At 72.0% G+C, this 55,192-nt stretch carries 57 protein-coding genes, 1 pseudogene and 1 riboswitch (1 of these 59 cut by a window edge); of the genes and pseudogenes, 29 read left to right on the forward strand and 29 right to left on the reverse strand.

Going from position 1 to position 55,192, the window contains the following annotated elements:
* The 4 genes from FV234_RS12880 to miaB all read right to left on the reverse strand — a co-directional run.
* Nucleotides 1-1,099: hemolysin family protein (locus FV234_RS12880; protein ID WP_147829653.1), on the reverse strand; the 1,099-nt coding region annotated here is incomplete at its 3' end.
* 36 nt (nt 1,100-1,135) lie between these two features.
* On the reverse strand, nt 1,136-1,630 hold the full coding sequence (ybeY, locus tag FV234_RS12885; protein WP_187273671.1) for an rRNA maturation RNase YbeY: 495 nt from the start codon (nt 1,628-1,630) through the stop codon (nt 1,136-1,138).
* Entirely contained in the window at nt 1,630-2,712 is a 1,083-nt protein-coding gene (locus FV234_RS12890; RefSeq protein WP_246686188.1) for a PhoH family protein, read from the reverse strand. The genes ybeY and FV234_RS12890 overlap by 1 nt, the downstream gene beginning before the upstream one ends.
* A 151-nt stretch (nt 2,713-2,863) precedes the next feature.
* Nucleotides 2,864-4,246 carry a tRNA (N6-isopentenyl adenosine(37)-C2)-methylthiotransferase MiaB gene (miaB, locus tag FV234_RS12895; RefSeq protein ID WP_147754154.1) on the reverse strand — a complete coding sequence of 461 codons (1,383 nt, stop codon included), beginning with the start codon at nt 4,244-4,246 and terminating at the stop codon, nt 2,864-2,866.
* A 100-nt stretch (nt 4,247-4,346) separates the two neighbouring features.
* Here miaB and FV234_RS12900 point away from each other — a divergent pair.
* Nucleotides 4,347-4,655, forward strand: a pseudogene (locus FV234_RS12900) (type II toxin-antitoxin system RelE/ParE family toxin).
* Nucleotides 4,652-4,951 carry an addiction module antidote protein gene (locus FV234_RS12905; RefSeq protein ID WP_147754155.1) on the forward strand — a complete coding sequence of 100 codons (300 nt, stop codon included), beginning with the start codon at nt 4,652-4,654 and terminating at the stop codon, nt 4,949-4,951. The pseudogene FV234_RS12900 and the gene FV234_RS12905 overlap by 4 nt, the downstream one beginning before the upstream one ends.
* A gap of 5 nt (nt 4,952-4,956) precedes the next feature.
* On the opposite strand, the gene FV234_RS12910 is transcribed toward FV234_RS12905, so the two are convergent.
* From FV234_RS12910 to FV234_RS12925, 4 genes are all read right to left on the reverse strand, one after another.
* A complete protein-coding gene (locus tag FV234_RS12910; RefSeq protein WP_147829655.1) occupies nt 4,957-5,817 on the reverse strand; it encodes a lysophospholipid acyltransferase family protein in 861 nt (286 codons plus the stop codon).
* A gap of 7 nt (nt 5,818-5,824) precedes the next feature.
* Nucleotides 5,825-6,346, reverse strand: a complete 522-nt coding sequence (locus FV234_RS12915; RefSeq protein WP_147754157.1) for a GNAT family N-acetyltransferase — start codon at nt 6,344-6,346, stop codon at nt 5,825-5,827.
* Entirely contained in the window at nt 6,343-7,029 is a 687-nt protein-coding gene (gene tsaB / locus FV234_RS12920) for a tRNA (adenosine(37)-N6)-threonylcarbamoyltransferase complex dimerization subunit type 1 TsaB (protein ID WP_147754158.1), read from the reverse strand. Before tsaB ends, FV234_RS12915 begins: the two co-directional genes overlap by 4 nt.
* Nucleotides 7,030-7,220: 191 nt before the next feature.
* The gene (locus tag FV234_RS12925; protein WP_147754159.1) at nt 7,221-7,787 is read right to left on the reverse strand and encodes a NifU family protein; all 567 of its coding nucleotides are present in this window, start codon (nt 7,785-7,787) and stop codon (nt 7,221-7,223) included.
* Nucleotides 7,788-8,010: 223 nt separating this feature from the next.
* Between FV234_RS12925 and rplS the strand changes: the two genes are divergently transcribed.
* Nucleotides 8,011-8,430, forward strand: a complete 420-nt coding sequence (gene rplS / locus FV234_RS12930; RefSeq protein WP_147754160.1) for a 50S ribosomal protein L19 — start codon at nt 8,011-8,013, stop codon at nt 8,428-8,430.
* 164 nt (nt 8,431-8,594) lie between these two features.
* On the opposite strand, the gene FV234_RS12935 is transcribed toward rplS, so the two are convergent.
* From FV234_RS12935 to FV234_RS12975, 9 genes are all read right to left on the reverse strand, one after another.
* Entirely contained in the window at nt 8,595-9,419 is an 825-nt protein-coding gene (locus FV234_RS12935) for an FTR1 family protein (RefSeq protein WP_147764392.1), read from the reverse strand.
* A 38-nt stretch (nt 9,420-9,457) separates the two neighbouring features.
* A complete protein-coding gene (locus tag FV234_RS12940) occupies nt 9,458-10,861 on the reverse strand; it encodes a 4Fe-4S binding protein (protein WP_147754578.1) in 1,404 nt (467 codons plus the stop codon).
* A gap of 3 nt (nt 10,862-10,864) precedes the next feature.
* On the reverse strand, nt 10,865-11,212 hold the full coding sequence (locus tag FV234_RS12945; RefSeq protein WP_147754579.1) for a cupredoxin domain-containing protein: 348 nt from the start codon (nt 11,210-11,212) through the stop codon (nt 10,865-10,867).
* A gap of 2 nt (nt 11,213-11,214) precedes the next feature.
* Entirely contained in the window at nt 11,215-11,763 is a 549-nt protein-coding gene (locus FV234_RS12950; protein WP_238272109.1) for an iron transporter, read from the reverse strand.
* Nucleotides 11,764-11,950: 187 nt separating this feature from the next.
* A complete protein-coding gene (locus FV234_RS12955) occupies nt 11,951-12,535 on the reverse strand; it encodes a HupE/UreJ family protein (RefSeq protein ID WP_147754581.1) in 585 nt (194 codons plus the stop codon).
* 82 nt (nt 12,536-12,617) lie between these two features.
* A complete protein-coding gene (locus FV234_RS12960; protein ID WP_147764388.1) occupies nt 12,618-13,733 on the reverse strand; it encodes an aldo/keto reductase in 1,116 nt (371 codons plus the stop codon).
* 32 nt (nt 13,734-13,765) lie between these two features.
* Nucleotides 13,766-14,443 (reverse strand): nickel pincer cofactor biosynthesis protein LarB, encoded by a 678-nt coding sequence (gene larB / locus FV234_RS12965; RefSeq protein WP_147754832.1) that lies wholly within the window; start codon nt 14,441-14,443, stop codon nt 13,766-13,768.
* Nucleotides 14,440-15,285: an adenine nucleotide alpha hydrolase gene (locus tag FV234_RS12970; protein WP_246686187.1), complete on the reverse strand. Its 846-nt coding sequence runs from the start codon at nt 15,283-15,285 to the stop codon at nt 14,440-14,442. The genes larB and FV234_RS12970 overlap by 4 nt, the downstream gene beginning before the upstream one ends.
* Nucleotides 15,282-16,631, reverse strand: coding sequence for a LarC family nickel insertion protein (locus tag FV234_RS12975; RefSeq protein WP_147829657.1), 1,350 nt, complete (start codon nt 16,629-16,631; stop codon nt 15,282-15,284). Before FV234_RS12975 ends, FV234_RS12970 begins: the two co-directional genes overlap by 4 nt.
* Nucleotides 16,632-16,854: 223 nt before the next feature.
* Between FV234_RS12975 and FV234_RS12980 the strand changes: the two genes are divergently transcribed.
* The 3 genes from FV234_RS12980 to FV234_RS12990 all read left to right on the forward strand — a co-directional run bounded on the left by FV234_RS12980 (nt 16,855) and on the right by FV234_RS12990 (nt 20,998).
* Nucleotides 16,855-17,526: a metal ABC transporter permease gene (locus FV234_RS12980; protein ID WP_147754602.1), complete on the forward strand. Its 672-nt coding sequence runs from the start codon at nt 16,855-16,857 to the stop codon at nt 17,524-17,526.
* Between the two features lie 153 nt (nt 17,527-17,679).
* Nucleotides 17,680-19,491 carry a nucleotide pyrophosphatase/phosphodiesterase family protein gene (locus tag FV234_RS12985; protein WP_147754601.1) on the forward strand — a complete coding sequence of 604 codons (1,812 nt, stop codon included), beginning with the start codon at nt 17,680-17,682 and terminating at the stop codon, nt 19,489-19,491.
* Nucleotides 19,492-19,573: 82 nt separating this feature from the next.
* Entirely contained in the window at nt 19,574-20,998 is a 1,425-nt protein-coding gene (locus FV234_RS12990; RefSeq protein WP_147829659.1) for a mannose-1-phosphate guanylyltransferase/mannose-6-phosphate isomerase, read from the forward strand.
* Between the two features lie 34 nt (nt 20,999-21,032).
* Here the strand turns inward: FV234_RS12990 and FV234_RS12995 are convergent, their stop codons facing one another.
* Nucleotides 21,033-21,389 (reverse strand): hypothetical protein, encoded by a 357-nt coding sequence (locus tag FV234_RS12995; RefSeq protein ID WP_238272106.1) that lies wholly within the window; start codon nt 21,387-21,389, stop codon nt 21,033-21,035.
* 295 nt (nt 21,390-21,684) lie between these two features.
* Between FV234_RS12995 and FV234_RS13000 the strand changes: the two genes are divergently transcribed.
* The 8 genes from FV234_RS13000 (at nt 21,685) to FV234_RS13035 (ending at nt 31,412) form a co-directional block, all read left to right on the forward strand.
* Complete coding sequence (locus FV234_RS13000) at nt 21,685-22,845, forward strand: DUF2778 domain-containing protein (protein ID WP_238272105.1); 1,161 nt, start codon at nt 21,685-21,687, stop codon at nt 22,843-22,845.
* Nucleotides 22,846-22,978: 133 nt separating this feature from the next.
* Nucleotides 22,979-23,192: riboswitch (cobalamin riboswitch) on the forward strand.
* Nucleotides 23,193-23,390: 198 nt separating this feature from the next.
* Nucleotides 23,391-25,472 carry a TonB-dependent receptor gene (locus tag FV234_RS13005; RefSeq protein WP_147829677.1) on the forward strand — a complete coding sequence of 694 codons (2,082 nt, stop codon included), beginning with the start codon at nt 23,391-23,393 and terminating at the stop codon, nt 25,470-25,472.
* A gap of 86 nt (nt 25,473-25,558) precedes the next feature.
* Nucleotides 25,559-25,927, forward strand: coding sequence for a hypothetical protein (locus FV234_RS13010; protein ID WP_306422421.1), 369 nt, complete (start codon nt 25,559-25,561; stop codon nt 25,925-25,927).
* 223 nt (nt 25,928-26,150) lie between these two features.
* A complete protein-coding gene (locus FV234_RS13015) occupies nt 26,151-26,675 on the forward strand; it encodes a copper chaperone PCu(A)C (RefSeq protein ID WP_147754718.1) in 525 nt (174 codons plus the stop codon).
* Complete coding sequence (locus FV234_RS13020) at nt 26,665-27,282, forward strand: SCO family protein (RefSeq protein ID WP_147754717.1); 618 nt, start codon at nt 26,665-26,667, stop codon at nt 27,280-27,282. Before FV234_RS13015 ends, FV234_RS13020 begins: the two co-directional genes overlap by 11 nt.
* A 38-nt stretch (nt 27,283-27,320) precedes the next feature.
* On the forward strand, nt 27,321-28,640 hold the full coding sequence (locus FV234_RS13025) for a PepSY domain-containing protein (protein WP_147754716.1): 1,320 nt from the start codon (nt 27,321-27,323) through the stop codon (nt 28,638-28,640).
* A 14-nt stretch (nt 28,641-28,654) separates the two neighbouring features.
* The gene (locus tag FV234_RS13030; protein ID WP_147764960.1) at nt 28,655-29,041 is read left to right on the forward strand and encodes a hypothetical protein; all 387 of its coding nucleotides are present in this window, start codon (nt 28,655-28,657) and stop codon (nt 29,039-29,041) included.
* Nucleotides 29,042-29,105: 64 nt separating this feature from the next.
* Nucleotides 29,106-31,412 (forward strand): TonB-dependent receptor, encoded by a 2,307-nt coding sequence (locus FV234_RS13035; RefSeq protein ID WP_147754245.1) that lies wholly within the window; start codon nt 29,106-29,108, stop codon nt 31,410-31,412.
* A gap of 4 nt (nt 31,413-31,416) precedes the next feature.
* Here the strand turns inward: FV234_RS13035 and FV234_RS13040 are convergent, their stop codons facing one another.
* The 7 genes from FV234_RS13040 to FV234_RS13070 form a co-directional block, all read right to left on the reverse strand.
* On the reverse strand, nt 31,417-31,986 hold the full coding sequence (locus tag FV234_RS13040) for a peptidase S14 (RefSeq protein ID WP_147754246.1): 570 nt from the start codon (nt 31,984-31,986) through the stop codon (nt 31,417-31,419).
* A gap of 137 nt (nt 31,987-32,123) precedes the next feature.
* The gene (locus FV234_RS13045; RefSeq protein WP_147754247.1) at nt 32,124-32,834 is read right to left on the reverse strand and encodes a response regulator transcription factor; all 711 of its coding nucleotides are present in this window, start codon (nt 32,832-32,834) and stop codon (nt 32,124-32,126) included.
* Nucleotides 32,831-35,560 carry a sensor histidine kinase KdpD gene (locus FV234_RS13050; protein ID WP_147829663.1) on the reverse strand — a complete coding sequence of 910 codons (2,730 nt, stop codon included), beginning with the start codon at nt 35,558-35,560 and terminating at the stop codon, nt 32,831-32,833. Before FV234_RS13050 ends, FV234_RS13045 begins: the two co-directional genes overlap by 4 nt.
* 38 nt (nt 35,561-35,598) lie before the next feature.
* Nucleotides 35,599-36,201, reverse strand: a complete 603-nt coding sequence (locus FV234_RS13055) for a K(+)-transporting ATPase subunit C (protein WP_147754249.1) — start codon at nt 36,199-36,201, stop codon at nt 35,599-35,601.
* 29 nt (nt 36,202-36,230) lie between these two features.
* On the reverse strand, nt 36,231-38,321 hold the full coding sequence (gene kdpB / locus FV234_RS13060; RefSeq protein WP_147829665.1) for a potassium-transporting ATPase subunit KdpB: 2,091 nt from the start codon (nt 38,319-38,321) through the stop codon (nt 36,231-36,233).
* Between the two features lie 242 nt (nt 38,322-38,563).
* On the reverse strand, nt 38,564-40,279 hold the full coding sequence (gene kdpA / locus FV234_RS13065; protein ID WP_147754236.1) for a potassium-transporting ATPase subunit KdpA: 1,716 nt from the start codon (nt 40,277-40,279) through the stop codon (nt 38,564-38,566).
* Between the two features lie 11 nt (nt 40,280-40,290).
* Nucleotides 40,291-40,392 (reverse strand): K(+)-transporting ATPase subunit F, encoded by a 102-nt coding sequence (locus tag FV234_RS13070; RefSeq protein WP_147754237.1) that lies wholly within the window; start codon nt 40,390-40,392, stop codon nt 40,291-40,293.
* A 908-nt stretch (nt 40,393-41,300) separates the two neighbouring features.
* Here FV234_RS13070 and FV234_RS13075 point away from each other — a divergent pair.
* From FV234_RS13075 to FV234_RS13105, 6 genes are all read left to right on the forward strand, one after another.
* On the forward strand, nt 41,301-41,720 hold the full coding sequence (locus FV234_RS13075; RefSeq protein WP_147754238.1) for a helix-turn-helix transcriptional regulator: 420 nt from the start codon (nt 41,301-41,303) through the stop codon (nt 41,718-41,720).
* Between the two features lie 140 nt (nt 41,721-41,860).
* Nucleotides 41,861-42,307: a CHRD domain-containing protein gene (locus tag FV234_RS13080; protein WP_147754239.1), complete on the forward strand. Its 447-nt coding sequence runs from the start codon at nt 41,861-41,863 to the stop codon at nt 42,305-42,307.
* A gap of 65 nt (nt 42,308-42,372) precedes the next feature.
* A complete protein-coding gene (locus FV234_RS13085) occupies nt 42,373-42,711 on the forward strand; it encodes a hypothetical protein (protein WP_147754240.1) in 339 nt (112 codons plus the stop codon).
* Between the two features lie 215 nt (nt 42,712-42,926).
* Nucleotides 42,927-43,787 (forward strand): aldo/keto reductase, encoded by an 861-nt coding sequence (locus tag FV234_RS13090; RefSeq protein ID WP_238272117.1) that lies wholly within the window; start codon nt 42,927-42,929, stop codon nt 43,785-43,787.
* The gene (locus FV234_RS13095; RefSeq protein ID WP_147754242.1) at nt 43,777-44,535 is read left to right on the forward strand and encodes an NADPH-dependent F420 reductase; all 759 of its coding nucleotides are present in this window, start codon (nt 43,777-43,779) and stop codon (nt 44,533-44,535) included. Before FV234_RS13090 ends, FV234_RS13095 begins: the two co-directional genes overlap by 11 nt.
* A 187-nt stretch (nt 44,536-44,722) precedes the next feature.
* Nucleotides 44,723-46,072, forward strand: a complete 1,350-nt coding sequence (locus FV234_RS13105; protein ID WP_147754244.1) for an MFS transporter — start codon at nt 44,723-44,725, stop codon at nt 46,070-46,072.
* A 7-nt stretch (nt 46,073-46,079) separates the two neighbouring features.
* Here the strand turns inward: FV234_RS13105 and FV234_RS26210 are convergent, their stop codons facing one another.
* Entirely contained in the window at nt 46,080-46,226 is a 147-nt protein-coding gene (locus FV234_RS26210; RefSeq protein ID WP_187273672.1) for a hypothetical protein, read from the reverse strand.
* A gap of 222 nt (nt 46,227-46,448) precedes the next feature.
* Between FV234_RS26210 and FV234_RS13110 the strand changes: the two genes are divergently transcribed.
* The 8 genes from FV234_RS13110 (at nt 46,449) to FV234_RS13145 (ending at nt 51,305) form a co-directional block, all read left to right on the forward strand.
* Entirely contained in the window at nt 46,449-46,856 is a 408-nt protein-coding gene (locus FV234_RS13110) for a hypothetical protein (protein ID WP_147829667.1), read from the forward strand.
* A complete protein-coding gene (locus tag FV234_RS13115; RefSeq protein WP_147829669.1) occupies nt 46,853-47,257 on the forward strand; it encodes a hypothetical protein in 405 nt (134 codons plus the stop codon). Before FV234_RS13110 ends, FV234_RS13115 begins: the two co-directional genes overlap by 4 nt.
* 212 nt (nt 47,258-47,469) lie before the next feature.
* The gene (locus tag FV234_RS13120; RefSeq protein WP_147752514.1) at nt 47,470-47,730 is read left to right on the forward strand and encodes a hypothetical protein; all 261 of its coding nucleotides are present in this window, start codon (nt 47,470-47,472) and stop codon (nt 47,728-47,730) included.
* A gap of 101 nt (nt 47,731-47,831) precedes the next feature.
* The gene (locus FV234_RS13125) at nt 47,832-48,257 is read left to right on the forward strand and encodes a DUF2934 domain-containing protein (RefSeq protein WP_147829671.1); all 426 of its coding nucleotides are present in this window, start codon (nt 47,832-47,834) and stop codon (nt 48,255-48,257) included.
* 223 nt (nt 48,258-48,480) lie between these two features.
* Complete coding sequence (locus FV234_RS13130) at nt 48,481-49,815, forward strand: MFS transporter (RefSeq protein ID WP_147752516.1); 1,335 nt, start codon at nt 48,481-48,483, stop codon at nt 49,813-49,815.
* Between the two features lie 118 nt (nt 49,816-49,933).
* Nucleotides 49,934-50,224, forward strand: coding sequence for a hypothetical protein (locus FV234_RS13135; protein WP_147752517.1), 291 nt, complete (start codon nt 49,934-49,936; stop codon nt 50,222-50,224).
* Nucleotides 50,225-50,228: 4 nt separating this feature from the next.
* On the forward strand, nt 50,229-50,909 hold the full coding sequence (locus FV234_RS13140; protein WP_147752518.1) for an HAD family phosphatase: 681 nt from the start codon (nt 50,229-50,231) through the stop codon (nt 50,907-50,909).
* Nucleotides 50,910-51,080: 171 nt separating this feature from the next.
* A complete protein-coding gene (locus FV234_RS13145; protein WP_147752519.1) occupies nt 51,081-51,305 on the forward strand; it encodes a hypothetical protein in 225 nt (74 codons plus the stop codon).
* 166 nt (nt 51,306-51,471) lie between these two features.
* On the opposite strand, the gene FV234_RS13150 is transcribed toward FV234_RS13145, so the two are convergent.
* The 3 genes from FV234_RS13150 to FV234_RS13160 all read right to left on the reverse strand — a co-directional run bounded on the left by FV234_RS13150 (nt 51,472) and on the right by FV234_RS13160 (nt 52,800).
* Nucleotides 51,472-51,783, reverse strand: coding sequence for a hypothetical protein (locus FV234_RS13150; protein ID WP_147752520.1), 312 nt, complete (start codon nt 51,781-51,783; stop codon nt 51,472-51,474).
* Between the two features lie 116 nt (nt 51,784-51,899).
* Entirely contained in the window at nt 51,900-52,280 is a 381-nt protein-coding gene (locus tag FV234_RS13155; RefSeq protein WP_147752521.1) for a DUF6481 family protein, read from the reverse strand.
* A gap of 310 nt (nt 52,281-52,590) precedes the next feature.
* Entirely contained in the window at nt 52,591-52,800 is a 210-nt protein-coding gene (locus FV234_RS13160) for a cold-shock protein (protein ID WP_147752522.1), read from the reverse strand.
* Between the two features lie 572 nt (nt 52,801-53,372).
* On the opposite strand from FV234_RS13160, the gene FV234_RS13165 reads away from it, so the two are divergent.
* Nucleotides 53,373-55,192 carry the 5' portion of an autotransporter assembly complex family protein gene (locus tag FV234_RS13165; protein WP_246685429.1) on the forward strand. 106 nt of this gene lie beyond the right edge of the window, so only the first 1,820 of its 1,926 coding nucleotides appear in the window; it begins with the start codon at nt 53,373-53,375; the stop codon falls past the right edge of the window.

Raw genomic sequence — 55,192 nt, forward strand, 5'->3', positions numbered from 1 at the left:
GGGCGAGCGGCACCGCGGACGCGGCGATGCGGGCGGGGCCGCGCTGGAAGCGCAGGCGCTTCAGTCGGCGCGGGTCGGCGTCGAGCACCTCGAACTCGAGGTCGCCCGGGCCGGTGATGAGCTCGCCGCGCGAGGGCACGCGGCCGGCCAGCGTCACGATCATGCCGCCGATCGTGTCGATCTCCTCGGCCATCTCGCCCACCGCCGCGACGAGGTCGACGCCGGTGGCCTCGGACACCTCGGCGAGCGGCGCGCGGGCGTCGGCCACGAACACCTCGGCCTCGCCCTCCAGGCGCTGCACCAGGCGGCCCTCCACCACGTCGTGCTCGTCCTCGATGTCGCCGACGACCATCTCGATCAGGTCCTCGATCGAGATCAGCCCATCGGTGCCGCCGTACTCGTCGATGACGAGCGCCATGTGGGTGCGGGTGGCCTGCATCCGCACCAGCAGGTCGATCGCCGGCATCGAGGGCGGCACGAACAGGACCGGCCGCTGGATCCGGGTGGAGGCGAGCGTCGCGGTGAGGTCGACGTTGCCGAGGTTGAGCGTGCGGAGCGCCCGGCCCGGCGACTTGCGCACCCGCGGGGCGGGCTTGGGCGCGTCGACGGGCTCCTCGCCCGCAACGGGTTGCACAACGCCGTTCGTTTGAGCGGTGCTCCGGCGCGGGGCGGCCTCGGCGCGCGCCGCGATGTGATCGACGAAGTCGCGGATGTGGACCATGCCGCGCGGGTCGTCGAGCGTCTCGCCGTAGACCGGCAGGCGGGAATGGCCTGCGGTGCGGAACAGCTTGAGCAGGTCGCCGAGGCCGGTCTCGACCGAGACCGCGACGATATCGGCCCGCGGGATCATCACGTCGTCGACGCGCACCTTGTGCAGCCCGAGCACGTTCTTGAGCATGGCGCGCTCGAGCGGCGAGAACGCGTTCTCGCCCGAATCAGGCTCGGCCAGGGCGTCTTCGATGTCGCCGCGCAGGGAATCGCGCGGTTTCAGGTGCAGCACCTGGAGGAGACGGTCGTACCAGGGCTCGCGCGCACCCGATTCCGCCTCGTTGGAACTGAGCGCGGCCTGGGCCGCGCCGCGACTTCGATCGTGGGTCATGTCTCTCGTGTCTGGGATCGTTTGGGGCGTCGCCGCTCAGCCGGCCACGGGTTCCGCGTAAGGGTCCGGCACGCCGAGGGTCGCGAGCGCCGCGACCTCCAGGGCCTCCATGGCGTCGGCGTCCGCGTCGCCGGTCTCGTGGTCCTGGCCGAGCAGGTGGAGGGTGCCATGGACCAGGAGGTGCGCGATGTGGTGGGCGAGCGGCTTCGACTGCTCGGCACTTTCGCGCACCAACGTGTCGTACGCAAGAACGACGTCGCCGAGCGGCCGCGCGAGGCCGGGTTGCGCCGGCTGCGGGGCAGCCGGAAACGACAGCACGTTGGTGGGCATGTCCTTGCCCCGCCAGGTCCGGTTGAGGTCCTGCACGGTCGCGTCGTCGGCGAGCAGGACGCTGACCTCGACCGGGCCGGCGGGCGAATCGGGCGCCGCCGCGAGTCCGGCCTCGACGACGCGGATCACGAAGGCCTCGAGCCCGGGGACCGCGTCGTCCCAGCGCGCGTCCTCGACCGCGACGTCGATCTCGTGCGGCATCACGCGAGCGGCCGGCGGCGCGGATTCGGGTTGCGGTCGGCATCCGCCTCGCCGTGGGCCGCGCCCTCGTAGGCGGTGACGATGCGGCGCACGAGGTCGTGGCGGACCACGTCCACGTCGCGGAAGGTGATGCGGCCGATGCCCTCGACGCCGTCGAGCACCTTCACCGCCTCCACGAGACCCGACTTCTGCCCCGGCGGCAGGTCGACCTGGCTCGGATCGCCGGTGACGATCATCCGGGAGTTCTCGCCGAGCCGGGTCAGGAACATCTTCATCTGCATCGAAGTGGTGTTCTGCGCCTCGTCGAGCAGCACGATCGCGTTGGTGAGCGTGCGCCCGCGCATGAAGGCCAGCGGCGCGATCTCGATCACCCCGGTCTGCAGGCCGCGATCGACGTGGCGCGCCTCCATGAAGTCGTAGAGCGCGTCGTAGATCGGGCGGAGATAGGGATCGACCTTGTCGCGCATGTCGCCGGGGAGGAACCCGAGGCGCTCGCCGGCCTCGACCGCAGGGCGCGAGAGGATCAGCCGCTCGGCGTGCCCCTGCTCCAGCAGCGAGACCGCGTGGCCGACCGCGAGCCAGGTCTTGCCGGTGCCGGCCGGCCCCTCGGCGAAGACGAGCTCGTTGGCGCGCAGGGCCTTGATGTAGGCGTCCTGCGCGGCGTTCCGGGCGCGGACCGCGCCGCGCTTGCGCGTGGCGATCTGCTCGAAATGCGGCCGGTCGGGCTCGGCGGCGACCACGGCCGCCGGAAACAGCTGGCCCTGGACGGTGGCCTCCTGGATCGCGCCGTCTACGTCGCCGAGCGTCAGGGTGCCGCCGCCGGTCCGCACCCGGGCGTAGAGCTTCTCGAACACCCGGCGGGCGCGCTCGGTGGCGTCGGCCGAGCCCTTGAGCACGAGGTGGTTGCCGAGCGCGGTGGCCGTCACCTCCAGCCGCCGCTCGACATGCGCGACGTTCTGGTCGTACTGGCCGAAGACGAGACTCGCGAGGCGGTTGTCGTCGAAGGTCAGCGCGACCTCGACCGGCTCGTCGTGGACAGCGCCGGGGCCGACCGGCCGCGCGGCGGGCCCGCGCCCGCGCAAGGGGCCACCGCGCCCGGCCGTTCCGTCGAATGACGCCACGAACACTCCCTTCATCGCTCATGCCGAGCCTCGTGGGCAGGAGCCCATGAGACCCGGCGGATTGCCGCCGTCCCACGGTCGCGGGGGCCGGATCGCGCAGCGCGATCCGGGATCACGCCGCCGCGGCGGCCTCGATCGCCTCGCCGAACAGGCTGTTGGTCCCCGCCTCGACGACGCGCACTGGCACGATCCGCCCGATGCAGGAGGTGGGGGCGTCGAACTGAACGGCGAGCAGGTGCGGCGTCTTGCCCGCGACCTGACCCGGCCGGCGGCCGACCTTTTCGACCAGGACCTCGACCACCTGGCCCACCGCCGCGCGCTGGAACGCGTGGCGCTGCGCATCGAGCAGCGCCTGCAGCGCATGGAGGCGGGCGGTCATGACGTCCTCCGGCACCGCGTCGGCGCGCTCGGCGGCCGGCGTGCCGGGGCGCGGGCTGTACTTGAAGGAGTAGGCGCTCTCGAACCCGACATCGGAAACGAGACGCATCGTGTCGGCGAACTCGGCGTCGGTCTCGCCGGGGAAGCCGACGATGAAGTCCGAGGACAGGGCGATGTCGGGACGGACCTTGCGGACCCGGTCGATGATCCGCCGGTAGGCGTCGCCGGTATGCTTGCGGTTCATCGCCGCGAGGATGCGGTCGGAGCCCGACTGCACCGGCAGGTGGAGGTAGGGCATCAGGGCCGGGATCTCGGCATGCGCCGCGATCAGGTCGTCGCCCATGTCGTTGGGGTGGCTCGTGGTGTAGCGGATGCGGGCGATGCCGGGCACGCGCGCCACCGCCCGGATCAGGTCGGAGAGCGTCGCGGTCCCGCCATCGCTGGCGAGCCCGTGGTAGGCGTTCACGTTCTGGCCGACGAGGCCGATCTCGCGGACCCCGCCGGCGGCGAGCCTTTCCGCCTCCGCCACGACCGCCGCGATCGAGCGCGAGACCTCGGCGCCGCGGGTGTAGGGCACGACGCAGAACGCGCAGAACTTGTCGCAGCCCTCCTGCACCGTGAGGAAGGCGGAGACGCCCGCGGTGCGCCGCGCCGGCAGGTGGTCGAACTTGTCCTCGACGGGGAATTCGGTGTCGACCACGCGCTTGGCGTGCGAGCGGGCCAGCAGGTCCGGCAGGCGATGGTAGCTCTGCGGGCCGACCACCACATCGACGACGGGCGCGCGGTGCAGGATCTCGGCGCCCTCGGCCTGCGCCACGCAGCCGGCGACGACGATGCGGGTGTCGCGGCCTTCGAGCTGGCGCGCATCCTTGAGCACGCGCAGGCGCCCGAGCTCGGAATAGACCTTCTCGGCCGCCTTCTCGCGGATGTGGCAAGTGTTGAGCACCACCACGTCCGCCTCCTCGACGTGGTCGGTGGCGGAGAACCCCTGCTCGGCCAAGACGTCCGCCATGCGGGCGGCGTCGTAGGCGTTCATCTGGCAGCCGTAGGATTTGACGAAGGCTTTTTTCGACACCGCGTCGGGTCCCGGGTTCCTTGGGATACGGCGCGCGAGCATCTCCGCCGCCGAGGCGGAACGCGTCTACCATAGATCGGCCGTGCCGTCGCGACCCGGCCCAAACGCTTGCAAGACCGTATCCTATAGAATACAAAAGATGATGATCCGCATCCGCCGTACGGCTGGTTTCGACGCTTGGCTGCGCGCCTTGCGGGATCAGTGCGCCAAGGCCCGCATCGCGATCCGGATCGACCGGCTCGCCGCGGGAAACGCCGGCGATGCGAAACCGGTCGGCTCCGGGGTGAGCGAGCTGCGCGTCGATGTCGGGCCGGGCTATCGCCTGTAGTTCGTCCGCCGCGGCGAGGCCCTGATCGTTCTGCTCTGCGGCGGGGACAAGAGCAGCCAGCAACGCGACATCGTGCAGGCCAAGGCCCTGGCGGCGGGCCTGCAGGACGGAGACGGCGCATGACCGAGACGCAGCCCTACGATTCCGCCGACTACCTGGAGACCGACGAGGCGCTGGCGGAGTACCTCACCGCGGCCTTCGAGGAGGGAGACACGGCGCTCTTCCGGCACGCCCTCGGCGTCGCCGCCCGCGCGCGCGGCATGACGCGGATCGCCCGCACCTCCGGGCTATCGCGCGAGAGCCTTTACAAGGCGCTCTCCGAGGACGGCAACCCGAGCCTCGACACGACGGTGCGCGTCCTGAAGGCGATGAACCTGCGGCTGACGGCGACCGTGCCGCACGCGTCCGAGCCGGCCTGACGGGATCAGGCCGCCGCCGTGCCATCCGGGAGCCCGGCGAGCGGCCGGGCGGGGGCGGGTCCCACCGTCGCCGCAGGGCCCGGCGCCGACCCTGCGCCCTTCATCGCGGCGCGCACCGCCGCCTCGGCCTGGGCGGTGACGGCCTTGCGGTCGGTGCCGGCCTCGAAGGCGATCGGCTGACCCCAGACCACGTGGACGTCGATCGGCCCCTTCTCGAAGAACAGGGCGAGGTGGGGGGCGAGGTCCATGTCGCCGTACCAGGCGATCTCGGGGCGCTCGACCCGGCCGACGGGCAGGCCGTTGCGGCGCGGATAGGTGATCGCCAGCGGCTGCAGGCGGATGCGGTCGGTCTCGGCCTGGATCGCGGCCCGCGCCGCGCCGACGAGCGAGGAGCGGAACGGCAGCAGGCGGGTGCCGTCGCCGGTGGTGCCCTCGGCGAACAGCACCACGAGCTCGCCCCGCGCCAGCCGGTCGCCGATCGCGGCGTTGACGGTGGCGGTGGCGCCCCGCCGCGCCCGGTCGATGAACACCGTGCGCTGGAGGGCGGCGAGCGTGCCGACGACCGGCCAGCCGGCGATCTCGGACTTCGCCACGAACGAGAGCGGCCGCAGCGAGCCGATGGCGATGATGTCGAGCCAGGAGACGTGGTTGGCGAGCACCAGGGCGGCCTCGCCGGGGCGGGGCGGGGTGCCGCTCTGCGTCACCTGCACCGAGAACAGGGCCAGGAACACCCGGTGGAACAGGGCGGGCGCGAGGCCCCATCCGCGGCGCTCGCCGAAGCGCAGGGCCAGCCAGTGCGGCCCGGCGAGCAGCGCGAAGGCCAACGCGCAGACGACCAGCCGCAGGGCCACCCCGACGCGCGTCACCGGCCGCTCACGTCAGGTCGGCCCGCATGGTCAGCGCAGTCGCGCGGCTGCCGTCGGCCTGCGCGTAGTAGCCGGTCCGCGTGCCGACCTGCGTGAAGCCGTGCCGGGCGTAGAGCCTGAGCGCGGGGGCGTTGCCCTCGTCGACCTCCAGGTGGACGTGCGCGACACCGATCAGCGCCAGGTGCCCGAGGTGCTCGCGCAGCAGCCGGTGGCTCAGGCCCCCGCCGCGGGCGGAGGGCGCCAGCACGACGGTGAGGATCTCCGCCTCGTCCGCGACCTTGCGGGACAGGACGAAGCCCTGCATCGCGCCGGCGCGCCACAGGGCGTGCCCCTGCGTCGCGCGCTCGCACAGCATCCGCTCGAACTCGTGCGCGTCCCAGGGCCGCGCGAAGGCGGTGGCGTGGAGACGCGCCAGCGTCCGCGCCTGGTCGGCCTCGCGCAAGGGGGCGACGTAGGGCTCGGGGCCCCAGGCCTCCCACCAGGCGAGCCACCATTCCAGCGGCCAGAAGGGCGAGACCGGGCGGGTCATCGCCGGGCGATCCGCGCGCGGTCCTGCGGCTGGGCGTCGGCCCCGCGCAGGTACATCGGCCGGGGCAGGGCGTGGGCCGGGTCGGCGACCAGGCCGAGCGAGGCGACCCAGGCGATGTCGGGGCCGGCGGCGCCCGCGACCGTCACCGCGACGCCTCGGGCGCGGAGCACCGCCGCCAGCGATGCGGCGCCGGAGCCGACGAGGATGACCGGGCCGGCCCCGAGCCGGTCGGCGGCCTCCTCGAGAAGCAGGTGCGTCGGCGGCACGACGATCCCCTCGCCCGCGCTCATCGCCTGGAGGTAGACCGCGCCGTGGCGGGCATCGATCGCGGCGGCGACCAGGCCGTCGCCGTTCAGCGCCAGCTGCGGCGCGAGCAGCGCCGACAGGGTGGTGACGCCGACGACGGGAATGTTCGCGGCGAGGCCGACGGCGCGGGCCGCCGACAGGCCGACGCGCAGGCCGGTGTAGCTGCCGGGGCCGACGGTGACGGCGACGCGCGACAGGCCCTCGAACCCGCCCGCGAACCGGGCCATCACCCGCTCGACGAGGGGCAGCAGCGCCTCGGCGTGGCCGCGGGCCAGCGTCATCGATTCCTGCGCGAGCAGGTCGACGCCGTCGGTCGTCTCGGTGGCGACGCAGGCCGAGCAGAGCTCGAGTGCCGTGTCGATGGCCAGGATATGCACGCCCACTCCCGTTCGCCGGGGCTTCGCTCCCGCTCACCCTGTGAAGGAAGGGGCGAGCCTAAGGCAAAACGGCCGCGCCCGTCAGTGCGGGGCGGCCGTCGCGGAGCGGTTCGGGCGCAGGTGTTGCACGGGCGCTTCGGGTGACGGGTGCTTCGGGTGACGGGCGCTTCGGGTGGAAGCGCCCGGCCGCCTCAGACCGCCTGGACTTCGCGGATCTCCGGCAGGAAGTGCTTGAACAGGTTCTGCACGCCGTGCCGGAGCGTCGCGGTGGAGGAGGGGCAGCCGGAGCAGGCGCCCTTCATCTCCAGGTAGACGACGCCCTCCTTGTACCCGCGGAAGGTGATGTCGCCGCCGTCGCCAGCCACCGCCGGGCGCACGCGGGTCTCGAGCAGGTCCTTGATCGTCACCACGGTGTCGTGGTCGGCCGCGTCGTAGAACTCCTCCGCGTCGTCCTCGGCTTGCGTCGCGCCTTCCGCCATCACCGGAACGCCGGACTGGAAGTGCTCCATGATCGCGCCGAGCAGCGCCGGCTTGACCTGCGGCCACTCGTTCACGCCGTCGGCCTTGGTCACGGAGATGAAGTCGTGGCCGAAATACACGCCGGCGACGCCGGGCACGTCGAACAGGCGCTGCGCCAGCGGCGAGCGGGCGGCGCCCTCCGCATCCTTGGCCTCGAAGGTGCCCTCTTGCAGCACCACCCGGCCGGGCAGGAACTTCAGGGTGGCGGGGTTCGGGGTCGCTTCGGTCTGGATGAACATATCTGACACAATCCTCGTCCGCTGCGCCGGTTCAAGGCCGGCCGGGAACGGCGCATGCGCGCCGCCCTCCATGTGGACCGCGAACGTGATTTTCTCAACCAGGGCCGGCAATCGACAAGCGCGGGCACTTGGTGTATCGCGGCGCCAACTCAAAACAGGATGCCGAAATCCTGACGCCCGCAAGCCCATCCGGGGCGGCGCGGCGCGACGGCCGGAGCTATTCATGAACATCATCCAGCAGCTCGAGCAGGAAGAAGTCGCTCGACTCAACAAGACCATCCCCGATTTCCAGCCCGGCGACACGGTGATCGTGAACGTCAAGGTCAAGGAAGGCGAGCGCACCCGCGTCCAGGCCTACGAGGGCGTGGTGATCGCGCGCTCCGGCGGCGGGCTCAACGAGAGCTTCACCGTCCGCAAGATCTCCTACGGCGAGGGCGTCGAGCGCCTGTTCCCGGTCCACGGCCCCTTGATCGATTCGATCAAGGTCGTCCGCCGCGGCAAGGTGCGCCGGGCCAAGCTGTACTACCTGCGCGACCGCCGCGGTAAGTCCGCCCGCATCGCCGAGCGCACAGACAAGAACAAGGTCTCCAAGGCCGACAAGGCGAAGGCCGACAAGGCGAAGGCCGCCCCCGCCGCCGAGTGATCCGCCCGCTCCCGCACAGGGAGCCCGGCACGAGAAAGCCCGCCGCGATCCGATCGCGGCGGGCTTTTTGTTTGCTCTGCACCCGCCCGGTCATCCCGGGGCGCCGAAGGCGAGCCCGCGATGGCGAGGAGGGACCGTCCGGCCGGATAGACCGGGCGATCGAATCAGGCGGTGCGCAGCGCCCGGCGCTTGTTCTGGGCGGTCATCTGCATCAGTCCGACCATCACCAGGATCGTCCCGACGTAGACGATGCCCTGGAGCACGGTCGGGCGGTCGGTGTAGCCGACCAGCGCGTGCAGCACGCGGCCCGGCCAGCCGTTCTCCGGGATCAGGCCGGACGAGTTCCATAGGATCTGGTCGAGCCCGGTGACGATCCCGGCGTTCGACAGGAACTGCGCCGCCTGCGCCGCGAGGCCGGCGGCGAGGAAGATGATCAGCGCGCTCGTCACCGAGAACACGTAGCGGCTCGGAATCGAGGCGAGGCCGAAATAGCTGATGCCCGAGAGCACGACGCCCGCGCCGACGCCGGCCAGCGCCCCGGCCTGCAGGTCGGCGCCCGACGCGCCGGAGGCCACGAGGCCGTAGAGGAACAGCACGAGCTCGGCGCCCTCGCGCAGGATCGCCGCGCCGACGACCAGCGCCAGCGCCGCCGCGGTGCGCCGCCCGGAGCGGACCGCCTCGCCCGCCGCCCGCAATTCGCCGGCGAGCTCGCGTCCGTGGGCCGCCATCCAGGTGTTGTGCCAGACCAGCATCAGCACGGCGACGATCAGCACGGCGGCGTTGAGCAGGTCCTGCCCCGCGCCCTCGAACGCGTCCGAGATCTTCTCCGCGAACAGCGCGACGAGGGCGGCGCCGGCCAGGCCCCCGACGATGCCGAGGGCGACCCAGCGGCCGCGCCCGGGGATGCCGCGGGTGGCCGCCAGCACGATCGAGATGATGAGGCCCGCCTCGATGACCTCGCGGAAGGCGATGACGAAGGCTCCGATCATGCGGATATCCCGGCTTTCGCGTTGAGGAAGCGCGCGCGCTACCAGATCCAGAAGAGAAGCGCCCAGTTCGCGACCGCGAGGCCGGCTGCGGCGCCGATGCAGAGGGTGGCCGCGACCCGGCGCGGGCCGGCGGCCGACAGCCCGGCGATCCGCCAAGCCAGCCACAGGCTCCACAGGCTCGCCCCGGCGAGCAGGCCGGCGCGGACCTCGTTCACGTAGGGCAGGGCGATGCCTTCGCCACGCAGGAACGAGACCGTGAGCGCCGAGAGGCCGAGGAAGACGCCGCAGCCGGCGATCGGGATCAGCGCCTGCGTCAGGTGGTGGAACCGGGTCATCGACCACGGCCCGGCCGCGCGGGTGGCCAGCGCCACCAGCGCGGTGAGCGCCAAGCCGATCCCGAGGCAGGCGGCGCCGACGTAGGCGAGCAGCATCGCGCCGTCGAGGAGGGTGAGCACGTCGTTGTGCTCGGGGTAGTTCGTCAGCACGAACCACGGCGCCGAGGTCTCCAGCGGCCAAGTCACGCCGCGCTCGATCAGCCAGGTGGCGAGCCACTGCTTGCCGTCGACGTACCAGGGGCTCGACGACCACTGGAACGCGCCGACGGCGAGACCCATCATGCCGAACAGGATCAGCACGGTCTGGTCGAGCGACGGCTCGTCGCCGGCCACGTGCACGATCTCGTGGTTGGGCGAGCGGCGGGCGAGACGCACGGCCCCGCGATAGCCGCTGCAGCGCCCGCACATGTGGCAGGCGCCCGATCCCCGCATGGTCTTGACCGCCACGAGCGGCGCGCAGTTGAAGCCGTCGGCCCGGAGCGGCTTCGGCGAGGCGCTCCAGGCGGCGCCGTCGACCTGGAAGCTCACCGGCGCGAGCTTCGAGAGCACCGCGAACACGCCGTTGACCGGGCAGAGGTAGCGGCACCACACCCGCTTGTTGCGCCCGTAGACGGCGCCGACGAGGATCGCCGCCACGGTCGAGCCGCCAAGCACGGCGAGCACCGGCTTCGGGTAGCCGTAGACGCTGACCATCTGGCCGTAGACCGTAGTGCCGGCGAACGCCAGGAACGGCCATCCACCCCAGGTGATCCAGCGCGGCACGGCGCGGCCGAGGCTCCAGCGGCTGGCGAACTCGGTGAGCGTGCCTTCGGGGCACAGGACCCCGCACCATGCGCGGCCGGCCACCACCATGCTGACCAGCACGAACGGCCACCAGACGCCCCAGAACGCGAACTGCGCCAGCAGCGTCAGGTTCGACCAGAGGTGCGCGGAGCGGTCCGGCAGCGGCAGGAAGGCGGGCACGGCGACGAGCACGACGTAGACGCCGACCACAACCCACTGGATGCCGCGCAGCACGCCGCCGTGCCGGCGGAGCCAGTCGCCGAAGGCGGCGAGGCGTGCGTCGATCCAGGCCTCCCGGCCGGGGCTGAGGGTCGCGCCGGCCACCGGCTACTTCGCCACCGGATCCTTGGCCACCAGCGTCGCCTTCGCCTCCGGATGGAAGTCGTCGAAGACGTCGTAGCTGCCCGGATCGAGGGTGCGGAAGATGATCGACGAGGTCGAGCCGGCGGCGAGCGCCTTCTCGCGCTTCAGCTCGAGGCTTTCGAACTCCACCGGCGAGGCGCCGGTGTTCGAGATCTCCAGCTTGAAGCGGGTCTTGGCCGGAACCTCGATGATCGCGGGAAGGATCACCCCGTCCTTCATCTCGACCTTGATCACCGGCATGTCGTCGGCGCGCGCCGCGAGCGGTGCGAGGAGGAGCGCGCAGAGGGCGAGGAGGCTGGTCGCTGTCCGCATCCTCAATACGCGCCCTTCTTGCCGATGCCGGCGAAGGTGAAGTCCTGGGTGACGTCGAACGGCTTGAACCACTCGGCCACCCCGGTTTCCTTGTCGACGTGGCGGCCGAAATGCGCGTGCGGCCCGGGGGGCGCCACGGTGAGCTTCAGGCGGTAGCGCCCGGGCCCGAACAGCTTGACGTTGTCGCCGTAATGCGGGCCGTCGTTGGCGACCATGCCCATCAGCGCGCCCGCCACCTTCTGGTCGGTGGGCTTGTCGCCGTCGAGCTTCACCACCTCGAAGGTGACGGCCAGGAAGGGCACGAAGTCGCCCTCGGCGAACCCGTTGCGGTTGTCCTTGGCCGCGCGGATGTCGGCCTCGAGGTGCAGGTCGGACTGCGCCGCCGCGCGCATCATGTCGGGCGGGTCCATCTCGATCGGCTGCAGGTACACCGCCGCGACCTCGAGACCGTTCTGGGTCACGTGAGGCCCGACGGGGATCTCCTTGGCGACCGCGGAGGCGGCGAGCAGGGGAAGGGCCAGCAGGGGGAGGAGGAGACGGTGCGCGCGCATGGGGAGCATCGCATACCCGGCCGCGCCGAAATTGGAAGAGGCATGTTCGTCACATGCTCAAATCATAATCGTTCCAAACTAGCAGGATTACAGTCGAGGTTTGGAAAACTCCGCGATCCTGAAAGATGAACCGTAGATCTCGTGCGGCGAAACTCCGGCGGGTTCCTGGCCCGCCGGAGGTCTCGACTTAGAAATGGCTCGCGAGCAGCGCGACGCCGAGGACGGCGACCGTGCCGCCGAGCATGGGAGCCATGACCGTACGGCGGGTTCCGGCCGCGACCAGGCCGAGGCCGAGCCCGACGGCGTGGAGCAGGGCGGTGCCGGCGAGGAAGCCGAGTCCGTAGACGAGGCCGGAGGCGGTCTCGGGCATCTCGGCGCCGTGGGCGTAACCGTGGAAGACGGCGAAGCCGCCGACGAGGGCACCGAGCGCGGCGAGCGGCAGCCGAAGCCCGAACACCGCCGCGAGGCCGAAGGCGACGACCGAGAGGGCGATCCCGGCCTCGGCCAGCGGCAGCGCGAACCCGGCCATGCCGAGCCCCGCGCCCACCGCCATCAGCGCGAGGAAGGAGGCCGGCAGCGCCCACAGGGCCCGTCCGCCCCGCAGGCCCGCGAGCAGCCCGACCGCGACCATAGCGAGGACGTGGTCGGCCCCGCTCACCGGGTGCAGGAAGCCGTGGACGAGGCCCGCGGCCTCGCCGTGGCCGGGATGGGCGAATGCCGCCTGCGGCAGCAGGACGAGGGCGGGAAGTGCGAGGGCGGCGAGGCGCTTCATGGTGTGTCCTGACGGTAGGGTCGGATCGATCATCGAAGGGATAGGCGGCGGGCGCCAGCGGTCACCGACACCCTGGCAAAAATCACTCCATCGTCGGGGCGAGGGTCTTCACCCCCGGGACGTCCTCCCCGAGCCACGCCGCGTTCTTGGCGGTGCCGTCGAAGGTCGCGCTGGTCTTGAACAGCTCGTACTTGCCTTCCAGCGCGTAGGGCCGGCTGCGCCCGAGCAACTCGGCCACCGCCGCCTTGTCCATCGGCCGGAACGTCTTCACCGCCTCGAAGGCCTGATCGAGGTCGCGCTGGCTCTGGATGCCGGTGATCAGCACCGAGACCGGCAGGTTGAGGCCGAAATGCAAGTACTCGATCGGCTCGATCGGCGCGTCGCTCTTCAGGATGACGCCGTCGCCGAAGGTCTTCATGCCCAGCGCCGCGATGCCGTTCTGGACGAGGTAGGGCAGCACGAGGTGGCCGAACGAGCGGAAATGCGCGTCCATGACGTTGAGCGGCATCTGCACCGAATCGAACTGGAACCCGCGCTCGTGGGCGACCTCCAGCATCTGCAGGTGGATGCGCGGGTCCTTGTGGCCGGTGAAGCCGATGTAGCGCAGCTTGCCCGCCTTCTTGGCCTCGACGAAGGCCTCCATCGCGCCGCCCTCGGCGAAGACCCGGTCGGGGTCGTCGTAGCGCAGGATCTCGTGGTGCTGGACGAGGTCGATCCGGTCGGTGCGCAGGCGGTGCAGCGAGGCGTCGATCTGCTTCGTCGCCTCCTCCTTGGTGCGCCCGTCCATCTTGGACATCAGGAACACCTTGTCGCGCCGGCTGCCGTCCTGCAGCGCCGCGCCCATGCGCAGCTCGGAGCGGCCCTCGTTGTAGTCCCAGCAATTGTCCATGAAGGTGATGCCGCGCTCGATCCCCTGGTGGATCAGCCGCGTCGCCTCGTCGTCCGTCACCGCGCTCTTGCCGAGGTGGAACCCGCCCATGCCGATGGCCGAGATCTTGTCGGAATGCCGGCCGAAGGACCGGTAGAGCATCTCGCCGCGGCGCTCGCCCGGATCGGTGACGAGGGGGAGGCTCGCGGGATCGGACGGCCGGTTGCCGGGCAGGGCCGCCGGGTCGACGGCCGCGGTGGCGGCGCCTCCGCCGGCTGCGGCGAGGCCCGCGCCGACGACGGCGCTCTGAAGGAAGCTGCGGCGTTCCATGGGATTCTCCTGTGTTCGGACGACGGGTCGGTTCAGGCGGCCGCGAGGCGTTCGGCGGCGTGGAGCAGGCGCAGGGCGGCGCAGGCCGCGCCGTAGCCGTTGTCGATGTTGACGACCGCGAGGCCGGGGGCGCAGCTCGCGAGCATCGCGTCGAGGGCCGTGCGGCCGCCCTCCGCGACGCCGTAGCCGACCGAGGTCGGCACGCCGATCACCGCGCCGGCGACGAGGCCGCCGAGCACGCTCGGCAGCGCCGCGTCCATGCCGGCGACGCAGATCACCACCGGATGGGCGCGGATCTCCTCCAGCCGGCGGGTCAGCCGCCACAGGCCGGCGACGCCGACGTCGGCGACGAGCGTCGCGGCGCGGCCCTGGTAGGCCAGCGTCCGCAACGCCTCGCGGGCGACCGGCACGTCGGAGGTGCCGGCGGCGACCACGGCGATGCGGGCCGGCCCTTCCACCGCGCGCGCCACGCCGAAGACGGCCGTGCGCGAGACCGGGCAGTAATCCAGCGCCTCCCGATGGACGGCGCGCAGGGCGGCGTGCTTGTCCGGGTCGAGGCGGGTGAGGAGGAAGCGCGCCGCCCGCTCGGCCGCCGCATCGAGGATCGCGTCGACCTGCGCGGGCGACTTGCCGGCGCAGTACACCGCCTCCTCGAGGCCGATCCGGTCGGCGCGGGCGAAGTCCAGGGTGAACTCGTCGGACACGCTCATGCCGACGCTCCTGCCCCGACCCCGCGGCCGACGAGGAAGGCGCTGCCGGTGCGATAGGGCTCGAAGCGGACGGCGCCGGCAGCGAGGCGTCCCGGCGCCTGCGCCGCGATCCAGCCTTCGAGCTCGCCCCGCCCGGGCCCGTCGAGCGCGGCGAGGCTCGTGGGGTCGAGCTCGACCACGATCCCGGCGGCGCGCACGCGGCAGCGCACGGCGCGCTTAGCATCGCCCCCCCCCGCTCCCAGCGCGGCGCCGACGCGGCGCTCGACCGCGTGGATGAAGGCCAGCACCTCCGGCTCGATGCGGATGCCGGTCTCAACCCGGCTCGACAGGCAGGGGGCGGAGGGCAAGTCCGCCACCGCGCCGAGGCCGAGGTCGCGGCTCAGGCGCCGCACCGCCGCCTTGTCGAGGCCGGCCTCGACGTAGGGATGGCGGACGCCGTGCTCGGCCGCGGCGTCGAGGCCGGGGCGGTACTCGCCGAGGTCGTCGAGGTTGGCGCCCGAAGCCATCGTCCGGTCGGTGACGCGGGCAATCGCGCCGTAGAGGTTGGTCTTGCAGAAGAAGCAGCGGTTCACCGGGTTGGCGCGGTAGGCGGGATCGGAGAACTCGCCGGCCTCGATCACCCGCAGGCTCCAGCCGGCGCGCGCCGCCTCGGCGCGGACGCGGGCGGTGGCCTCCGCCGGCACGGCGGGAGAGGCGGCATGCACCATCAGCGCGGCGTCGGGGCCGAGGACGCGGTGGGCGAGCGCCGCCAGCGTCACGCTGTCGACGCCGCCGCTCACCGCCACGGCGACGGAACCGATCTCCACGAGGACGGCCTCGAGCCGGATGGGGGGCGAACTCACGATTTCGGCTCCGGGGTGTCGAGGGCGAGCCGCTCGGCCTCGCGGCGCAGGGCGGTCCGGGCGGCGTGGCCGCCCTCCGCGCGGGCGTCGTCGGCCTCGGCCTTGGCGGTGCGGCCGCCCGGGCGCTCGGCGAGCTTGACCCGCACGTCGCGGCCGGCGACCGCGACGGTGGCGGCCCGGCGGGGCAGGGCGCGGCCGTCGACGAGCGCGTGGCGCAGGCCGATCGTGGCGGTCTCGGAAAAGCAGGCCGCCGCCACCGCATCGAGGGCGTCGGCGCGGGCGAGCAGGCGGACATGCGCCATCATCCGGCCCTTCTTGCCGAAGACCGGCATCTGCACGACGTCGAGCACGTCATCGCGCATCCGTAGCCGATCGAGCCCCATGGCGAGGTCCTCCCCGGACTGGTCGTCGACCTCGAACGCGATCACCGCGATGGTGCGGTGGTCCGGATGCGCCTCCGGGGACGCCACTGGCGCCGTCTCGTCGAAGGCGAGGGCGCGGACGCAGTTGCTCAGGCCGGGCAGGCGCTTGGTGCCGAATCCGACGCCGGAGCGCCCGAGCCGCCGGGGGCCGGTCGGCGCCGGTTCGGCGCCGCCGCAGAGATGGCGCAGGATCGCGGCGCCCGTCGGCGTCACCCGCTCGCCCGGCACGCCGTCGTCGCGGGTCGCGAAGCCTTCGAGCAGTAGCGCGGTCGCCGGGGCCGGCACCGGCAGCAGGCCGTGCTGCGTGCGCACCATCCCGGAGCCGAGGGGGAGGGCGCCCACGCTCCAGCGGGTGGCGCCGAGCGCGGCGACGAGGTGGGCCGCGGCGGCGATGTCGGCGATCGAATCCCAGGCGCCGACCTCGTGGAACGCGACCCGCTCCACCGGGATGCCGTGCACGCGCGCCTCGGCCTCGGCGAGGTGGCCGAAGATCGCGAGCGCATGCCCGCGCACCGCCGCGTCGAGGTCGGCCCGTTCGAGCGATGCGCGGATCTCGGACCACGGCCGGTGATCGTGGTCGCCTGCGTGGTCGTGGGTGTGGGACGGACCGTGCGCATCGGGATGCGCGTGATCGTGATGGTCGTGATCGTGGTCGCCGTGCTCGTGGTCGCCGTGCTCGTGCCGGTGCGTCGCAGCGAGCGCGGCCTGCGGCGTGGGGTCGGGCGCGCCGGGTCCGAAGACCAGGAAGCGGCTGCCCTGGAGGATGCCGTCGTTGTGGGGCAGCACGCGGCAGGCGACGCCCGCCCGGCTCGCGGCGCGCACGCTTGCCGACACGCCCTCGGCGTGCTCGGGGAAGGCGTCGAGGAGGGCGGCGACGAACATGTCGCCGGCCATGCCGCCGACCGCGTCGAGGTGGATCTGCATGCCTGTCCGGTGGTGGAGCGGGCGAGAGGCCCGTCGGTTCGAACACCAGATCGGCCGGAAAGGTTTCCCGGCAAGGTCCCGCGGGCGAGCCCCGGCGAGGCGGATGGCCGCGCCGGCCGGCGGGTGCCGGGCCCGGCGCCGGCATGGTAGCGGACGCGCCACGGCCGCAGGCTCCCGCACGATCGTGCCGGACCGTCAGGCCCTCCTAAACGACAGGCCCCTCATGACACGCCTCCCGCTTCTCGCCCTCGCCGGCCTCCTCTCGGTCGGCGGCGCCCAGGCCGCCCCGGTCGTCGAGCGCCTGCGCGGCACGATCGAGGCGGTCGCGCCGGGCGCGATCACCCTGAAGACCATCGACGGCGTGTCGGAGACGATCGCGCTCGGCGACGACACGAAGTTCGTCTCGGTGGTGAAGGCCAGCCTCGACGACGTGAAGGAGGGCACCTTCGTCGGCACCGCCACCAAGGGCGAGAACCCGCGCACCGCGATCGAGGTCCTGCTGTTCCCCGAAGCCATGCGCGGCACCGGCGAGGGCCATTACGGCTGGGACACGATCCCCGATGCCACCGCCGGCGGGACGCGGGTGAAGAGCGCCATGACGAACGGGACGGTCAAGGCCGACGCTCCCGCCCCGCGCGTGAAGAGCGCGATGACCAACGGCACCGTGTCGGGCAGCGCGACGGCGTCCGGCGCGCGCACCCTCACCGTGACCTACAAGGACGGCGCGCAGACGGTGGTCGTGCTGCCGGAAACCCCGGTCGTGACCTTCGAGCCCGCCGACAAGATGGTGCTCAAGCCCGGCGCCAAGGCCTTCGTCACGGCCGCCCGCGACGGCACCGCCTTGAGCGCCCGCCGGGTCGCCGTCGGCAAGGACGGGTTGACCCCGCCGATGTAAGCGCCCCATCGCGGGCGGGCCAGGCGTTCCGGCCCGCCCAACTTGTCTCGCCCGCCTGTCCCGCCGGCCTGCGCCGTCACACGGGCGTCATGCGGACGTGAGGAGAAGCGGCACCGCGCCGGAAGTCGGCCGGCCCTTCAGGAGACGACGGCGATGCGCGCGATCCTCAACGGCGTCATCGTCGCCGGCCTCCTCGGCACCGCCGCCGCGGCGGCCGACCGGCCCCGCAACGTGATCCTGTTCGTTCCCGACGGCTTGCGCGCCGGCATGGTCACGCCGGAGAACACGCCGGCCCTGGCGGCCCTGCGCGACCAGGGCGTGAACCTCGCCAACAGCCATTCGCTGTTCCCGACCTTCACCACCGCCAACGCCTCGGGCATGGCGACCGGGCACCAGCTCGGCGACACCGGCGACTTCTCGAACACGATCTACCTCGCCAAGCCGATCGCCGCGCAGGCGGGAACGGTGACGCCGTTCATCGAGAACGACGCCGTGCTCGGCGAGATGAACACCGTCTTCAACGGCGACTGGATGAACGAGGAGACGGTGCTGCGCGCCGCCGCCAAGGCCGGGATCAGCACCGCGGCGATCGGCAAGGTCGGGCCGACCTTGATCTTCGACCACACCGACCGCACCGGCGGCCCGACGATCGTCGTCGATGACGAGACCGGCTCGGCGCGCGGCATCCCGTTCAGCGCCGAGATGCAGGGGCTGATGGCCGGCCGTAACCTGCCGCTCGCCGCCCCCTCGCGCGGGGAGAACGGCAAGGCGGGCGACGCGACGACGCCAGGCACGCTCGTGGCCAACGTCGCCCAGCAGGCCTACTTCGCCGAGGTCGCCACGAAGGTCGTGCTGCCGCTGTTCAAGGCCCGCGAGAAACCGTTCGTGCTGGTGTTCTGGTCGCGCGACCCGGACGGCGCCCAGCACAACCACGGCGACAGCCTCGGCAAGCTCGTGCCCGGCATCAACGGGCCGACCTCGCTCGCCGGCATCCGCAACGCAGACGACAACCTCGCGACGCTGCGCCGGGCGCTCGACGAGCTCGGCCTTTCCGACACGACCGACATCGTGGTCGCGGCCGACCACGGCTTCTCGACCATCTCGAAGGAGAGCGCGACGAGCCCGTCCGCGAAGACCGCCCTGCCGGGCGTGCCCGCCGGGCAGCTGCCGCCGGGCTTCCTGGCGCTCGACCTCGCCGCGGCCCTCGGCCTGCCGCTGCACGAGCCCGACGCGAGCGCCGCACCGGTGCTCGCCGGCCAGCGGCCGAAGCTCGGCAACGCGCTGCTCGGCCCGGACCCGAAGGCGCCGGACCTCGTGGTCGCGGTCAACGGCGGCTCGGACCTCGTCTACCTGCCGAAGGGCGACAAGGCGCTCGCCGCCCGCACGGTCGCGGCGCTCCTGGAGCAGGACTACGTCAGCGGCCTGTTCGTCGACGACGCGCTCGGCAGCTTTCCCGGCACGCTGCCGCTCTCGGCTGTGAACCTGAAGGGCGAGGCTGCGACCCCGACGCCGGCGATCGTCGTCAACTTCCGCTCGTACAGCACCGGCTGCGCCAACCCGGAGACCTGCGTCGTCGAGGTCGCCGACACGGCGCTGCAGCAGGGCCAGGGCATGCACGGCAGCTTCAGCCGGGCCGACACCCACAACTTCATGGCCGCCATCGGCCCGAGCTTCAAGGCCGGCTTCGTCGATGCGCTGCCGGTGAGCAACGCCGACGTCGGGCAGACTCTCGCCGCCCTGCTCAAGCTCCAGATCCCCGCCAAGGGCCGCCTGATCGGCCGCCCGATGCGGGAGGCGATGCGGGAGGGAACGAGCGACGCCCCCGTGCCGCAGGCCCAGGCCGGCACGTTGCGCTCGGAACCGTCGCCGTCGGGCTTGACCACGGTGCTGCGCTTCCAGCAGGTCGGGGACCAGCGCTACTTCGATGCGGCCGGGTTCCCGGGGCGGACCTTCGGGTTGGAGTGAGGGCACCGCCCGGGTCACGCGACCGGCGCGAAGAACGTCGGTCGGGTCGCCGCCCGGCGGCACCGGGAACAGGAGTCGTCAGATGAGCACCGCCCGCATTCTCCCCGTGATCCTGTGCGGCGGCTCGGGCACGCGGCTGTGGCCGATGTCGCGCGAGAGCATGCCCAAGCAGTTCGCGCGGCTGGTGGACGCGTCGGAGTCGACGTTCCAGGCGACCGCCCGGCGGGTGAGCGACCTCGCGACCTTCGCCCGGCCGGCGGTGATCGCCTCGGCCGAGTCGCGCTTCATCGTGGCCGAGCAGTTGGCGCAGGCGGGCATCGCCGGCGACATCATCCTGGAGCCGGAGGGACGGGACTCGGCCGCCGCCGTCGCGGTGGCGGCGTTGCACGCGGCCAACGTCGCCCCGGAGACGGTGGTGCTGATCATGGCCGCGGACCACGTGATCGGCGACGTTCCCGCCTTCGCCGCCGCCGTGCGCGCGGCGGCCGTGGGCGCGCGGGCCGGCTACACGATGACGCTCGGCGTCGAGCCGACGCGGCCGGCGACCGATTACGGCTACATCCGCCGCGGGGCCGCGCTGCCGGAGGCCGAGGGCGCCTTCGCGGTGGCGCGCTTCGTCGAGAAGCCGGATGCGGAGGGCGCAGCCGCGCTGATCGCGGACGGCGCCCTGTGGAACTCGGGCTACTTCCTGTTTCGCGCCGACCTGATGCTGGCCGAGCTCGAGGCGCATGCGCCCGCGGTGCTCTCCGCCGCCCGCGCGGCGCTGGAGGGGGCTGCCGTCGACCTCGACTTCGTGCGGCTCGACGCGACGGCGTTCGGGCAGGCGCCCAAGATCTCGATCGACTACGCGGTGATGGAGCGTACGACGCGGGCCGGCGTGCTGCCGGTCTCGTTCCCGTGGTCGGACGTCGGCACCTGGGACGCGGTCTGGCAGGTGCTGCCGCAGGACGAATCCGGCAACGCGCTGCGCGGCCGGGTCGAGGTGCTGGGCACCACCAACAGCCTGGTGCACAGCGAGGGCGAGGGCCTGACCACGGTGGTGGGCCTCGACGGCGTGGTGGTGGTGGCGACGCCCGACGCGGTGCTGGTCGCGTCGAAGGCGCAGTCGGGCCGGGTGAAGGAGCTGGTGGGCGTGCTGCGCGCCCGCGCCCACCCGGAGGCCGACGCGCACCGGCGGATGTACCGGCCCTGGGGCTGGTACCAGCGCGTCGACATCGGCGAGCGCTTCCAGGTCAAGCGCATCATGGTGACGCCGGGCGGACGCCTGTCGCTGCAGAAGCACCACCACCGCGCCGAGCACTGGGTGGTGGTGAAGGGCACGGCGGAGGTGACGCTGGGCGAGCGCCTGGTCCTCGTCCACGAGAACGAGGCGGTGTACCTGCCGATCGGCTCGATGCACCGGCTGGCCAACCCCGGCAAGATCCCCCTCGAGCTGATCGAGGTCCAGGTCGGCTCCTACACCGGCGAGGACGACATCATCCGCGTCGAGGACATCTACGGACGGTGAGGCGGCCCGCCCGGCGGGCGGCGAAGGCCGCCGCTCAGTCGCGCAGCATCGCGATCCAGGACGAGACCGGGTCGACGACGTAGGCCGCGACCGAGGCCGCCCAGGCGCGGGCGCGCGCCGGCAACGAGCGGGCGCCGCGGCCGGATGCGTCGTCGGTGCGCGCGGCCATCAGGGCCGCCACGACGGCGTCCTCGCGCGCCTTGCATTCGTCGAGGGCGTTGCGCTGCGAGCCGGCCCGCCCCTGCGTCGGCGACTGGTGAGCGTAGGCCTCGCGCACGCATCCGCGCCACGCCTGCTCCAGTGCGGCCGGGTCGGCCGGCCGCGGCGCCTCCGCGGCCGCGCCGGGCAGGATAGGCAGGGACAGGAGGGCAGCGAGGGCGAACATCCGCATGCTTGGCGGTATCGCCGATTCGCCCCCGCCTCGGCAAGAACGAAGCGGCAACACGACCGCGTGCCCGCGCGCCGTGTGAGGCGCGGACCCGATTTCGTGCCCCGTCCGCGCACGGCGACCGGCCGCTTAGGGGCGGATTAACCAAACGCGCGCTCAATACGGATCAGTCGCAGTTCTCTCGATCCCCGCACGGCCGAGCCCCTCGGCCGGTCCACCGCCCGCGCTCCGTCGCGGGGGACGGACGGCGCGTGGCCGCGGGCGCCGCCTCAGCCTTCGCGTCCGAGTTCGAGTCCGCATGCCTCATCACATGCCGCATCCCCTGCCGCATCACCTGCGTTCCCACGGCGGCCACGCGCGTCCCGTTCGTCGCCGGCGCTCCCGCAGCCATCCGACCCTGCGCAACGCGCTGGCCGGCCTGCTCTGCCTCGTCACCCTCGGGGGCGTGCCGACCGGCGACGGGAAGCACCCGCGATCGCCGGGCGCGAATCTCCAGGCCACGAACCTGCAGGCCACGAACCCGCAGACCCGGAGCGCCGCCTCGACCGCCCTCGCGGCCCTGTTCGATCCCCGTCCGATGATGGGGCCGGACGTGCGCGCGAACCTTCGCGGCATCCCCCTCGGCACTGCGTTCGCCCCGACCGCCTCTCTCGCTCCGTCCCTCGCCCAGCCGGTGGCGGGCGTCGCGGCGGTGGAGCCCGCCGCGACACCCGCCACCGGGGCGGAGATCGTGCGGCAGGCCGAGGTCGCAAGCCAGGCGCAGCGCCCGCGTGAGATCCGAGTCCTCCGCCAGGCGCAGATCGTGCCGCTGCCGATGGCGCGCCCGGCGGATCTGATCGCCGCCCCCGTGCCGCAGCGCCTCGCCCTGCGCCGGGCGCCGCGCCGGGTGCCCGAGGCGGCGCCGGCGCCCACCGCCGAGACGCCGTCGTTCTTCGAGGAGCTGTTCGCCGCGCGCAAGGAATCCGGCCCGGCCCTGGCCTACGCCGCCCTGGAGAGACCCGGTCTCGACCGGTCGCGCGGCCGCCTGTTCCCCAGCCCCGACGCGGGCGCCGGCACGGCGATCTACGACATCAGCGCCCGCACCGTCCGCCTGCCCGGCGGCGAGGTGCTGGAAGCTCATTCCGGCCTCGGCGCCAGCATGGACCACCCGGACTTCGTGCACCTGCGGATGCGCGGCTCGACCCCGCCGGGCACCTACGACCTCACCGAGCGCGAGGCTTTGTTCCACGGCGTCCGGGCGATCCGCCTCAACCCGGTGGGCGGGTCTGCCGCCATCCACGGCCGCGACGGCCTGCTCGCCCACACCTACATGCTCGGGCCGAGCGGCGCCTCGAACGGCTGCGTGTCGTTCCGCAACTACGACCGCTTCCTGCAGGCGTTCCTGCGCGGCGAGGTCCGGCGCCTCGTGGTGGTCGCCGGCCGCGGCGACGGCCCGGCCCGGTTCGCAGCGAGCCGCTAGGGCGTTCCGAAGCGAGGCGGAGACCGGCTCGCATGAGGGCCACGCGACCGCGCAGCAGGTGAAGGCGGCGTCGCGGATCGGCCACACCCGGCGACGCGCTGCGAAAGCCGGATTGACGCGCGGTCCGCGCCCGACGCAACCTGTGCGCGAGGGTTCCTCATCGAGGATCAAAAGGGAACGCGGTGGGACGGAGCCTGGAAGGGCCTTCGTCGAAGCCGTGGCTGCCCCCGCAACTGTAAGCGGCGAGCCTTCCACCAACGCACGTCACTGGATGCGCCGCATCCGGGAAGACGGTGGCGGGCGACGACCCGCGAGCCAGGAGACCTGCCCTCGGTCGTGGTCACACGCGAAGCGCGTCGGGCGGGGTGCCCCGGCGGGTGTCGAAGCCTCATGCCGTCGGAGGGACGGCGCGGGGGATCGGCCTCGTTCGCGGTGACGTGCCACGTCGCGTCGCCCGAGGTCCCGTGTCCGTATCCCGTTTCGCTCCGCGCCTGCGCATCCTTCTGCTCGTCGTCGGCGCGGCCGTCCCGCCACAAGCCGTCCTGATGCGGTCCGCCCTGTCTCAGCCGGGCGTGGCCGAGGCCAACCTCGACGAGATCTCGGTCACGGCCGAGACCGTCGCTCCGGCCGCGACCGGCCCGGGGCCGGCGGCGAGCGCCGGCTACGTCGGCGGCACCACCGGCGTCGGCGGCACCCTCCGGTCGGTGGATGCCGCGAGCGCCGGGGTGATCTCCGGCGCCGAGATCAACAGCCGCCCGATCACCCGGCCGGGCGAGGTCCTCGAATCCGTGCCCGGCCTGATCGTCACGCAGCATTCGGGGGAGGGGAAGGCCAACCAGTTCTTCCTGCGCGGCTTCAACCTCGACCACGGCACCGACATCGCGATCGACGTGGACGGGATGCCGGTCAACATGCGCACCCACGCCCACGGCCAGGGCTACGCCGACATCAACTTCCTGATCCCCGAGCTCGTCGGCGCGGTGGAGTTCCACAAGGGGCCGTACTTCGTCCGCGACGGCGACTTCGCCTCCGCCGGCTCGGTGCGGATCGACTACCTCGACACCGTCGCGAAGTCCGTCGCACTGACCTCGTTCGGCTCGTTCGGCTACGCGCGTGCGCTGACGATCGCCTCGGCGCCACTCGGCCAGGGCAACCTGCTGGTGGCCGGCGAGGCGCAGGTCTACGACGGCCCGTGGGACGTGCCGGACGCCCTGCGCAAGCTCAACGGCGTCGTGCGCTACAGCCAGGGCACGGCGCTCGACGGGTTCTCCGTCACCGGCATGGCCTATGCCAGCCGCTGGACCGCGACCAACCAGATCGCGTCGCGCGCTGTGTCGGAAGGCCTGATCGGCCGGTTCGGTAGCCTGAACCCCAGCGACGGCGGCGACAGCAGCCGGTTCTCGCTCTCGGGACGATGGAGCATGACCGACGACACCGGCGTGACGCGGGCCTCAGCCTACTTGATCCGCTCGCAGCTAAACCTGTTCAACGACTTCACCTACTTCCTCAACGATCCCGTCAACGGCGACCAGTTCCACCAGCTCGACCAGCGCATCCTGGGCGGCGGCGAGGTGAGCCACATCTTCCAGGGCGACCTGTTCGGGCTGCCGATGGAGAACGAGGTCGGCGTGCAGACCCGCACCGATTCGATCCGGGTCGGGCTGTTCAACACCACAAACCGGCAGTTCCGCTCCGGCGTCCTCGACGACCGGGTGCTGGAGGCGAGCGGGGCGTTCTTCTACGACAACCGCGTGCGCTGGACCGACTGGCTGCGCACCAGCGTGGGCTTCCGCGCCGACGGCTACTACGCCGACGTGGTCTCCGACACGGCGGCCAACAGCGGCAAGGCGCGGGACGGCGTCGTCAACCCGAAGCTCGGGCTGGTGCTGGGGCCGTGGGCCGACACCGAGCTCTACCTGAACTACGGCGGCGGCTTCCACTCGAACGACGTGCGCGGCGTCACCGCGACGATCGACCCGACGAGTTCGCTGTTCAACACGACGCGCTCGCCCTTCCTGGTGCCCTCGACCGGGTACGAGGTCGGCATCCGCAACCGCTCGATCGCCGGGCTTGAGACGGCGGTCGCGCTGTTCCGCCTCGACTTCGCGTCGGAGAACCTGTTCCAGGGCGACACCGGCACCACGGAGCCGAGCCGCCCGAGCCGCCGCTTCGGCGTCGAGTGGACCAACCGCTACGCGGTGACGCCCTGGCTGAAGCTGGAGGGGGACCTGACCGTCACCAACGCCCGCTTCTCGGACGTCGACCCGGCGGGCAACCGCATCCCCGAGGCGCCGACCACGATCGCGTCGGCCGGATTCACATTCGGCGAGGGCCTCGGCTGGTTCGGGTCGATGCGCCTGCGCTACTTCGGCCCGCGCCCGCTGATCGAGGACAATTCCGTGCGCTCGAAGCCGACGGCGCTCCTCAACGGCCGCGTCGGCTACAACTTCGACAACGGCTTCAGCCTGTCGCTCGACGTGTTGAACCTCACCAACGCCAAGTCCGACCAGATCACCTACTATTACGTCTCGCGCCTGCCCGGCGAAGGGGCGGACGGCGTCGCCGACCGGCACTTCCACCCGGTCGAGCCCACCGCCGTGCGGCTGACGCTGGCGGGGCGATTCTAGGCGACAGGGCCGCCGAAATCGGCGGTGCGCGGCGTCTGCCGCATTGACGGCGCGCCGGGCTGAGCCCTAGGCGTGGAGGCATGCGCATGTGGCGGCCAGATTGGCGGGTCTGCCGCGCGGTCATCGCCGTGACCGCGCTCTATGCGCTTGCCCTGCAGGCGGTGCTGGGCGGGATGACGACCGTCCGGACCTTCGATCCGGCGCACGCGCTCTGCCTGCAGGATGCCGGCGCCGACGGGCGAGGCCCGGAGCACGCCCCGCATCACGCGGACCACCTGGCCTGCTGCACCGCCGCGCAGGCGATGCCGACGGCGGACATGCCGGTTCCGGCCGACGTCGCGGTCGCCTGGTCCGCTCCCCCGGCGGTCGACGCCCCGTGGCGTCCCGTCCTCGCCGCCGCCCCCCGCGCTCCGCCGGGGATCAGCGCCGGCGCACGCGCCCCACCCACCGCCTGACCACACGTCGCCCCGGCGTTCCCGCGCCGGAACGCGGCGGCGCGCCGTGTCGTCGCGCCCGTGTCGCGGCAAGGCTTCGGCTCCGCCCCGACCGATGCGGCGTGCGAGCCCGACGCGTCGCCGTCGCGCTCCGCCCGAACCGGTCCGCCCGGACGCCGCCCCCTTCGAATCCGTTCGGCCGTGCACGGCCGCCATCGACCCATCCCCTTCCCGGAGATATCCCATGTCCACCCTGTCCCGCTTTCTCGCGACCGGTTCCCTCGTCGCCCTCGCGCTGCTCGCGGTCCCCGCCGGCGCCCACGAGTACAAGGCCGGCGCGCTCGCGATCGCCCACCCCTGGACGCGGGCGACGCCGAACGGCGCCAAGGTCGGCGGCGGCTACCTCAGCGTCACCAACACCGGCACCACGCCGGACACGCTGCTCGGCGCCTCGGTGACCGGGGCCGACCACGTCGAGATCCATTCGATGACGATGGACGGCACGGTGATGAAGATGGCCCCGGTCGCGGGCGGCCTGGTCATCGCGCCGGGCGCCACGGTGACGCTCGCGCCGGGCGGCTACCACATGATGTTCGTGGACCTGCAGGCCCCCCTGAAGAAGGGCGAGCGCGTCAAGGGCACGCTGCAGTTCGAGAAGGCGGGGACCGTCCCGGTCGAGTTCGCGGTGGAGGCGATCGGCGCGAAGGCTCCCGAGGGCGGCCACGGGGAGGGCGGCCACGGGGCGGCCGGCCACGACCATGGCCACTGATCCGCCTCCCGTCACGCCGGCCCAGCGCCGGGCGGGCTACGGCATCCTGGCGGTGGTGCTCGTCGGCATCCTCGGCATCGCCGGGGGCGTGGTGGCGAGCCTGCCGCGCGGCCCCGCCAAGCCGGCGATGTCCGTGGTCGGCGGCCCGTTCCGGCTGCAATCGTCCAAGGGCGGGATCCTCGATTCGGCGACGCTCGCCGGCAAGCCCTTCCTGGTGTTCTTCGGGTTCACCCGCTGCCCGAACGTCTGCCCGACGACGCTGGCCGACCTGACCAACCTGATCGACGACCTGCACAAGGCCGGCGGCGACATCGGCGCCTACTACATCACCCTCGATCCCGAGCGCGACGACGTCGCGGTGCTGCGCGACTACATGGGCTCGTTCAGCGATTCGATCACGGGGCTGACCGGAACCCGCGCGGAGATCGACCGGGTGGCGCGGTCCTACCGCGTGTTCTCCAAGAAGGTCCCGCTGCCGGGGGGCGACTACACCCTCGAGCACACGCTGATGGTCTACCTGATGGACCGCGACGGCGCCTTCGTCGGCCCGCTCGACCTCGCGGCCGGGCACGGGCTCGCCCTCCGGCAGATCCAGGCCATCCTGTGAGCGGCCGGGCGAAGCAGGTCGGCGGACCGCGACCGAACATGCGCGACGCCGTCTACAGGGCGGTCTGGCGCTGGCATTTCTACGCCGGCCTGCTCTGCCTGCCGTTCCTGATCCTGCTCTCGGCCACGGGGGCGATCTACCTGTTCAAGGACGAGATCAACGCGACCCTGTTCGCGGCCCGGACCGTCGTCGCGGCCGAGGCCACGGCGCCCCTGAGTCCGGACCGGCTGATCTTCAACGCCCTGGAGACCGCTCCCGACGCCGAGGCCGCGACCTTCACGGAGCCGGCCGACGCGACCGCATCCGCGGTGGTGACGCTCGTCGAGGACGGACGCCGCATCCTGGTCTTTCTGAATCCCTACACCGGCGACGTGCTCGACCGGGTCGCGGCCGACCGGGAACTCATGATGGTCGTGCGGCGGCTGCACAGCCTCGCCTATTTCGGGCCGGTCGCCAACGGCGTCGTCGAGGTGGTGGCGGGCTTCGCCATCATCCTCGTGGCGACCGGAGCCTATCTCTGGTGGCCGCGGGGCCGAGGCGGCGGGGTGGTCACGATCCGCGCAGGGCCGGCGCAAAGGGTCTGGTGGCGCGACCTTCACGCCGTCACCGGGCTGGTGGCCGGCGCCGGCCTCGTCTTCCTGGCCGCGACCGGCCTGCCGTGGTCGATCGTCTGGGGCGCCCAGCTCAGGACCTGGTCGAACGCGGCAGGCCTCGGCCAGCCGCGGGCGCTCTGGGCCGACAAGGCGGTCTCCGCCGTCCCGATGGGCGAGCGGGTGAGCGCCGCCGGATGGACGATGCAGGACGCGCCGGTTCCGCTCTCGCGGCCACAGGACCCCTTGGTGGCGATCGGGATCGACCGGGCGGTGGCGATCCTGCACGGGCTCGGCATGCCGGCGGGCTTCGAGGTCGCGCTGCCGGCCGGCGGCACGGACGTCTACGCCGCGGCCGCCTATCCGCGCGCCGTGAGCCGCCAGCGCCTGATCTCCCTCGACCAGTACACCGGAAGACCCCTCGTCGATGTGCGGTTCTCCGACATCGGCGGGGTGGGGCGGGCGATCCAGTACGGGATCGGCCTCCACAAGGGCGATCTCTGGGGCCGCGCCAACCAGCTCGCGATGCTGGCCTTCTGCCTCGCGACGATCCTGCTCTCGATCACCGCCGCGGCGATGTGGTGGAAGCGGCGTCCCGCGGGCCGGCTCGGCGTGCCGCCCTGGCCCCGCGACCGCCGGATCGCCGCCGGGGTCACCGGGCTGGTGCTCGGCCTCGGCCTGCTCTTCCCGCTCACCGGTCTCGTCATCCTGGCGATGCTCGGCCTCGACCTCGGCATCCAGACCCTGCGCCCGCGCAGGGCCGCGTGAGGAGGGCACCGGCCATGAAGCCCTCGAGCGCCCTGCACGCCCGCCCGACCTGGCGCGAGACCGTGGGCACCGCGCTGATCCTTCTGGCGATCTGGGCGCAGTCGATCGTGCCGCTCGCCGCCTTGCGGATCGCGGCCGAGCCTGCGTCGCCGGGCCTGTCGGCGATCTGCGGCCACGCCCTCGACGCCCCCGCCGCCGAGGAGCCGGCGCTGCCCACGCCCGGCTGCGACGCCTGCCCGCTCTGCGCCGCGGGGCTTGCCGCGCCGGCCGTCCCCGCGCCGCAGCCGGCAGCGCGGATCCTGCGTTGGTCGCCCGTCGCCTGGCCGACCCCGCCGCCGGCCCGGACCGCACATCGCCCGCCGCTCGCCGGCCGGCCGAGGGCACCGCCGACCCCGCTCTGATCGAACCTTGGACCTCTTCCGGCGGGCCGCTCCCGCCTGCCTCCCGATCAGACGAGCCCAGCCGATGTCCCTTCCGTCAAAACTCCGGCTGCGCGCCGGAATCCTGCTCCTGTCCGCCTGTCCCGTTCCCCTCGCCGCCGCGCCCACCGAAGAGAGCGTGACGCTGTCCGAACTTTCCGTCGTGGGCGAGCGCGACGGCCCGGCGGCGGCCGTCCCCTTCGGCGTCGCCGCGCCGCAGGGCTCGGCGCCCAGCGTCATCGAGCATCCGGTCGGGCAGGTCGTGACCGAGATCGGGCGGCGGGACACCATCGAGAACCGGCCGGCGACGAGCATCGGCGCGGTGCTCGCCAACAGCCCCGGGGTCACCGTGCGCCAGGGCAACGGCGGGCGCGACGTGATCATCTCGATCCGCGGCAACAACGCCCGCTCCACCGGCGTGATCAAGAACACGGTCGTGCTGGAGGACGGGTTCGTCCTGACCCAACCCGACGGCGCCTCGCGCTTCGACATCGCCGACCCGCGGGCCTATTCCCGCATCGACGTGTTCCGCGGGCCGCAATCGGCACTGTTCGGCAACTACGCGACCGGCGGCGCGATCGCCTTCCGCACCCGCACCGGCCGCGAGATCGACGGGTACGAGGTCGGCACCGATGCCGGCAGCTTCGGCTACCTCAGCAACTATTTTACGGTCGGCGGCGCCAGCGGCCCGTTCGAGATCAGCCTGTTCGCCAGCGACGTGCGCGCCAACGGCTACCAGGACCATGCGTCCTACGACACGCAGACCATCGACCTGCTCGCGAGCTACACCCCGACGCCGGACAACCGCTTCACCCTGAAGGTGATCAACAACGACCTGCAGGCGGACCTCGCCGCCCGGTCCTCGCTCAACGACTTCCGGACCAACCCGTACCAGCGCGGCTGCGCGGCGGCCGCGACCGCCGCCGCCGGCTGCACCTTGACGAACCTCATGGTGAACGGCGCCTTCGGCCGGACGGTGGGCGTGACCGCCGACGAGGCCGGGTTCGGGCGCAAGGACCGGCGCACGATCGTGGCGGCGCGCTACGAGCACGACATCGACGCGCAGACGACGTGGCGCACGCAACTCGGCTTCGACGAGCGCAACTTCAACCAGCCGTTCTACGCGACGTCCTCGCGGGGCTCGTACCCGTCCTGGAACTTCCTCACCGACGTGACCCGGCGCTACGACCTGTTCGGCCTCCCGGCGGTCGGCTACGTGGCGCTGGCCTACAACACGATCGACAACCACATCTCGACCTACAACCGCGCGCCCTATGGCGGCCCGCGGCTGGGCGCGCTGATCGGCGAGCAGGAGGCGGTGCAGTCGAACCTCGGCGGCCGCGCCCGCACCGAGGTCGCGCTGTCCGACCGGTGGACGGGGGTCGTCGGCATCAGCGCCGAGGGCACGGCGATCACCGGGCGCAATCTCGCCTACGCCTACAATGCGACGGGCGCGACCACGACGATCGCGGACGTGAACCGCACCTTCCTCAACGTCGCCCCGGAGCTGGCGCTGGTCTACCGCCCGGGCACGGAGTGGGCGTTCCGCGGCCGCGTCGCCACCGGGTACACCACGCCGGCGGCGAGCAACCTGTTCGTGACCGCGGCGGGCCTGCCCGGCAACAACACCGGGCTGCAGACCCAGGAGAACCTCGGCTTCGACCTCGGCGCCGAGTGGACGCCGACCGAAAACCTGCGCCTCAGCGTCACCGGCTTCTACGAGTTCTTCCGCAACGAGCTCGTCTCGCAATCGCCCGGCGCCGGCCTGCAGAGCTACACCTTCAACGCCCCGGCATCCGAGCATCGCGGCATCGAGGTCGGGATCGATTGGGCCTTCGCGCCGGGCTGGCGCGGGGTGGCCGCCTACACCTTCGACGACCAGATCTACACCCGCTACGTCGAGCAGCTCAGCGCCGGCACGCTGACCCGACGCCTCGACCGCGCCGGAAACCGCATCCCCGGCGTGCCGGCCAACCAGCTGCTGGCCCGGATCGGCTACGACGTCCCGGCCGGGCCGCTCGCCGGGCTCGGCGCCTTCGTCGAGACCGTGTTCCAGGACGACTTCTACCTCGACAACGCCAACCAGCTGAAGGCGCCGGGCTACGCCGTCGTCAACGCCAACGTCCACTACGCGACGGAGCTGGTGGGCGGCTACGCCAAGCGCCTCACGGTCTACGCCGAGGTGCGCAACGTGTTCGACACGGTCTACGCGGCCTCCGCCCAGAACCTCGCCAACTCGATCAGCGCGACGACCGGCGTGCAGAACGGCGCCGCCGCGCTCGCCGCCGTCACCGGCTCGATCTACGCCGGCGCCCCGCGCAACGTGGTGGCGGGGATGAAGCTGGCGTTCTGAACCCTCAGATCACGGCCTCGATCAGCCCGAGGCGGCGGGCCTCCTCGGCCTCGATGTACCAGTTGTACGGGGCGCGCTCGATCACCGCGTCGAGGGTCACCTGCGAGCCCTCGACGAGGTTGGCGAAGCCCTCGTTCTGGATCGCGATCGAGCATTCGATCTCGTGGAGCGTCGCCTTCACCGTGGCGATGCAGGTGGTGAGCGGGCCGTTGATCTGAAGCTCCTTGGCGAGCTTGCGCTCGTGGATCATCAGCCGCGTGCCGGGGGTGAGATAGCGGTTCTTCCGGGTGAAGAAGCTCATGAAGGTGGTGCCGGCGGAGTAGATCGCCGCCTTGCCGAGGAAGGCGTAGCGGCATTGCGGGTTCATCGCGCTCTTGAAGCGGATGTCCTCGCCCATCATCCGCGCCACCTCCGGGTCGCCGCCGAGCGTGGTCAGCTCGACCACGACGAGCCCGTCGCACGGCGCCTGGCCGATCTGGCGCCGGAAGTCCTTGTACATGTCGTAATCCACCGTGCCGGCGAGCAGGACGGTCGGGGCCGCGAAGTCGGCGGCCTTCAGGGGCGTCGTGTCCAAGGTCGTATCTCGGGTCTGATCCATGGGAAGCTGTGGCCTTGCGATGCCGGCGACGCCGCGATGCGCGCCGGCTCTACGGCCTGCACAACCCGCGCCGGACGGGTTCGTTCAGGAAAAAATCCGCATCCGGGAACCCGTCAGCGCGACAGGCCGTCGTCGGGCGCGCGCAGGCGGTAGCCGACGCCGGTCTCGGTGAGCAGCAGGCGCGGGCGCTCGGGGTCGGCCTCCAGCTTCTGCCGGAGCTGGCGCATGTAGACCCGCAGGTATTGCGGGTCGGACGAGGCCGAGACCGCGCCCATCAGCTGGGCGTGGGTCAGCACCTTGCCGGCATGCTGCACCAGCACGCGCAGGAAGTCGTATTCGCGCGGCGTCAGCTTCACCTCGCGTTCCTCCACCCGGACGATGCGGCGCACGAGGTCGACGCTCAGAGGGCCGACCCGGAACAGCGGGCGCTGCCCTTCCGTCGCGAGCTGGTGGCGGAGCGCCGTGCGGATGCGGGCGAGCAATTCGCCCATGCCGAAGGGCTTGGTGACGTAGTCGTCGGCCCCGAGGTCGAGCGCCTCGACCTTCCCGGTCTCGTCGTCGCGGCTCGACAGCACCACCACCGGCAGGGCCGGATGCGCCTTGCGGATCTCGGCGAGCAGGTCGTGCCCGCGCATGTCGGGCAGCCCGAGGTCGAGGATCACGAGGTCCACGGTCTCGTGGCCCGACGCCTTGCGGCGCAAGGTCTCGAGGGCGGTACGGCCGTCCGGCGCCTCGAGCACGGCGTAGCCCTGCGTCCCGAGCCCGGTGCGCAGCAGCCGCCGGATCGGCGGCTCGTCGTCGACGACGAGGACGTGCAGGGTCATGCGGCCCGCTCCGACGCGGTCCGGGCCGGCTCGGCGGGGACCGGCAGGGCGATGGTGAAGGCCGCGCCCGCGCGGTCGCGGCGGTTGGCGCCTGTCACGGTGCCGCCCATCGCCTCGATGAAGCCGCGCGAGATCGGCAGGCCGAGGCCGGTCCCGGCCCGCACGCTGTCGGCCTTGGCGACGCGGTAGAACGTGTCGAACACCCGCTCCCGGTCGGCCTCGGGCAGGCCGTCGCCCTCGTCGAGGACCTCGATCAGCACCCGCATCCCCTCCCGTCGCCCGAGCAGGCGGATCGTCGAGCCCTCGGGCGCGTACTTGCCGGCGTTGTCGAGGAGGTTGACCAGCACCTGCTCGAACAGCACCGGGTCGAGCCGCAAGGGCGGCAGGTCCTTGGCGATCTCCACCGCCACGCGGTGGGCGGCCAGGATCTTGTCCATGCGCCGCAGCGCCGTGTCGGCGACCTCCGCGACGTCGTGGAGGGCGACGTTGGGCACCACCGCGCCGGCCTCCAGGCGGGTCATGTCGAGGAGGTTGGCGATGAAGCGGTTGAGGCGCTCGGATTCGGCGATGACGGTCGCCAGCAGGTCGGCCTTCTCCGTGCCGTCGAGGGCGTCGTCGAGGTCGCGCAGCGTCGTGGCCGCCCCGAGCACGGCGGCCAGCGGCGTGCGCAGGTCGTGCGAGATCGAGGTGAGCAGGGCCTGGCGCAGGCGGTCGGTCTCGGCCGCGCGCTCGGCCCGGTCGAGGTCCTCGACGAGGCGGACGCGCTCGATGGCGAGCGCGCCCTGGTCGGAGAGCGCGTCCACGAGGCGCCGGCTCTCCGGCGAGAGGATCGGCCCGGGCCGGTCGGCATCGAGGCCGATCACGCCGAGCGTGCCGCGGCCGGTCCGCATCGGCAGGAACAGGCGCTTGGCGCCGGGCAGGGTGTCGGCGCCGCGGCCGGCCGCGCGGTCGTTGTCGAAGGCCCAGGTCGCGGCGGCGAGGTCGGCGGCGTCGAGGGTGTCCTCGGGCGGGTAGCCGGCCCGCACCGCGATCGCGCCGTCCTCGGGCAGGAGCAGCACGACGCGGACCTCGAGGCTGGCGGCGACCTGGTAGGCGGTGGCCCACAGCACGTCGTCGAGCGTGCCGCAGCCGGCGAGCTTGCGGCTGAAGCCGTAGAGCCGCTCGCTCGCGACCGCCCGCGCCCGGGACACTAGCGCCTCCTCGCGGGTGCGCGCGGCGAGGTTCGAGACCAGCACCGCGACCAGCGTGAACAGGCAGAAGGCGGCGACGTTGGTCGGGTCGGCGATGGTGAAGGTGTAGAGCGGCGGCAGGAAGAAGAAGTTGTAGGCGAGCGACGCGGCCACCACGGCGGCGAGCGAGGGCCAGAGCCCGAAGCTCACCGCGACGGCGACCACCGCGGTGAGCAGGACGAGGTCGGCGTTCTCGACCCCCAGCGTCGGCTGCAAGGCGAGCGCGATCCCGAGGGCGACGGCGACGGCGCCGAGCGCGACCGCGTAGGGCCAGGCCGAGCGGGCGGGCTCCGGGGCGGCCGTGCGCAGGGGCTTCGGCGGGTCCGCGTCCTGCGTCTCCCTCTGCGCCTCGCCCGCGACGACGTGGACGCTGATCGTGCCCGAGCCGCGCACGAGGTCGCGTACCACCGAGCCGTTCAGGATCTCGAAGAGCCGCGAGCGCTCGGACTTGCCGACCACGACGTGGTTGGCGTTGGTGCTTCGCGCATAGGCCAGGATGTCGTCGGCGATCCGCCGCGAGCCCGGCACGGTCGCGGCCTCGCCGCCGAGGCGGTCGGCCAGCCGCAGGGTGTCGGCGATGCGGTCGCGCGCGGCCTCCGACAGCGCCTGCGCCCGCGGCCCCTCGACGGAAAGCGCGGTCCAGGGCGCGTGCAGCCGGTCGGCCAGGCGCTTGGCGTAGCGCACCAGGCCGGCCGCCCGCGGATCCTCGCTGACGCAGACCAGCACCCGCTCGCCCGCCCCCCAGGGGCCGGGGATGGCGTGGGCGCGCATGTGGCTCAGCAGCTCGTCGTCGACCCGGTCGGCGGTGCGGCGCAAGGCCAGCTCGCGCAGAGCGGTCAGGTTTCCGCGGGAGAAGTAGTGCTTGAGGGCACGGGTGGCGTTGCGGGGCCGGTAGACCTTGCCGTCCTCCAGCCGCCGGATCAGGTCGTCGGGGTTGAGGTCGATCACCTCGATGTCGTCGGCCCGGTCGAGGATGCCGTCGGGCACGGTCTCGCGCACGCGGATGCGGGTGATCTGCGCGACGACGTCGTTCAGGCTCTCGACGTGCTGGATGTTGAGGGTGGTGTCGACGTCGATGCCGGCGTCGAGCAGTTCCTCGACGTCCTGGTAGCGCTTCGGGTGGCGCGAGCCCGGCGCGTTGGTGTGGGCGAGCTCGTCGACGAGGGCCAGGGTGGGCTTGCGCGCGAGCAGCGCGTCGAGGTCCATCTCGTCGAGGCGGGTGCCCTTGTAGGCGACCGCGCGGCGCGGAACGATCTCGAGCCCGGAAAGCAGGCTCTCCGTCTCCGCACGGCCGTGGGTCTCGACCACGCCGACCACCACGTCGAGGCCGGCGCGGGCCTTGGCCTGGGCGGTCGTCAGCATCTCGAAGGTCTTGCCGACGCCGGGCGCGGCGCCGAGAAAGATCTTGAGCCGCCCACGCGACTGGTCCGCCCGGCGCGCGGCGTTGAGCAGCGCGTCGGGGGAGGGGCGGTCGGGGGCTCGGCTCGGCTCGGTCATCGAGCGCGCATCCTACGCGGAATACGGGGCGACCGGGGCTATTTCGCCATCTCGTCCAGGGCGAGGTTGAGGGCCAGCACGTTCACCCGCGGCTCGCCGAGGAGGCCGAGCCAGCGGCCGCGGACCTGCCCCGCGACGAGGTCGCGGAGGGAGGGCTCGGGGAGCGACCGCGCGGCCGCCACGCGCTTCACCTGGAACAGGGCGGCTTCGGGCGAGATGTCGGGGTCCAGCCCCGACGCGCTCGTGGTCACGAGGTCCACCGGCACCGGCACGCCCGGGTTCTCGGCCTTCAGCCGGGCGAGGTCGGCGCCGACCCGCTCGGCGAGCGCGGCGCTGGTCGGGCCGAGGTTGGAGCCCGACGAGTTCGCGGCGTTGTAGGGCGCCGGCACGGTCTTGGCCGCATCCGCCGGGTCGGCGGCGACGGTGGCCGAGGGCCGGCCCTGGAAGTAGCGCGCGCTGGTGAAGTTTTGGCCGACCAGGCTCGACCCGACGGGTCGGCCGTCGCGCAGGACGATCGAGCCGGCGGCCTGGCTCGGGAAGGCGAGGCCGGCGAGCCCGGTCATGGCGAGGGGGTAGGCGAGCCCGGTGAGCGCGGTCAACGCGATCAGCAGGACGAGTGCGGGGCGGAGCTGGGTCAGCATGGCGGGGTCTCGGGACGCGAAGGGAAAGATCAGGCGAGGTGGAGCGCGGTGACGGCGAGGTCGATCGCCTTGATGCCGGCGAAGGGCACCAGGATTCCGCCCAAGCCGTAGATCAGGAGATTCTGGCGCAGCAGTGCCCCGGCCCCGACCGCCCGGTAGGCGACGCCGCGCAAGGCCAGCGGGATCAGCGCGACGATGATCAGCGCGTTGAAGATGATCGCCGACAGGATCGCGCTCTGGGGCGAGGCGAGCCCCATCACGTTCAGCGCCTGGAGCTGCGGGTAGAGCCCGAGGAACATCGCCGGGATGATGGCAAAGTATTTCGCCACGTCGTTGGCGATCGAGAAGGTGGTCAGCGCGCCCCGCGTCATCAGCAGCTGCTTGCCGATGCCGACGATCTCGATGAGCTTGGTCGGGTCGGAATCGAGGTCGACCATGTTGCCGGCCTCGCGGGCCGCCACCGTGCCGGTGTTCATCGCGACGCCGACGTCGGCCTGCGCCAAAGCCGGGGCGTCGTTGGTGCCGTCGCCGCACATGGCGACGAGCTTGCCCTCCGCCTGCTCCTTGCGGATCAGCGCCAGCTTGTCCTCCGGCGTCGCCTGGGCGAGGAAGTCGTCGACGCCGGCCTCGGCCGCGATCGCGGCGGCGGTGACGGGGTTGTCGCCGGTGATCATCACCGTGCGGATGCCCATGCGGCGCAGTTCCGCGAAGCGCTCGCGGATGCCGCCCTTCACGATGTCCTTCAGCGTCACCACGCCCAGCAGCCGCCCGTCGCGGGAGACGGCGAGCGGCGTGCCGCCGGCCCGGGCGACCTCGTCGGCGATGGCGCGGACCTCCTCGACGCCCTCCGTCGAGGCGGTCCGCGCGTAGGCGAGCGCCGCGCTCGAGCCCCGCGTCGCGACCGGGCCGCCGCCCGCCGCCGCGACGATCGCCTCGACGGCGCCCTTTCGGATCTGCGCGCCGGCGAGGTCGACGCCGCTCATCCGGGTCTGGGCGGTGAAGGGCACGAAGGTGGCGTCGAGGTGCCCCATGTCGCGCGCGCCGATGCCGTAGCCCTCCTTGGCCAGCACCACGATCGAACGCCCCTCCGGGGTCTCGTCGGCGAGCGAGGCGAGTTGCGCCGCGTCGGCCAGCTCCTGCTCGGTGACGCCGCGGACGGGGCGGAACGCGGTGGCCTGCCGGTTGCCCAGCGTGATCGTGCCGGTCTTGTCCAGCAGCAGCGTGTCGACGTCGCCGGCCGCCTCCACCGCGCGGCCCGACATCGCGAGCACGTTGAAGCGCACCAGCCGGTCCATGCCGGCGATGCCGATGGCCGACAGGAGCGCGCCGATGGTCGTCGGGATCAGCGTGACGAACAGGGCGACCAGCACGATCAGCGGGATGGCGCCGCCGGCGTAGGACGCGAAGCTCGGGATCGAGGCGACGGCGAAGACGAAGATCAGGGTCAGCCCGGCGAGCAGGATGTTGAGCGCGATCTCGTTCGGGGTCTTCTGACGCGAGGCGCCCTCGACGAGGGCGATCATCCGATCGACGAAGGTCGAGCCGGCAGCCGCCGTGATCCGCACCCGGATCGCGTCGGAGAGCACCTGCGTGCCGCCGGTCACCGCCGAGCGGTCGCCGCCGGATTCGCGGATCACGGGGGCGGATTCGCCGGTGATCGCCGCCTCGTTGACCGAGGCGATGCCGAGGATGACCTCGCCGTCCGACGGGATGATGTCGCCGGCCTCGACCAGCACCACGTCGCCGACCTTCAGGCCGTTGCCGGGCACGGTCTCGTAGGCGTCGCCTCGGCCGGTCAGGCGCTTGGCCAGGGTCTCGGTCCGGGTGCGGCGCAGGGATTCCGCCTGCGCCTTGCCGCGCCCCTCGGCGACGGCCTCGGCGAAGTTGGCGAACAGCACCGTGAACCACAGCCACAGGATGATCTGCCCGGAGAAGGCGAGGTCCGCCGCCCCGGTCGCGGCGTCGCGCACGAACAGGATCGTGGTGAGCAGGGCGACGACCTCGACGACGAACATCACCGGGTTGCGCACCATCAGGCGCGGATCGAGCTTCCTCACGGCACCGACGAGGGCCGGGCCGACGAGGGCCGCGCTGAACAGGGTCTGGGAGGGGCGGGACATGGGGTTCGTCCGGATCGGGGGAGGGCCGGCGGGCTTTAGTGGCCCAGCGCGCGGCCGAGGAGGGCGGCGCCGGCCATGAGGCCGAGGGCGCCGAGGAGGGTGAGGCTCAGCATCGCCAGGATCAGGTCGGAGACGCGGACCGGGGGGCGGCGCCCGGCGACGGCCGGGCGCGGGCGCTGCGCGCCCCGCCTGCGTCGCGGCGAGGGTCGAGCGACGGCTTGGGGGAGGGCGTCACGGATGGCCTAGCCTCCTGCGGCGAAGGTCTGGCCGAGGCCGCCGGCGAGGTGCTCGACGATCGGCCCGAGCGCCAGGGCCGGGAAGAAGGTCAGGCCGCCGACGATGAGGATCACGCCGACCAGCAGCCCGACGAACAGGCCGCCGTCGGTGGGGAAGGTGCCGGACGAGGCCGGCACGGTCTTCTTGGCGGCGAGCGCGCCGGCGATGGCCAGCGCCGGGACGATCACGAAGAACCGCCCGACCAGCATGCCGGCCGCCAGGGTGGTGTTGTAGAAGGTCGTGTTCGCTGCGAGCCCACCGAAGGCCGAGCCGTTGTTGGCGGCCGCCGACGTGAACGCGTAGAGGATCTCGGAGAAGCCGTGCGGGCCGGCGTTGGCGGGGCCGGCGAGCCCCGCGGCGACCACGGTGGCCAGCGCGGTGCCGCCCAGCATCATCAGCGGCAGGCAGAGGATGGCGAGCATCGCCATCTTCACCTCGCGCGCCTCGATCTTCTTGCCGAGGTATTCCGGCGTGCGCCCGACCATCAGCCCGGCGACGAAGATCGTGACGATGACGAAGACCAGCATGCCGTAGAGCCCGGCGCCGACGCCGCCGACGACGATCTCGCCGAGCTCCATGTTGATCAGCGGGATCATGCCGCCGAGGGCGGTGAACGAGTCGTGCATGGCGTTGACCGCGCCGCAGGAGGCGGCGGTGGTGACGACGGCAAACAGCGCCGAGGCCACGATCCCGAACCGAACCTCCTTGCCCTCCATGTTGCCGCCGGGCAGGCCCAGCGCGTTCAGCACCGGGCTTCCGGCGGATTCGGCGCCGTAGGTGATCGCGATCCCGGCCAGGAACAGCACCGCCATCGCGGCAAGGATCGCCCAGCCCTGGCGCTCGCGGCCGACGCTGCGGCCGAACAGGTTGGTGAGCGCCGCGCCGATCGCGAAGATCGAGACCATCTGCGCGAAGTTCGACAGCGCGGTCGGGTTCTCGAGCGGGTGGGCGGCGTTGGCGTTGAAGAAGCCGCCGCCGTTGGTGCCGAGCATCTTGATCGCGACCTGGCTGGCCACCGGCCCGACCGCGATGGTCTGGGACGCGCCCTCCAGGGTCGTCGTCGCGACGGCGCCGCCAAGAGTCTGCGGGATGCCCTGCCAGACCAGGAACAGCGTGAACACGACGCAGAGCGGCAGCAGCAGGTAGAGGGTGCCGCGGGTGAGGTCGACCCAGAACGAGCCGACGGTCCGCACCGAGGCTCGCGAAAAACCCCGGACGAGGGCGACGGCCAGAGCGATGCCGGTCGCGGCCGACAGGAAGTTCTGATGGGTCAGCCCCAGCATCTGCGACAGGTATGACAGCGTCGTCTCGCCGCCGTAGGACTGCCAGTTGGTGTTGGTGATAAAGCTCGCCGCGGTGTTGAAGGCGAGGTCCGGTGCCACGGCGCCCTGCCCGTCCGGGTTCAGGGGCAGCACCGCCTGGAGCCGCAGCAGGGCGTAGAGCAGCACGAAGCCGGCCGCGTGGAAGACGAGCATCGCCGTGGCGTAGGCGAGCCAGTGCTGCTCGTGGGTCCGGTCGATGCCGGCGAGGCGATAGAGCCCGCGCTCGACCGGTTCGAGCACGGGCGAGAGCAGGGTCCGCTCGCCCGAGAAGACGCGGGCCATGTAGCCGCCGAGGGGGCGCACGAGCGCCAGCACGACCGCGCAGAAGAGCGCGATCTGGATCCAGCCGTTCACGGTCATGGGTCGGTCCTTCAGAACCGCTCGGGGCGGACGAGGGCGTAGGTGAGGTAGGCCAGCAGGCCGACCGTCACGAGGGCGCCGAGGAACAGGTCGAGAGGCAGGGTCGCAGGCATGGCGATCTCCTCAGAGGCGCGCGCACAGGCCGGCATAGCCGGCAGCGATGGCGAAGAAGGCGAGGGCGCCTGCGAGGAAGGCGAGGTCGAGCATGGGAAACGTCCGCAACGACGGGGGGCGGCGACGCCGGCGCGGGCCGACCGGTCCGCTTCGACCGATCCGCCCGGCGTCGTGCGTGCCGTGGTCGTCAGATTGGGCGGACGCGCCGTAGGAATGCGAGAGGCGGCCGGCCCCGATTCCATAAGGATCCCATCAGGATCGGGCCGGCTCTTCGGGCGCGACCGTGCAAACCCGTTCACAGGTCCGCGCACAGCGCGATCCCGAATCGGTCGCCTCGGACTCCTGAATTTCGGTCAGGGAGACGAATACTGAGAACGCGCCGTAGAGACGCAATGTCCGGTGCGGGGCGAAGTCCCGACGGGACGACCGGCCACGATGGCTGCGGCAGCGGGCCGACAACGATTAAAGCTTTGAGAAAGAATGATAATCCGGCTCCGCGACACCCGGCTTCGCAGGTTCGAGCGCCCTCGGCATGCGGCCGTTTCGGCCGATATCGTCACGGTCGAGCATTGCTGCCGTCGCGGAAAGGCCGCGTCGGGCGTCGATGGACCGGGTCGAAGCCTGGGAGCGGGGCGAAGAGCGGTGTTGCCCGAATCAATCGATATACTTTAGGTACGTTTTCCGCGGGCTGCGGGCTTCACGCCATGGCACCGCAGTTTCATTCTCGACCGTTGCCCCCTCGTGCGACATACCGCCCATTCGAAAAGTGCGTGGCTGCGCCGCAAGGACGGGGTACAATCGTACCGTGACTTTAGCGCATCTCAAGATTGTCTTTCGAGAGCGCTTGGTCACTTCTACACGCCCGGGCATCCCGCTCGGCGGCACGAACCCGAGTGAGACGAACACGATGTCGACCGCGGAACAGAAGAAACCCACCGATGCCGACCACACCGTCGGCAGCCGCATCGCGGTTCTTCGGGCCGCCCGCGGGATCAGCCAGACCGCCCTCGGCCAAGCCCTGGGCGTAAGCTTCCAGCAGGTCCAGAAGTACGAGAAGGGCCGCAACCGCGTCGGCGCCGGCCGCCTTCAGACGATCGCCGACCATCTCGGCGTGCCGGTCTCGACCTTCTTCGAGGGCGAATCCGGCGAGTCGCGTTCCGTCGACGAGTCCGCGAGCCTGCCTTTCCTCGGCATCGCCGGCGCAGCGGAGCTGCTGAAAGCCTATTCGGCGATCTCTGACCTGCAGATGCGCCGCGACGTGCTGGCGATGGTGAAGTCCGCCGCCCGGATCGCGCGGGCCGGCACGCCGGACGCCGCCGCCTCCTGACGACTACTCCGACGGGCGGCGTCTCGGAGCGGTCGCGCGTTCATCGGTCGGTCGCGCGCGACAACGTGATCGGCGCGCGCGCCGCCGCGCCTATCTACCGCCCTGCAACCCGGACCCAGCTTGCCATCAGGGAGGATCCGATGATCCGCGACATCCACAGCGGCCTGGCCGCACTGGCGCTCTCCGCCTTCGCGCTGTCCGCCACCGTCGCCACGGCTTCGGCGGCCGAGGGCCAGACCTACAAGGCTGCGCTGACGGCGGGCTCGGAAGTGCCCGCCACCGAGAGCAAGGGCACCGGCGAGGTCTCGGCGACCTACGATCCCGCCGGCAAGACGCTGACCTGGAAGGGCAGCTACAGCGGTCTGACCGGCCCGGTGACGGCCGCCCACTTCCACGGTCCCGCCGAGGCCGGGGCCAATGCCGGCGTGCTGGTCCCGGTGACCGCCTCCGCCAGCCCGTTCGAGGGCTCGGCCACCCTCGACGACGCCAAGGCGGCCGACCTCGCCGCGGGCAAGATCTACTTCAACCTCCACACCGCGGCGAACCCGAAGGGCGAGATCCGCGGGCAGGTGGTGCGGGCGCCGTAGGCCTTTTCCCCGGCGCGCGCATTCTGTAGGCCGCTCGCCGGGGACGGCTTGCGGAGGCTCGCGCTGTGAAGCAATCGGACGCCATCATCGCCTGGACGCCGGCACGCTGGGCGGAGCTGCGCCCGGACACCGCCGGCCAGGTCGCGGTGCTGCCGGCCCCGGACGCGGAGGGCGCGGCCAAGCGCTTCATGATGCGCGGCGGGGCCGGCTCCTCGGCCCTCCAGGCTCTGACGGGGGAGGCGCGGATCGCACGCCTGTTCATCGACTTCCAAACCTTGGTGGTACGCGACGGCCTCGACCCGCAGGCGGTGCACCGGGCGTTTCTCGCCATCGACGAGTACCGGTTCCGCATCGCCCCCGACACCGAGGGCGCGGAATTCGAGGATCCGCCGGAAGAGGATTGATCGAGCGGTCCTCCGACCCCCGCGCGCGTCACGATCGAGAAAAGACCGACGCGTACCCACGGTTGCCCTAGGTGAGCCTGGATGCGTCACGCGCCACGGAGTCTCCCGCGATGCCTCTCACAGCGCCCCTCACAGCGCCCCTCGTAGCGCCCCTTGCAGCGTCCCCAGTACCCGGCGGCCTGTCCCGCCGCGCGCTGATCGCCGCCGCCGCCCTGATGCCCCTGACCCGGGGCGCGTCGGCGGAGGAGACGCTGATCCGCCGTCCGATCCCGTCGACGGGCGAGATGCTGCCGGTCGTCGGCATCGGCACCTCGCGCCGCTACGAGGTGGCCCCCACGGCCGAGGCCGTCGCGCCGCTGCGCGCGGCGGTCGAGCGCTTCGTGGCACTCGGCGGATCGGTGATCGACACCGCCCCGAGCTACGGCACGGCGGAGGACGTGCTCGGGTTGATCCTCCCGGACGGCGCCTTGCGCGACAAGGTATTCCTGGCGAGCAAGGTCGACACCACCGGCCGCGAGGCCACGCGCGCCGAGTTCGAGCGTTCGCTGGCGCGGATGAAGGTCGCGCGGATCGACCTCGTGGCCGTGCACAACCTGATCGACGCCACCGAGAACCTCGCGGTGCTGCGCGACCTCAAGGCGGAGAAGCGGATCCGCTACCTCGGCGTCACCGTCTGGCGGGACGGGCAGTTCGACGGGCTGGAGCGCGTGATGCGCAGCGAGACCCTCGACGCGATCCAGGTCAACTACGCGATCGACAACCGCGAGGCGGCCGAGCGCATCCTGCCGCTCGCCGCCGACCGGGGCCAGGCGGTGATGGTCAACGTGCCGTTCGGACGCGACCGCCTGTTCAAGGCGGTCCAGGGCAAGGCGGTGCCGGACTTCGCCAAGGCCTTCGGCTGCGAGACCTGGCCGCAATTCTTCCTGAAATACGTCCTCGGCCACCCGGCCGTGACCTGCCCGATCCCCGGCATGGCGAAGGTCGCCTACGTCGAGGACAACCTCGCCGCGGCCCGCGGGCGCCTGCCCGACGCGGCCGAGCGGAAACAGATGGAGGCCTTCATCGATGCGCTCTGACCTTTTCGGACTTTCCCGTCGCGCCGCGCTCATGGCCGGCCTCGCATGCCTCGCGTTTCCGGCGATGGCGCAATTTCCGGCACTGGCGCAGGAGACATCCAAAAAAATTCGGATCGGCGTGATCGGCTCGGGCAACATCGGCGGCACGATCGGGACCCTCTGGGTCAAGGACGGGCACGAGGTGATGTTCTCCTCCCGCCATCCCGAGACCCTGAAACCCATGATCGAAGCCCTGGGCGACAAGGCCAAGGCCGGCACGCCCGAGGAGGCGATCGCCTTCGGCGACGCGGTGTTCGTGGCGGTGCCGTACAAGGCCTATCCGGAACTCTCGAAGTCCTACGCCGCCGCCCTCAAGGGCAAGGTCGTGCTCGATGCCGGCAACGCCACCAAGGCGCGCGACGGCGAGCTCTACGACGAGGTCCAGGCCAACGGCATCGGCGCGACCTCGGAGAAGTACTTCCCCGGCGCCAAGCTCGTCCGGGCGTTCAACGCGGCCAACTACAAGGTCTTCGCCAAGGAAGGCGCGAACGGCGGCAAGGACCGGGCGGGCGGGCGCATGGCGATCCCGATCGCCGGCGACGACGCGGGCGCGGTCAAGGTCGCCGAGGGCCTGGTGCGCGACGCCGGCTTCGACCCGGTTTTGGTCGGCGGCCTGAAGGACGCGAGCAAGTTCGCCATGGGCTCGCCCGGCTTCGGCCACGAGCAGACCGCGCCGGACCTGCGCAAGACCCTCGGGCTGACGCAGTGACGAGGGCCAATGGGCAACTCCCTCTCCCCTCTGCGGGAGAGGGTGGCCCATGCAGTGGGTCGGGAGAGGGGAGCGCGCTGTCAGGATACGGCGCTCCCCTCTCCCGACCCCTGCTGACGCAGGGGCCGCCCTCCCCCGCAGAGGGGGAAGGGCGCGTCGGAACCGGCTCTGGCAACGGGTTCACGCGATGAGTCACGCCGCGATGCCGACCGAGGCTGCGCCTTCGAACGCCTTCGCGCGCCTGGTCGGCGCCCGGCCCGGGGAGGGGCCGGCGCTGGCTTGGTCCTGGGCCTACATCTTCTCGATCCTGGCCGCCTACTACGTGCTGCGGCCGATCCGCGACCAGATGGGCGTGGCCGGCGGCATCGAGAACCTGCCGTGGCTGTTCACTGCGACGCTCGTCGGGATGCTGGCGCTGAACCTGCCCTTCGCGTGGCTGGTCAAGCGCATGCCGCGCGCGCGCTTCGTGCCGCTGACCTACCGCTTCTTCGCCAGCAACATCCTGCTCTTCGCCCTGGCCCTCTACCTCGCGCCGCCGGACTGGGAGGTGTGGATCGGACGGGTGTTCTTCGTCTGGCTGTCGATCTTCAACCTGTTCGTGGTGTCGATCTTCTGGGCGACCATCGTCGACGTGTTCTCGACGAGCCAGGGCAAGCGCCTGTTCGGCTTCATCGCGGCCGGCGCGACGCTGGGCGCCATCGCCGGATCGGCGACGACCGCCCTGCTCGCCAAGGCGGTGCCGACCTGGGGCCTGATGCTCGGCGCGGTGGTGCTGCTCGAATGCGCGGTGTTCAGCATGCGCGGGCTCGCCCGTCTCTCCGAGCGCCTGCGGCAGGCGCCGTCGGGCGGCCCCGAACAGGGGACCGGTCAGGTGATCGGCGGCAGCGTGTTCGCCGGCGTGACCCGGACGCTGGCCTCGCCCTACCTGCTCAACATCTCCCTGTTCCTGCTGCTGTTCTCGGTCACCTCGACCTACCTGTATTTCCAGCAGGCGGCGATCGCCAAGGCGAGCTTCCCCGACCGCGCGGCGCAGACGGCGTTCTTCGCCGGCGTCGACCTCGCCGTGAACGTGCTGACCCTCGGGGTGCAGTTCTTCCTCACCGGGCGGATCGTGCGGCGGATCGGCGTCGGGCTGACGCTGGCGATCCTGCCGGCGCTGAGCATCCTCGGCTTCGGCCTGCTGGCGCTGGCGCCGTCGATCGCGGCGATCGTCGGCTTCCAGGTGCTGCGGCGGGCGGGCAACTTCGCGATCAGCCGGCCGATCCGCGAGGTGCTGTTCACGGTTGTGCCGCGAGAAGACCGCTACAAGGCCAAGAGCTTCATCGACACCGTGGTCTACCGCCTCGGCGACCAGGCCGGGGCGTGGTCCTATGCCGGCCTGGGTGCCCTCGGGTTCGGCGCGGCGGCGGTCTCGGTGGTGGCGGTGCCGCTCTCGGCGGCCTGGCTCGTCAACAGCCTGTGGCTCGGACGGGCGCAGGAGCGGCGCCACCGCGACGCGGGGACAGCGGACGCGCCGGGCTACGCCGAAGGGATCTGATGGTGGCTCAGCGGCGGCGGGCGCGGACCCGGACCGGTTGCAGGGCCGGCGCCCCCCTATCGCGACCTGCGAGCACGAGGCCGATCGCCGCCCACCCGGCGAGCGCCGCGGCGACGCCGTGGCCGAGCCATTCGACTAACCCGAGGATCGTCATGGAACCGCCCTCCGAATCGTAGTTCAGGCTGGGCGCCTGACGGTTAACGAAAGGTTAATGCCGGGCCCGCCCGATCTCCGGCGACCCCGAAGCGCAGAGCAGGTGCGGGTCCCGTCCGCCGCGACGGGATCTGTCCGCCGCCGCAACCGTTAAGCTCGCATTAACCCTGGCGCTTCGATGGAGCATCGGACGCGGCCCGGCCGAAGGGAGACGAGCGAAGGCATGCGCTGCTGGTCCGCCCTGTGCCTCGCTCCGGTCCTGGCCTTTGCGAGTTTTCCCCTTGCGGGCGCGCCGGCCTCGGCGCAGGAACCGCTCTTCCTGCGCATCCGTCCCGCGGACGCGCCCCCGCCCGCGATCGGCTCCGGCGGAGCCGACGCGGCGGTCGCGGCGGCCCGGGCGGCGCGCGAAGCGGTGTGGGAGCGCAGCACGGTCCGCGCGAACATCGCCATCGCGTCGGTCTGCACCGGCTGCCTCGGCCGCCCGCCCGCGCCGACGCCCCTGCGGCCGGAGCGGCCGCGGCCCGCCGCCCCGCCGGAGGGTGCGCGGACCGCGCCCGCTCCGGCCGACCCATCCCCCGACGCGGTCGCCGGCCTCGCCGGGGACCCGACATCGACCCGAGGTGATCCATGACCCAAGCCCATCCGACCAGCGGCGCCGAGCCCGATGCCGCCTGCCCGGTCTCCCTGGAACTGCTCGGCGAGGTCTACCGGGCCGACGAGTACGACTTCCCCGAGATCGTCGCCGGGATCGCGCCCCTCAAGCGGGCGCAGCTCGCGGCCTACCTCTACGGCAAGAGCCACATGCACCAGCTCGGCCTGAAGGTGGCCCGCGCCTGCGAGCGCGAGGACCTGATCCGGGTCGCGGGCGAGGTCGGCTCGGTGATCCATGGGCAGGCGCACCTCAAGCCCGCGCCCGCGCCCATCCCGGTGGTCGAGGCCGGCGCGCCGAAGCCGAAGAAGGTCAGCCTCGGGGGGCCTGCGAAGAAGATCAGCCTCGGCGGCTCGGCCGCCAAGGGCCGCAGCTTCGACTAATGCCAAGTCTCATGGGTCAGAACCCATGAGGTCCGGCGGACGCCCGCCGCCCCGCAGTCGCGGGGGCCGAACCTCGATGAGTCGGGCTCACCGAGGTTCGGTATAAGTCGCCCTTCCCTCCGAAAATCTTGAATGCGACGCGGCGGCCGGGCGGGGGAACCTCCGGCGGCCGGGGTCGCTTGTCGAGCGCTGAGCGCCTGGAGTGTCAACGCATGTTCGGTTCCTGGTACAAGCTCGGGATGGACGCCACGATGCTGGCGTTCGAATCCCAGCAGGTGATCGGCATGCGGCTGATCAAGATCGCGGCGGGCGGCGCCGTGGGCCAGGCCGAGGCGCAGCGCATGGTCACCGAGAAGGTGGTGGCGGCGGGCGAGGCAGCGCTGATGGTGGCCTCCGGCGCCTCGACCGCGAAGGTCATCGCCGGTTATCGGCGCAAGGTCCGCGCGAACGCGCGCCGGCTGTCGAAGGGCTGATCCTTCTGCGGGGGAGGGCGGTTTCGCACCGCAGCAACCCGTTAACCGCGCCTTAACCACCGGCTTTCATCGTTTCCCAGGGACAGCAACGGGAGACGGACATGGATGTCATCGAGCACCGGGTGCGCGAGCGCGCCTACTACATCTGGGAAGACGAGGGCCGCGTGCACGGCCGCGCGGACGCCCATTGGCTGCGCGCCGAGGCCGAGGTCGCCGCGCCGGCGCCGATCCTGACGATCGAGGCCGTCGCCGCGACCGGCCTGGCGCCGAGCCCGGCCAAGACCCTCAAGCCCCGCGCCAGCCGCGCCAAGGCCGTCGCGAAGCCCGCCGAGGTCGCCGCGAAGCCGGTTGCCAAGACAATATCTGCCAAGACCACCGCGACCAAGGCTTCGGCCTCCAAGACGTCAGCCCCCAAGACCCCCGCTTCCAAGACGGCGGCCCCCAAGGCTCCGAAGGCGCTCGCCGCCGCCGGCCTCGCCGCCAAGCCGAAATCCGCCCGCGCCGCCACGGGCGCCAGCCTGCACTGAGGCGCCGCACGGCCCTTCGACGTCGACCGCAAGAGCCCGTCCCTCGCCCGAGGGGCGGGCTCTCGCCGTTCGAAGGGCCCTTGTCGTTCGAACGGCTCTTGATCGTTCGAAGGGCTCTTGTCGCCGTCCTCGCCCTTCTCGGACGGCGTCGGATGCGGGATACCCGGTGCTTCGGCCGCGCGGGACGGGTTCGCGTCTTTCCGAGAGCAGGGTTTTGGTCCGCATGCCAGACGCCGTCGCCGGGAGCGGGGCCGCCGCGCCCGCATCCGCCAAGCCGTCCTTTCTGAGCCACCTCGCCGACCGGCGCATCGCAGCGATGCTCGGGCTCGGCTTCAGCTCCGGGATTCCGTTCCTGCTGGTCTACGTCACGCAGTCGGCCTGGCTCGCGGAGGCCAAGGTGCCGATCGGCATCCTCGGGCTGCTGAGCGAGCTGACGCTGGCCTACAAGTTCAAGTTCCTCTGGGCCCCGTTCCTCGATCGCTACGACGCCCCCATCCTCGGGCGCTGGCTCGGCCGGCGGCGCGGCTGGATCGTCGCCACGCAAGCCGGCGTGGCGCTGACGCTTTCCGGCATCGCCTTCGGCGACCCGGCGCATTGGCTCGCCTGGACGGTGGTGTTCTCGCTGGCGCTGGGATTCGCCGGCGCGACGCAGGACGTGGTGATCGACGGCTGGCGCATCACCGTGGCGCCGGCCGAGCGGCAGGCGCTGATGTCGTCCTTCGCCGAGGTCGGCTGGCGGGTCGGCAACCTCGCGGCCGGCGCCGGCGCGCTCTACCTCTCCGACGCCTACGGCTGGCGCGCCGCCTACCTGTGCATGGCCGTGCTGATGGCGCCTGGCATGATCGCGGCGCTGATGGCGCCGGAGCCGGAATCCGATCGGAACGCCGCCCATGTCAATTCCCAAGCCCGCGCCGGCTTCGTCGAGACCGTGATCGCGCCGATCCGCGAGCTGATCACGCGGCTCGGGCCGATGGCGGTGCCGATCCTCGTGATGGTCGCGGGCTTCCGCATGCCCGGCTACGTGTCGAGCGCGATGGCGATGCCGCTGTTCAAGAGCCTGCACTACTCCAACACCGACATCGCCACGGTGACCAAGCTGTTCGGCTTCGGCGTCGCGCTCTCCGGCACGTTCCTGGCGAGCTTCGTGGTGCCGCGGATCGGCATCCTGGCGAGCCTCGTCGCCGGCACCGTGTTCGGCTCGGCCTCGCACCTCGCGCTCGCCTACCTCGCGATCCACGGCGGCGACGGGGGCGGGGCGTTCTGGACCTTCGCCGCCGCCGTCAGCATCGACAGCTTCGCCTACGCCTTCGCCTCGATCGTGCTGATCACCTACATGTCGTCGCTGGCCTCAAGCGAGCACGCAGCGAGCCAGTACGCGCTGCTCACCTCGCTCTGTGCGCTCCCCGGCAGCCTGCTCGCCGGCGCCTCCGGCTTCATCATCGAGGATGTCGGCTTCGCCTGGTTCTTCGTCGGCACGGCGCTGCTCGGCGTGCCGGTGGCGATCCTGTGCGTCTACGTCTGGCGCGTCCACCCGCGCACCGACGCTCCGGCGGGCTGAGGCTCCGACACGCGGCGTGGAACGGGGGCGAAGCTGTACCGTTGTCCGACGAGACGCATTTGCCGGTGAAGGCGCGAGCGCGCCGCGCGCGCGCCGCCCGTTCCGTCACGAGGATCCGATGACACTCCGCACAGCCGGCCTTCTCCTCGCCCTGCTCGCCGTCCCGGCCACCGCGCAGGCGCAGGTCTACCGCGACCGTCCGGCGGCGGGTCCCCTCGGTGAGACCGTGCCGATCACCGTCGGCGGGCGCGCGCCCTGGCAGCCGGCCTGGGCCTACGATTCCGGCGGCGACAACGACCGGCGGCCGGAGCTGCCCTACTATCAGCAGGGCCGCGGCCAGCAGACCGGGGGCCCCACCCGCAACCTGCTGCCCGACGACGGCTTGCGCCTCGTCCCGATTCCGCGCTGATCCGATGAAAGCCGCGATCTTCGACATCGACGGGACGCTGCTCGACAGCGTCGACCTCCACGCGGAAGCCTGGGTCGAGGCCTTCCGCCACTTCGGCGTGGAGACCGACTTCGCCGAGGTCCGCAGCCAGATCGGCAAGGGCGGCGACGAGCTGATGCCGGTCTTCCTGTCGGAGGCGCAGCTTCGCGACCAGGGCGAGACGATCGAGGCCTACCGCTCCGACCTGTTCAAGCGGGACTACCGCGACCGGGTGAAGCCGTTTCCGGGGGTGCGCGCCCTGTTCGAGCGGCTTCGCGCCGACGGCACGACCATCGCGCTGGCCTCCTCGGGCAAGCGTAGCGAGGTCGAGCACTACCAGAAGGTGCTCGGCATCGAGGACCTCGTCGACGCGGCCACCAGCTCGGACGACGCCGAGCGCTCGAAGCCCCATCCGGACATCTTCCAGGCGGCGCTGAAGCGGCTCGACGACGTCGATCGCAGCGAGATCGTGGTTTTGGGCGACACGCCCTACGACGCGCAGGCCGCCGGCAAGGCCGGGCTCGCCACGATCGGGCTCCTGTGCGGCGGCTTCCCCGAGGCCGACCTGCGGGCCGCCGGCTGCATCGCGATCTACCGCAGCCCGGAGCATCTGCTCGCGGATTTCGAGGCCTCGCCCCTGGCGAAACGCAAGCCCGGCGACGGGTGATTCGCCAGCTTGCCCACTCTTGTCCCCGCATTCCTGGCATGCGTGTGGCCGGGATGCGACGCAGTCTCGCGCCGGCTACGGACAGCGCGCGATAAGGCTGGCGCCGGCGGCGCGAAAGGCGTAGCCACCCCGCCGGAACTTCCTGGGATCCTTCTGAGGACGGGGCGGATCATGCAACAGACGGCCGAGACCAGCGTACAGACCTGGATCCCCTGCATCGACAGGCCCCTCCACGAGCGGATCGCGGAGGCGGTCCAGAGCCGCGCCACGCCGATCAGCCAACTCCTCCGCTTGATGTCGGCCCTCGACGCCGAGGGCAACGCCCACGAGAACCTGGCCAACGAGAACCTGCGGCTCCAGCTCCGCGCCCGCATCGGCGCGCCGCTGAGCGCCTGACGCCCGGAATGGCGACGGCGCCGGCGATGCTTGCGTGTTGAAGTCATCGGCTTCGACCAGCGCATGCCGGCGGCGTCCTCGAAGCCGGATCGGCGGTTCGGCCCGAGCCCCCGATGCGCTCGCCGCCACGGCGAGCCGTGGCTTCGACCATCCGAATGTCTGGTCGCTAAGGCTGGACCCAGAGGCAGGCCGACTCGCCTTTCACGGCGAGGCATTCGAACGGCGCGCCGCCGATCATCGCGCGATGCTCGACGGCCCCGACGTCCGCGCGGGAGACTGCCTTGCATCCGGGCCGGCCGGCGGCCGCGGCGAGGGCGGCCGCGCGATCGGGATTGGCCGTCGCGAGAAGGCGCAGCGAGACGAGCGTGTCGCAGGCGGCGATCCGGTCGTCAGGCTCCGCGTGGGCCGGCGTCACGAGCAGGACGGTGAAGCAGATCGCGGCCCAGCGCGCACGATGTCGGACGTCCCGCGCGATCATGATTTTCCTTCGGCATCCACGGACAGGGCGGCTTGCCCTCCTCGGAAAACGGCAACGCCGTCCGCGGCTAACGGACGGCGTCGTGTGGCGGCCGGATGCGCTGGCGCGTCCGGGATTCAGCGCTTGGTCTTCACCTTGGCCTTGCGGGCGGCGTAGCGGGCATCGCGAAGTTCCTTCTTCGCGGCGAGCTCGGAGGCTTTGCGCTCCTGCAGCGCGGCGGCCTCGGCGGCCTCGCGGGCGATCTGAGCGGAAAGCTCGGCCTCCTCGCGGGCGCGCTTCTCTTCCGCGGCCTGCTTCTCGGCGGCGATGCGGGCGGCCTCGCGCTCACGGGTGCGGGTTTCGCGGGCCTGGACGAGCTCGGCGCGGGCCTTGGCCTTGGCGATCATCTCGGGGTCGTCGGCCGGGGGGCGCGCCTTGAACTTGGCGAGCAGGGCAGCCTTGGCGGCTGCGGAATGCTGACGGCGGTCGTCGAAATTGCGATAGTCGAATGCGCTCATCTGACCTTTCTCGTACGGTGTCTCACTTCGGGGTTTCGGGAGCGTCCGCGCCGGATCAATCCGTGGGACGGGGCCGGGGGAACGGGCCCTGCAGCAAAGCGTCTTCCGCCCTGCGGCGGATCGAAAAAGCCAATGACCGAGCGCTTGCCGGCATGCAACCTGGACGTCATCGGGAAATCGTGACGAAGCGCGGAAATCGTCGTCGCGCCACCCAAATCCAGCCACGGATGCGGAAATGCCGCAGCGCCGTGACAGCAAGTGACTAGGTTGACGCCCCCGGACTTCAAGTCCGGAGGCGTCGTCCGTCGGATCAGGCAGCCTGGAGGTTCCCGGCCGACTGCTTGCCGGTGCGCTTGTCGTTCTCGATCTCGTAGGAGAGCTTCTGGCCCTCGATCAGGTTGCGCATGCCGGCGCGCTCGACTGCCGAGATGTGGACGAACACGTCTTTGCCGCCGTCATCCGGCTGGATAAAGCCGTAACCCTTGGTCTCGTTGAACCACTTCACGGTGCCCGTGCTCATGGCGCCTACCTCCGTCGTATCAGATGTGTTGACCCCGCCGGCCCGAGCGGCTGTCCACGCGTGGGGATGGGCGAGGGAGTATGGATGTCGAGATGGAATGTCAGTCGAAGCAACGCCCTTGCAAGAGGCTAAAGGGACAGCGGGCGGAGCAACCCGGCGGCGGCCGGCAAGCATCGACGCAGTCGCAGAGGTAGGTCGCGCCCGGGCGTCTGACAAGAGTGCGGCCAACGGTGGCGCCGACCGTCGCGGCGCCCGCCGAAGGTTGCCGCAGCCGGCCCGGGCAGATAGGCTTGACCGCGTGCGCGATGGGGTCCTGGCGATCGACCCCGCGCCCGATCGACCCCGGATCCGGCTCGGGCGGGGGACCGGCGGCGGCCTTCCTTAAGGCCTGCCGTGGCATGATCGGCATCGCGGCAACGGGGGGACTTCGAAATGATCGCGACGGATCGTTCGCACGCCGCGAACCTGCAGCGCACGGCTGGCCGCCGGGCGTGACGCGACGCAACCGGGACCGACCGCGCGTTCGGAACGGCACGCGCGACGGCGCTCGGGCCGGCGCCGTCCTCAGCTCCATCGTCGCCGCCGGCCTGTCGCTGTCCGCCGCGCCGGCCGCGGCCTTCGACCTGTTCGGGCTGTTCGGCTCCGAGGAGGAACCCCTGGCCCCGAGCGCCGCGGCGCTGCCCTACGCGCTCAAGATCCAGGGCACCGACGATTCGGACCTGGAGAAGACGCTGGAGGACACCTCGACCCTGCACCGCCTGCGCCGCGAGCCGCCGCCGGACGGGGAGGGGTTGGTGCGCCGCGCCGAGGCCGACATCCGGCGCCTGCCCGACGCGCTCTCCGGCTACGGCTACTACGCCGGCCGCGTCACCGTGCGGATCGAGGAGGTGGTGCTCGGCGGCGAGGCCTCGCTGATCGCCGCCGCCCGCGCCGCGGAATCCGAGCGCGCCCGCGCCCTGGTCCCGGTCCGCATCGCGGTCGATGCCGGGCCGCTCTACACGATCCGCACCGTCACTGTCCGCGATCCGCAGGGGCAGGCCTTCCCCGAAGACGTGCTGCCGCCGCGCTTCACCCGGGTCGACGACGACACCCCGGCGCGCTCCAGCCTGGTGCTCGCCCGCGAGGCGAAGATCGTCGACCGCTTCCGCGAGCGCGGCCACCCCTTCGCCAAGGTGGTGTCGCGCGATCCCGTCGTGGACGACGCCGCCCACGTCATGGACGTGACCTTCACCGTCGACCCCGGCCCGCGCGCCGGCCTCGGCGCGGTCGCCGTGCGCGGCACGAAGGACATCGACCCGGCGGTGGTGCGCTCCTTCATCTACGCGGAGCCGGGCGACCCGTACTCGCCCAAGGCGCTCTCCGACATGCGGCGGGCGCTGGTGAAGGTCGAAGGCCTCGGCTCGGTGCGGGTGCGCGAGGGCGAGGCGCTGGACGGGCAGGGCAACCTGCCGATCTTCGTCGACGTGACCGAGCGCGACCGCAACCTGATCGGCGTCTCGGCGCGCTACTCCACCGTCGACGGCCCCGGCATCCGGGCGACCTACGCCAACCGCAACCTGTTCGGCGGCGGCGAGACCATCCGCCTCGACGCCGACCTGTTCTACCTCGGCAACGACCTCTACGCGACGCAGCGCAAGCTCGCCGGCATCGAGTCGAACGGGCTCGGCGGGCGCTTGTCGGCCACCTTCGTCAAGCCGGCGCTCTGGGGCACCCGCAACGACCTGATCGCCAACCTCTTCGCCGGCCGCGAGGCGCAGCAGAGCTACGTCGCCGACGCCGCCGGCGGGACGCTCGGCGTCCGCCACCGCTTCTCGGACACGTTCTACGCGCAGGTCGGCGTCGAGGGGCAGGCGGGCCGCGCCCAGGACGCGCTGGGCAAGGTCGACTACCGCCTGGTCGGCATCCCGGTCTCGGTGTCCTACGATTCCACCGACAACCTGCTCGACCCGACCAAGGGTGTCCGGCTCACCGCCTCGGCGACGCCCTATGCCGGCTTCCTCGGCTCCGATCCGTCGATCTTCGTCGCCAAGGCGCAGGGCTCGACCTACTACGCGCTGGACGACGAGGCGCGCTACATCCTCGCCGGCCGCCTCGGCTTCGGCTCGATCTCCGGCGCCAGCCTGGAGGACATCCCGGCCAACATCCGGTTCTTCGCCGGCGGCGGCGGCTCGGTGCGCGGCTTCCCCTATCGCACGCTCGGGCCGCGCGGGCCGTTCAACCTGCCGGTCGGCGGCCGGAGCCTGCTGGAAGCCTCGTTCGAGGCCCGGATCAAGATCACCGACACGATCGGCGTGGTGCCGTTCTTCGATGCCGGCACCGCGTTCGCCGGCTCGCTCCCCGACTTCGACGAACGCATCCGCACCGCGGTGGGCCTCGGGCTTCGCTACTACAC

It is taken from the genome of Methylobacterium sp. WL8 (genome assembly GCF_008040045.1).
GTDB lineage: Bacteria > Pseudomonadota > Alphaproteobacteria > Rhizobiales > Beijerinckiaceae > Methylobacterium > Methylobacterium cerastii.

Coding starts and splice junctions, on each gene's coding strand:
- larB (WP_147754832.1), bottom strand. CDS start 14,443: ATGAGCGTGTCCGACGAGTTCACCCTGGACTTCGCCCGCGCCGACCGG.
- FV234_RS13015 (WP_147754718.1), top strand. CDS start 26,151: ATGTCCACCCTGTCCCGCTTTCTCGCGACCGGTTCCCTCGTCGCCCTC.
- FV234_RS13105 (WP_147754244.1), top strand. CDS start 44,723: ATGAGTCACGCCGCGATGCCGACCGAGGCTGCGCCTTCGAACGCCTTC.
- FV234_RS12980 (WP_147754602.1), top strand. CDS start 16,855: ATGACACGCCTCCCGCTTCTCGCCCTCGCCGGCCTCCTCTCGGTCGGC.
- FV234_RS13160 (WP_147752522.1), bottom strand. CDS start 52,800: ATGAGCACGGGCACCGTGAAGTGGTTCAACGAGACCAAGGGTTACGGC.
- FV234_RS13025 (WP_147754716.1), top strand. CDS start 27,321: ATGCGCGACGCCGTCTACAGGGCGGTCTGGCGCTGGCATTTCTACGCC.
- FV234_RS13120 (WP_147752514.1), top strand. CDS start 47,470: ATGTTCGGTTCCTGGTACAAGCTCGGGATGGACGCCACGATGCTGGCG.
- FV234_RS13145 (WP_147752519.1), top strand. CDS start 51,081: ATGCAACAGACGGCCGAGACCAGCGTACAGACCTGGATCCCCTGCATC.
- FV234_RS13115 (WP_147829669.1), top strand. CDS start 46,853: ATGACCCAAGCCCATCCGACCAGCGGCGCCGAGCCCGATGCCGCCTGC.
- FV234_RS13090 (WP_238272117.1), top strand. CDS start 42,927: ATGCCCCTGACCCGGGGCGCGTCGGCGGAGGAGACGCTGATCCGCCGT.
- FV234_RS12935 (WP_147764392.1), bottom strand. CDS start 9,419: ATGATCGGAGCCTTCGTCATCGCCTTCCGCGAGGTCATCGAGGCGGGC.
- FV234_RS12955 (WP_147754581.1), bottom strand. CDS start 12,535: ATGAAGCGCCTCGCCGCCCTCGCACTTCCCGCCCTCGTCCTGCTGCCG.
- FV234_RS13110 (WP_147829667.1), top strand. CDS start 46,449: ATGCGCTGCTGGTCCGCCCTGTGCCTCGCTCCGGTCCTGGCCTTTGCG.
- FV234_RS26210 (WP_187273672.1), bottom strand. CDS start 46,226: ATGACGATCCTCGGGTTAGTCGAATGGCTCGGCCACGGCGTCGCCGCG.
- FV234_RS13020 (WP_147754717.1), top strand. CDS start 26,665: ATGGCCACTGATCCGCCTCCCGTCACGCCGGCCCAGCGCCGGGCGGGC.
- FV234_RS13000 (WP_238272105.1), top strand. CDS start 21,685: ATGCCTCATCACATGCCGCATCCCCTGCCGCATCACCTGCGTTCCCAC.
- rplS (WP_147754160.1), top strand. CDS start 8,011: ATGAACATCATCCAGCAGCTCGAGCAGGAAGAAGTCGCTCGACTCAAC.
- FV234_RS12945 (WP_147754579.1), bottom strand. CDS start 11,212: ATGCGGACAGCGACCAGCCTCCTCGCCCTCTGCGCGCTCCTCCTCGCA.
- FV234_RS13150 (WP_147752520.1), bottom strand. CDS start 51,783: ATGATCGCGCGGGACGTCCGACATCGTGCGCGCTGGGCCGCGATCTGC.
- FV234_RS13095 (WP_147754242.1), top strand. CDS start 43,777: ATGCGCTCTGACCTTTTCGGACTTTCCCGTCGCGCCGCGCTCATGGCC.
- FV234_RS13075 (WP_147754238.1), top strand. CDS start 41,301: ATGTCGACCGCGGAACAGAAGAAACCCACCGATGCCGACCACACCGTC.
- FV234_RS13050 (WP_147829663.1), bottom strand. CDS start 35,560: ATGACCGAGCCGAGCCGAGCCCCCGACCGCCCCTCCCCCGACGCGCTG.
- FV234_RS13080 (WP_147754239.1), top strand. CDS start 41,861: ATGATCCGCGACATCCACAGCGGCCTGGCCGCACTGGCGCTCTCCGCC.
- kdpA (WP_147754236.1), bottom strand. CDS start 40,279: ATGACCGTGAACGGCTGGATCCAGATCGCGCTCTTCTGCGCGGTCGTG.
- FV234_RS13130 (WP_147752516.1), top strand. CDS start 48,481: ATGCCAGACGCCGTCGCCGGGAGCGGGGCCGCCGCGCCCGCATCCGCC.
- FV234_RS12995 (WP_238272106.1), bottom strand. CDS start 21,389: ATGCGGATGTTCGCCCTCGCTGCCCTCCTGTCCCTGCCTATCCTGCCC.
- FV234_RS12985 (WP_147754601.1), top strand. CDS start 17,680: ATGCGCGCGATCCTCAACGGCGTCATCGTCGCCGGCCTCCTCGGCACC.
- FV234_RS13135 (WP_147752517.1), top strand. CDS start 49,934: ATGACACTCCGCACAGCCGGCCTTCTCCTCGCCCTGCTCGCCGTCCCG.
- FV234_RS12925 (WP_147754159.1), bottom strand. CDS start 7,787: ATGTTCATCCAGACCGAAGCGACCCCGAACCCCGCCACCCTGAAGTTC.
- FV234_RS12990 (WP_147829659.1), top strand. CDS start 19,574: ATGAGCACCGCCCGCATTCTCCCCGTGATCCTGTGCGGCGGCTCGGGC.
- FV234_RS12905 (WP_147754155.1), top strand. CDS start 4,652: ATGACCGAGACGCAGCCCTACGATTCCGCCGACTACCTGGAGACCGAC.
- FV234_RS13030 (WP_147764960.1), top strand. CDS start 28,655: ATGAAGCCCTCGAGCGCCCTGCACGCCCGCCCGACCTGGCGCGAGACC.
- FV234_RS13125 (WP_147829671.1), top strand. CDS start 47,832: ATGGATGTCATCGAGCACCGGGTGCGCGAGCGCGCCTACTACATCTGG.
- FV234_RS12960 (WP_147764388.1), bottom strand. CDS start 13,733: ATGGAACGCCGCAGCTTCCTTCAGAGCGCCGTCGTCGGCGCGGGCCTC.
- FV234_RS12950 (WP_238272109.1), bottom strand. CDS start 11,763: ATGCGCGCGCACCGTCTCCTCCTCCCCCTGCTGGCCCTTCCCCTGCTC.
- FV234_RS13155 (WP_147752521.1), bottom strand. CDS start 52,280: ATGAGCGCATTCGACTATCGCAATTTCGACGACCGCCGTCAGCATTCC.
- FV234_RS13010 (WP_306422421.1), top strand. CDS start 25,559: ATGTGGCGGCCAGATTGGCGGGTCTGCCGCGCGGTCATCGCCGTGACC.
- miaB (WP_147754154.1), bottom strand. CDS start 4,246: ATGCTCGCGCGCCGTATCCCAAGGAACCCGGGACCCGACGCGGTGTCG.
- kdpB (WP_147829665.1), bottom strand. CDS start 38,321: ATGTCCCGCCCCTCCCAGACCCTGTTCAGCGCGGCCCTCGTCGGCCCG.
- FV234_RS12915 (WP_147754157.1), bottom strand. CDS start 6,346: ATGACCCGCCCGGTCTCGCCCTTCTGGCCGCTGGAATGGTGGCTCGCC.
- ybeY (WP_187273671.1), bottom strand. CDS start 1,630: ATGCCGCACGAGATCGACGTCGCGGTCGAGGACGCGCGCTGGGACGAC.
- FV234_RS13070 (WP_147754237.1), bottom strand. CDS start 40,392: ATGCCTGCGACCCTGCCTCTCGACCTGTTCCTCGGCGCCCTCGTGACG.
- FV234_RS13035 (WP_147754245.1), top strand. CDS start 29,106: ATGTCCCTTCCGTCAAAACTCCGGCTGCGCGCCGGAATCCTGCTCCTG.
- FV234_RS13140 (WP_147752518.1), top strand. CDS start 50,229: ATGAAAGCCGCGATCTTCGACATCGACGGGACGCTGCTCGACAGCGTC.
- FV234_RS13055 (WP_147754249.1), bottom strand. CDS start 36,201: ATGCTGACCCAGCTCCGCCCCGCACTCGTCCTGCTGATCGCGTTGACC.
- FV234_RS12975 (WP_147829657.1), bottom strand. CDS start 16,631: ATGCAGATCCACCTCGACGCGGTCGGCGGCATGGCCGGCGACATGTTC.
- FV234_RS13045 (WP_147754247.1), bottom strand. CDS start 32,834: ATGACCCTGCACGTCCTCGTCGTCGACGACGAGCCGCCGATCCGGCGG.
- FV234_RS13005 (WP_147829677.1), top strand. CDS start 23,391: ATGCGGTCCGCCCTGTCTCAGCCGGGCGTGGCCGAGGCCAACCTCGAC.